Annotated in this window: 34 protein-coding genes and 2 pseudogenes (2 of these 36 only partly in view); 26 read left to right on the top strand and 10 right to left on the bottom strand. The window is 33.6% G+C overall.

All coding sequences use genetic code 11. The annotated features are described in order from the left end of the window. The 7 genes in view from ACHRV5_RS03145 to ACHRV5_RS03115 are tightly spaced (at most 23 nt apart) and all read left to right on the top strand, a layout consistent with a single transcriptional unit that may run on beyond the window. Positions 1–883, top strand: partial view of a beta-ketoacyl synthase N-terminal-like domain-containing protein gene (locus ACHRV5_RS03145; protein ID WP_395425723.1) — the 3' portion only. Its footprint begins 377 nt before the window's first position; 883 of the gene's 1,260 nt are visible here — the last part of the coding sequence; its start codon lies off the left edge, out of view; it ends in the stop codon at positions 881–883. Positions 884–906: 23 nt separating this feature from the next. Then, positions 907–2,154: a hydroxymethylglutaryl-CoA synthase family protein gene (locus ACHRV5_RS03140; protein WP_305070184.1), complete on the top strand. Its 1,248-nt coding sequence runs from the start codon at positions 907–909 to the stop codon at positions 2,152–2,154. Then, on the top strand, positions 2,145–2,933 hold the full coding sequence (locus ACHRV5_RS03135; RefSeq protein ID WP_395425722.1) for an enoyl-CoA hydratase/isomerase: 789 nt from the start codon (positions 2,145–2,147) through the stop codon (positions 2,931–2,933). Before ACHRV5_RS03140 ends, ACHRV5_RS03135 begins: the two co-directional genes overlap by 10 nt. After that, positions 2,921–3,667, top strand: a complete 747-nt coding sequence (locus ACHRV5_RS03130; protein WP_395425721.1) for a polyketide synthase — start codon at positions 2,921–2,923, stop codon at positions 3,665–3,667. Before ACHRV5_RS03135 ends, ACHRV5_RS03130 begins: the two co-directional genes overlap by 13 nt. 23 nt (positions 3,668–3,690) lie before the next feature. After that, positions 3,691–4,662 (top strand): acyltransferase domain-containing protein, encoded by a 972-nt coding sequence (locus tag ACHRV5_RS03125; RefSeq protein ID WP_395425720.1) that lies wholly within the window; start codon positions 3,691–3,693, stop codon positions 4,660–4,662. After that, entirely contained in the window at positions 4,652–5,392 is a 741-nt protein-coding gene (locus ACHRV5_RS03120; RefSeq protein ID WP_395425719.1) for a 4'-phosphopantetheinyl transferase family protein, read from the top strand. The genes ACHRV5_RS03125 and ACHRV5_RS03120 overlap by 11 nt, the downstream gene beginning before the upstream one ends. Then, positions 5,392–6,081 (top strand): MBL fold metallo-hydrolase, encoded by a 690-nt coding sequence (locus ACHRV5_RS03115; RefSeq protein WP_395425718.1) that lies wholly within the window; start codon positions 5,392–5,394, stop codon positions 6,079–6,081. The genes ACHRV5_RS03120 and ACHRV5_RS03115 overlap by 1 nt, the downstream gene beginning before the upstream one ends. A 383-nt stretch (positions 6,082–6,464) precedes the next feature. Here the strand turns inward: ACHRV5_RS03115 and ACHRV5_RS03110 are convergent, their stop codons facing one another. Then, positions 6,465–6,542: a hypothetical protein gene (locus ACHRV5_RS03110; RefSeq protein ID WP_395425839.1), complete on the bottom strand. Its 78-nt coding sequence runs from the start codon at positions 6,540–6,542 to the stop codon at positions 6,465–6,467. A 36-nt stretch (positions 6,543–6,578) separates the two neighbouring features. Further along, positions 6,579–6,737 (bottom strand): hypothetical protein, encoded by a 159-nt coding sequence (locus ACHRV5_RS03105; protein WP_395425717.1) that lies wholly within the window; start codon positions 6,735–6,737, stop codon positions 6,579–6,581. A gap of 357 nt (positions 6,738–7,094) precedes the next feature. Here ACHRV5_RS03105 and ACHRV5_RS03100 point away from each other — a divergent pair, with 357 nt between their 5' ends. From ACHRV5_RS03100 to ACHRV5_RS03060, 9 genes are read left to right on the top strand one after another with little or no spacing between them, the layout of a single operon-like run. After that, the gene (locus tag ACHRV5_RS03100; protein WP_395425716.1) at positions 7,095–8,093 is read left to right on the top strand and encodes a helix-turn-helix transcriptional regulator; all 999 of its coding nucleotides are present in this window, start codon (positions 7,095–7,097) and stop codon (positions 8,091–8,093) included. A 49-nt stretch (positions 8,094–8,142) separates the two neighbouring features. Next, positions 8,143–11,148: a hypothetical protein gene (locus ACHRV5_RS03095; protein ID WP_395425715.1), complete on the top strand. Its 3,006-nt coding sequence runs from the start codon at positions 8,143–8,145 to the stop codon at positions 11,146–11,148. 9 nt (positions 11,149–11,157) lie between these two features. Next, on the top strand, positions 11,158–17,040 hold the full coding sequence (locus ACHRV5_RS03090; protein WP_395425714.1) for a DEAD/DEAH box helicase: 5,883 nt from the start codon (positions 11,158–11,160) through the stop codon (positions 17,038–17,040). 18 nt (positions 17,041–17,058) lie between these two features. After that, positions 17,059–21,009 carry an AAA domain-containing protein gene (locus ACHRV5_RS03085; RefSeq protein ID WP_395425713.1) on the top strand — a complete coding sequence of 1,317 codons (3,951 nt, stop codon included), beginning with the start codon at positions 17,059–17,061 and terminating at the stop codon, positions 21,007–21,009. 49 nt (positions 21,010–21,058) lie between these two features. Then, positions 21,059–21,247: a S1 RNA-binding domain-containing protein gene (locus ACHRV5_RS03080; protein ID WP_395425712.1), complete on the top strand. Its 189-nt coding sequence runs from the start codon at positions 21,059–21,061 to the stop codon at positions 21,245–21,247. 1 nt (position 21,248) lies between these two features. Further along, positions 21,249–22,607, top strand: coding sequence for a hypothetical protein (locus ACHRV5_RS03075; RefSeq protein WP_395425711.1), 1,359 nt, complete (start codon positions 21,249–21,251; stop codon positions 22,605–22,607). Positions 22,608–22,609: 2 nt separating this feature from the next. Then, entirely contained in the window at positions 22,610–24,052 is a 1,443-nt protein-coding gene (locus tag ACHRV5_RS03070) for a phospholipase D-like domain-containing protein (RefSeq protein ID WP_395425710.1), read from the top strand. After that, positions 24,052–24,630, top strand: a complete 579-nt coding sequence (locus tag ACHRV5_RS03065) for a hypothetical protein (protein ID WP_395425709.1) — start codon at positions 24,052–24,054, stop codon at positions 24,628–24,630. The genes ACHRV5_RS03070 and ACHRV5_RS03065 overlap by 1 nt, the downstream gene beginning before the upstream one ends. Further along, entirely contained in the window at positions 24,627–25,739 is a 1,113-nt protein-coding gene (locus ACHRV5_RS03060) for a Card1-like endonuclease domain-containing protein (RefSeq protein WP_395425708.1), read from the top strand. The genes ACHRV5_RS03065 and ACHRV5_RS03060 overlap by 4 nt, the downstream gene beginning before the upstream one ends. Positions 25,740–25,948: 209 nt before the next feature. Here ACHRV5_RS03060 and ACHRV5_RS03055 read toward each other — a convergent pair whose 3' ends face one another. The 3 genes and pseudogenes from ACHRV5_RS03055 to ACHRV5_RS03045 all read right to left on the bottom strand — a co-directional run bounded on the left by ACHRV5_RS03055 (position 25,949) and on the right by ACHRV5_RS03045 (position 29,457). Continuing rightward, positions 25,949–26,431: a helix-turn-helix domain-containing protein gene (locus ACHRV5_RS03055; RefSeq protein WP_395425707.1), complete on the bottom strand. Its 483-nt coding sequence runs from the start codon at positions 26,429–26,431 to the stop codon at positions 25,949–25,951. A gap of 525 nt (positions 26,432–26,956) precedes the next feature. Beyond that, positions 26,957–27,193 (bottom strand): annotated as a pseudogene (locus ACHRV5_RS03050) (tRNA uridine-5-carboxymethylaminomethyl(34) synthesis GTPase MnmE); the annotation flags it as partial. 368 nt (positions 27,194–27,561) lie between these two features. Further along, entirely contained in the window at positions 27,562–29,457 is a 1,896-nt protein-coding gene (locus tag ACHRV5_RS03045; protein WP_047778054.1) for an FAD-dependent oxidoreductase, read from the bottom strand. Positions 29,458–29,760: 303 nt separating this feature from the next. On the opposite strand from ACHRV5_RS03045, the pseudogene ACHRV5_RS03040 reads away from it, so the two are divergent. Beyond that, positions 29,761–30,207 (top strand): annotated as a pseudogene (locus ACHRV5_RS03040) (IS6 family transposase). Between the two features lie 398 nt (positions 30,208–30,605). Here ACHRV5_RS03040 and mnmE read toward each other — a convergent pair. After that, positions 30,606–32,006, bottom strand: a complete 1,401-nt coding sequence (mnmE, locus tag ACHRV5_RS03035) for a tRNA uridine-5-carboxymethylaminomethyl(34) synthesis GTPase MnmE (RefSeq protein WP_395425706.1) — start codon at positions 32,004–32,006, stop codon at positions 30,606–30,608. Positions 32,007–32,232: 226 nt separating this feature from the next. Between mnmE and ACHRV5_RS03030 the strand changes: the two genes are divergently transcribed. Together ACHRV5_RS03030 and ACHRV5_RS03025 are read left to right on the top strand one after the other, a co-directional pair. Continuing rightward, positions 32,233–33,066, top strand: coding sequence for a universal stress protein (locus ACHRV5_RS03030; RefSeq protein WP_395425705.1), 834 nt, complete (start codon positions 32,233–32,235; stop codon positions 33,064–33,066). Positions 33,067–33,135: 69 nt separating this feature from the next. Then, on the top strand, positions 33,136–34,908 hold the full coding sequence (locus ACHRV5_RS03025) for a DNA mismatch repair protein (RefSeq protein ID WP_395425704.1): 1,773 nt from the start codon (positions 33,136–33,138) through the stop codon (positions 34,906–34,908). Between the two features lie 222 nt (positions 34,909–35,130). On the opposite strand, the gene ACHRV5_RS03020 is transcribed toward ACHRV5_RS03025, so the two are convergent. Then, the gene (locus ACHRV5_RS03020; RefSeq protein ID WP_047778047.1) at positions 35,131–35,760 is read right to left on the bottom strand and encodes a DsbA family protein; all 630 of its coding nucleotides are present in this window, start codon (positions 35,758–35,760) and stop codon (positions 35,131–35,133) included. A gap of 613 nt (positions 35,761–36,373) precedes the next feature. Between ACHRV5_RS03020 and ACHRV5_RS03015 the strand changes: the two genes are divergently transcribed. From ACHRV5_RS03015 to ACHRV5_RS03005, 3 genes are all read left to right on the top strand, one after another. Continuing rightward, complete coding sequence (locus ACHRV5_RS03015) at positions 36,374–39,556, top strand: SusC/RagA family TonB-linked outer membrane protein (RefSeq protein WP_395425703.1); 3,183 nt, start codon at positions 36,374–36,376, stop codon at positions 39,554–39,556. 14 nt (positions 39,557–39,570) lie between these two features. Beyond that, positions 39,571–41,028, top strand: a complete 1,458-nt coding sequence (locus ACHRV5_RS03010) for a SusD/RagB family nutrient-binding outer membrane lipoprotein (RefSeq protein ID WP_395425702.1) — start codon at positions 39,571–39,573, stop codon at positions 41,026–41,028. 438 nt (positions 41,029–41,466) lie between these two features. Beyond that, positions 41,467–45,315 carry a M43 family zinc metalloprotease gene (locus tag ACHRV5_RS03005; protein WP_395425701.1) on the top strand — a complete coding sequence of 1,283 codons (3,849 nt, stop codon included), beginning with the start codon at positions 41,467–41,469 and terminating at the stop codon, positions 45,313–45,315. 1,042 nt (positions 45,316–46,357) lie between these two features. On the opposite strand, the gene ACHRV5_RS03000 is transcribed toward ACHRV5_RS03005, so the two are convergent. The 3 genes from ACHRV5_RS03000 to ACHRV5_RS02990 all read right to left on the bottom strand — a co-directional run bounded on the left by ACHRV5_RS03000 (position 46,358) and on the right by ACHRV5_RS02990 (position 50,254). Continuing rightward, complete coding sequence (locus ACHRV5_RS03000) at positions 46,358–47,569, bottom strand: M24 family metallopeptidase (RefSeq protein ID WP_395425700.1); 1,212 nt, start codon at positions 47,567–47,569, stop codon at positions 46,358–46,360. Between the two features lie 58 nt (positions 47,570–47,627). Next, the gene (locus ACHRV5_RS02995; protein WP_395425699.1) at positions 47,628–48,695 is read right to left on the bottom strand and encodes a proline racemase family protein; all 1,068 of its coding nucleotides are present in this window, start codon (positions 48,693–48,695) and stop codon (positions 47,628–47,630) included. Between the two features lie 596 nt (positions 48,696–49,291). Then, positions 49,292–50,254: an ornithine cyclodeaminase family protein gene (locus tag ACHRV5_RS02990; protein WP_395425698.1), complete on the bottom strand. Its 963-nt coding sequence runs from the start codon at positions 50,252–50,254 to the stop codon at positions 49,292–49,294. A gap of 152 nt (positions 50,255–50,406) precedes the next feature. On the opposite strand from ACHRV5_RS02990, the gene ACHRV5_RS02985 reads away from it, so the two are divergent. From ACHRV5_RS02985 to ACHRV5_RS02970, 4 genes are all read left to right on the top strand, one after another. Then, on the top strand, positions 50,407–51,699 hold the full coding sequence (locus ACHRV5_RS02985) for a S28 family serine protease (protein WP_395425697.1): 1,293 nt from the start codon (positions 50,407–50,409) through the stop codon (positions 51,697–51,699). Positions 51,700–52,017: 318 nt separating this feature from the next. Further along, the gene (locus ACHRV5_RS02980) at positions 52,018–52,620 is read left to right on the top strand and encodes an RNA polymerase sigma factor (RefSeq protein ID WP_047778037.1); all 603 of its coding nucleotides are present in this window, start codon (positions 52,018–52,020) and stop codon (positions 52,618–52,620) included. A 434-nt stretch (positions 52,621–53,054) separates the two neighbouring features. Beyond that, positions 53,055–54,269 (top strand): FecR family protein, encoded by a 1,215-nt coding sequence (locus tag ACHRV5_RS02975; protein WP_395425696.1) that lies wholly within the window; start codon positions 53,055–53,057, stop codon positions 54,267–54,269. 221 nt (positions 54,270–54,490) lie between these two features. Further along, positions 54,491–57,671, top strand: partial view of a SusC/RagA family TonB-linked outer membrane protein gene (locus ACHRV5_RS02970; RefSeq protein WP_395425695.1) — the 5' portion only. It continues 128 nt past the right edge of the window; the window shows 3,181 of its 3,309 coding nt (coding positions 1–3,181); its start codon is at positions 54,491–54,493; its stop codon lies off the right edge, out of view.

Raw genomic sequence — 57,671 nt, 5'->3', positions numbered from 1 at the left:
GCATTGTCAGGATATCAGAGAAACGTACAAAAATAAAATGCAATTCATGAAACCTTCCTATGGATTCAATTTTTTGGATAGTGATATGATTGGTGTAGCATCAGAATTATTTGAGATTACAGGAGAAGGATTTACAGTTGGAGCAGCCAGTGCCAGTGGAAACATGGGAATCATTCAAGCTTGCAGACTTATAGAAACTCAAGCATATGATGTCGTTATGGTAATTGCTCCTATGATGGATTTATCCGTTTATGAATACCAAGGATTTTCGGCTTTGGGAGCTATGCAGCCAGTAGCATCAGAGACAGCGGAAATTCCCCTGTACAAACCTTTTGATATCAATCATTCAGGATTTGTATACGGACAAAATGCTGGAGCAATTATTTTAGAATCAATGCAGCATGCGGAGCAAAGAAAAGCAAAAGTGTTTGGAACGATATCAGGCTATGGAGTGACACTAGATGCCAATAGAAACCCAAATCCTTCAGTAGATGGAGAACAAAAGGCTATAGCTAAAGCGATACAAAAAGCAGGTATTCTGGCAGAACAAATTGATTACATTAATGCGCATGGTACAGGGGCAAAACTGGGAGATCATACAGAGATTGAAGCTTTGATTAATCTGGAACTCAGAAACAAACCGATAAACAGCACAAAATCACTAATTGGTCATGGTATCACAGCAGCAGGAACTGTTGAAGCTATTGCGAGTCTGATACAAATGAATGGAAATTTTGTGCACGAAAATCTTAATTTAGAAACACCGATAGATTACCCTATGGACTGGATACAAAGTTATAGAGAGGCCCATTCAATACAATACGCATTAAGTAATAGTTTTGGTTTTGGAGGTATCAATACAGCTATTATTCTAGAAGCATAACCAAAATAGAATCAGAAAAAAATATGAGAGCAGGAATAGAAGCTATAAATATATATTGTGGATCAGCAGTCATAGACGTTGCTGAATTAGCAAAACATCGACAATTAAACACCGAGCGATTTGAGAATTTGTTAATGAAAGAGAAAACAGTGCCAATGCCCTATGAAGATCCGATCTCTAATGGGGTTAATGCAGCAAAACCCTTATTGGATGCATTGACAGATGAAGAAATAGAAAGCATAGATATGTTGATCACTTGTTCAGAATCAGGTATTGATTTTGGAAAGTCGATGAGTACGTACATACATGATTATTTAAAATTGAGTCGAAATTGCAGGTTGTTCGAACTCAAAAATGCCTGTTATTCCGGAACGGCTGGTCTTCAGATGGCTATTAATTTTATCCTTTCGGGTACCGCTGTGGGTAGAAAAGTTTTAGTCATCGCTACAGATATTATGAGGATGAGTACAGTAGAAGGAGGAGCCATGGAAATGTCTTTTGTAGAGCCTTCATCCGGATCCGGGGCTGTAGCCATGCTGATTAGTGATCAACCAAAAATATTTGAAATAGACAAAGGAGCCAGCGGTTATTACGGTTATGAGGTTATGGATACTTGCAGACCCGTTGCAGACAAAGAAGCGGGAGACTCAGATTTATCTTTATTATCTTATCTGGATTGCTGCGAAAACAGCTTTAAAGAATACCAAAAGAGAGTTGATGATACAGATTATCAGGATAGTTTTCAATACTTAGTCTTTCATACACCATTTGGAGGAATGGTAAAAGGTGCACACCGAACCAATATGCGAAAATTCAAAAAGGCAAAACCGGATCAGATCGAAGAAGATTTCCAAGGGCGTGTAGCTCCTTCTTTAGAATATTGTCAGAGAGTTGGAAACATTATGGGAGCAACAACTTATTTGGCATTAGTAAGCATGATTGAAAAAGGAAATTTTGAAACCCCAAAAAGAGTTGGCATATTTTCATATGGATCAGGATGCTGTTCCGAGTTTTTTAGTGGAGTGATACATCCTCAAAGTCAAATGTTAATTTCACCTTTGGCTATAGAAGAACATTTAGACGAACGAGTGGTATTATCTATGGAAGAATACGAAAGTACTTTTGCTGTTAACTCACAAATCAAATTCGGAACCAGAGATTACAAAATAGACACCACATTATATCCGGAACCCTTCAGTAAAGTAAAAGGAAAAAAGAAACTGATCTTTTCAGAAATTAAAAATTATCACAGAATTTACGAATGGGTATGATAGAGGTCAATAATAAATACAGCACCATTCTGGTAAGGCAACAACGAGAGGTTCTCCATATTCAGCTCAATAGACCCGAACAGTATAACAGTATTAATACCTTGATGGCAAATGAACTTTTGGAGGTTTTGAAAGAGGTTAAACAAAACACAAAAGTAAAAATCATAGTATTATCCGGTAATGAAAATCAATTCTGTACAGGAATGGATTTTGAAGCGGTGGCAAATCAGCAGAAGGAAGCTTTAATGAATCAACAACCGGATCAATATTACAATGTTTTGAAAGCGATTAGCGAAATTGATAAGGTGGTAATAGCAAAAGTTGAAGGGAAAGTAAATGCAGGAGGAATAGGATTAGTTGCAGCTAGTGATATAGTACTGGCAAATAGTCAGGCAACTTTTGGTCTATCTGAAGCCTTATTTGGATTGTTACCCGCTTGTGTAATGCCTTTTTTGATGCAAAGAACTGGTCCGCAGAAAGCCAAATGGCTCACATTAATTACACTTGGAATATCGGCAGAACGAGCTTATGAAATAGGTCTGGTAGATGAAGTGACAGATGAAATTGATAATCTGCTAAGGAAAAATATACTAAGGCTTAGTCGATTAGAAACGAATACAATTCAGGAAATTAAATCTTATACGGCAAAACTCTGGATTATAAAGGAGGATACCAAAACAATAGCAGTTAATAAATTACAGACACTAATGGAGTCTGAAACGGTACAGAAGAATATAAAGAACTTTATTGAGAAAGGAGAATATCCATGGGAGAGGTAGTAAGCATTACAGAAATCACAGAAGAAATTGTACAAATTACGATGCAAGATAAAGTGTCAAGAAATACATTTTCTAAAGAACTAATGCAAGGGTTAAAACAGACTTTTGCAATTGTAAACCAAAATAAAGCGTATAAAGTAGTAATTCTAATAGGTTACGATAGCTATTTTTCTTGCGGAGGAACCCCGGATGAGTTACAACAAATATATGATGGAAAGTTGAAATTTACGGAATTAGATTTTTTTACAGCACCAATTGATTGCGAAATTCCTGTAATTGCTGCCATGCAAGGACACGCAATTGGAGGAGGACTTGTTTTTGGATGTTATGCAGATTTTCAAATTTTAGGAAAGGAAAATATATATACTGCAAATTTCATGAAATACGGATTCACTCCGGGTATGGGAGCAACTTACATGGTGCCACTGCGTTTTGGTTCCTCTTTAGGCAGCGAAATGCTTTTTACAGCCGAAAGTTATAGGGGAGGAGAATTGCAGGAACGAGGAGTCCCTTTACACGTAGTTCCAAAAAAAGAAGTTCGTACAGAGGCAATAGCATTAGCAAAGAAATTAGCTGAGAAGCCAAGACTTTCATTAGTGACGCTAAAAAAACATATGACATCAAAAATCAAGAGGAGTTTAAAGGATATATTTGAGCAAGAATTAGAAATGCATAAAATAACTTTTCATCAACCACAGGTTAAAGAAAATATAAAAGCTTTGTTCGAGAGGTAAACATTAGTAATCTTACACAAGATATGAAAAAGTATAAAGTTGTCTTTTTATTTTCTGGCCAGGGTAGTCAGTATCGTAATATGGGAAAAAGTCTATTCATGGACCATGCTGTTTTTAGATCAAGCATGGAGGAAAGTGATCTGATTTTTCAGAAATATTTGAATAGATCTCTTGTGCATGAACTATATGGTAAAGATGACTCAGATTTTGATGAGCTGCTAATCACCCATCCTGCTATCGTGGCAATTGAGATTGCTATGATAGAGGTAATGAAGTCTTACAATATTTTTCCGGATTATGTTTTCGGCCAAAGTCTTGGTGAGTTTGCTGCTGGTGTTGCCAGTGGTATTTGGTCTGCATCAACAGCTATAAAAGCTGCTATGGAACAGGCCAAATCTTTAACAAGGAGTAATCTGGAAGGAGGTATGCTTACTGTTATAAACGCAGAGACACATCATCAACTTAAAATATATGAACAATACAACTTGTACCTGGCCATCGATAATTTTAAGGGAAGTTATACGGTCTCCGGGACAACATCAAATTTGGATCAATATCAAAAAATCTTAAAGGAAGAAGAGATAATACATAAACGTATTCCGGTAACTGTTCCTTTTCATTCTCCTCTCCTTAAGGAAGGTTTACATGATTTTTCGTATTATATGCAACAAGGTATTGATTTGGTTCGACCTAAGACACATTATTTGTCTGGCGTGACATCAGATCTTTTAAAAGAAATTGATGCCGAGTATTATAGTCAAGTGGTAAGTTCTTATTCCAGTCATTGTAAAACAATTGACTTTTTGGAACAACTCGGACCGTGTTTCTATATTGATCTGGGACCTTCGGGAACTAGTGCTACTTTTACTAAATATTCCATACTAAAAACATCTGAGTCCAGCATACAGCCTATTTTATCCCCTTTTGGAAATGAGCTTAAGCAATTAGAAAAAGTAAAAAGTTTAATTTCTAATCACTCTTCCTATGTTATATGAAGGTATTATAAGATTGGTAAGAGAAAACTCGGAACATATAGCGGGATATACCATTGTAAAAAAAGAATTAACCGATTTAAATGGATATTTAGAAGTTTTACATCCGGATGAGATCACCTATTTAAATGCTCTAAAATTCAATAGACGAAAATCTAGTTATTTGTTAGGTCGTATTAGTGCGAAGAGTGCTTTAGGCAAAATTATTCCGACAAATACCGTTATGAGTTCTTTTAAAGTAGGTTTCGGTGTTTTTCAATTCCCGGTCATAGAGCAACTGTCTTGTTCTGGTTTTCAGGTATCTATTACGCACTGTGATGCTATTGGTATTTCCGTAGCTTACCCGGAAGCTCATCCTATAGGGGTGGATATTGAAAAAATTAATCCGGAAAAAGTTGATTCTATGATGAATATGTTTACTCAGCAAGAAATAACTTTAGCAAATTCGTATCTGAATGATAAGGCTTCAGCCTATACATTGCTTTGGACTGTAAAAGAAGGCCTATCTAAAATCTTAAAGACAGGAATGATGATTGATTTCAACTATTTGGAATTAGATTCCCTTGATTACAAAAATGGATTATATAGTGCAAGTTTTAAGAATTTTAGGCAATACAAATCATTTTCTATAGTTCTGGACTCTTATATTGTCTCCATTACTTGTCCCAAACGTACCGATATAGATTTAACTAATTTTGCTAAACATTTAACGCATCTAAATTTACAGTCCTGATGATTTATGTGCAACTTTTTGAGGTTACTAATGGTGTTTTTAAGAATCAATGCTATCTGGTCCATAATCAATACGAAGGTGTTTTGATTGATCCGGCTTGGGATTACGAGCTGATCACTAGTTATATAGAAGAAAATGGAATTTTATTAAAGGGTGTATTGCTTACTCATGGCCACTTGGATCATATAGATCTGGCAGGAAAATTTTCTAAAGAAAAAAATGTTCCTGTGTGGAGCTCCGATATAGATGCAATTACTTTTCGATTAACATATTCTAAATTGCAATTGGTTTCTCACTTGAAAAACTTTAAAATAGGTACAATCGAAATAACTCCAATTCTTACTCCTGGGCATACTTCAGGCAGTGTCTGTTATTTAATTGATAATCATGTGTTTTCTGGAGATACTGTTTTCATTGAAGGTGTTGGAGTTTGTTCTAAAGATGGTGCGGCATCTTTATATGATTCCGTTCAATTCTTGAAAAATTATCTGCCTGAGCACTCCCTGTTTTGGCCTGGTCATTCATACGGTGAAGCACCGGGAAAATCAATTTCTTATCTAATGATATACAATATTTACTTTCAGTTCATTTCGAAAAAATCTTTCATTGCTTTTCGGACTCGAAAAAATCAACATAAAATATTGGAGTGGACTTTTAATAAGAAAATAAATGATCGCTTCTCTAGATGATATTGTATAAAATGCTTTCTTGTAGCGTTTTAGTTAGGGTTGTTTTGTGATTTTTTATGAAACCTACTTCCCGATACAAAAATTAGTAGCCAGTATTTACTGGGGTTTCCAGATTATATGGTACAAAAATGGTACAAATCTGGCCGAAATATCACAAAATAAAACAAAGTATCCTTATTGAGATAACATAAATCATGGGAGTTGTTTCATACAAAAATAATATAAATTTTGAATGTTGATTATATCAATAGCATAAAAAAAACTAAGTCATGGATGATTAAAATATTCAGAGATGAAAGTTAAAAAGAAAAGTTCGAAAATCTAAAGTAATACTAGATTTCTGAACTTTTTTTAAATATCATTTTGGACTTCTAAATGAGTTTTTACTCGACCCGATTTAACCATTTCATTAACTCATGTTTGTAAAAATAAGTACGCTTGCCTTGTTTGTTAAATGGAATTTCCCTTTTATATACTTTACTATAGATCGTTGATACCTATAGATTTAAAAGTTTTGATTTTTCTTGAATGCTCAGTAGTTCATCTTGATTTTCTTCTATTGGGGAAATTCTTTCAATAAGTTTTTCCAAATGCTCTAATTTCTCATAAAGCTTTTTCATCATTATTGGTATCTGGTCAAAAGTAAATGGCTTCACGGTAATTTGTTATTTAGATCCATGTAAAAGTATGTATTACCATTAGAATAGTTTAATAAATAAACAGGTATAAATACGTACTAGGTGATGTTTTTTAATGAATATATTTGAAATTGTTTGTTAATACGGTTTTCCATAAATAATAAATAAATTAAAAGATAATATTTGTCGATGGAGGCTATAAAAAGTAGTATAAGAACTTGAACTGAAGATTAAAAAGACTTTCTACTTTTATTTGACGGTGAAATTGATGTGTAAATATCTGATAAAGTGATTGATAGATTTAGGTCGTACTTAAGTTGCTTTAAATTGCTTTTCGTATCATTGTTAGGTAATGATAAATATCTTGAAAATTAAATGTCTACAAATAAGCACGCTATAATTAGGTACCAAACTTTAGATAAATGTTTCCGTAACTCAGGAAGAAACTATGCTATTGAAGATCTTGTAGAGGAATGTAATAAAGCAATTTATGAATATACAGGTAAAGAAGAAGGAATAAAAAAAAGACAACTTTATGATGATATCAGATTCATGGAGAGTGAACAAGGTTGGAATATAGAATTAAAGAAAGAAAAAGATGGTAGGAGAGTTTTTTATAAATATGAAGACTCAAAGTTTTCTATTTCAAACCAACCGTTAAATGAAATAGAAGCAAACCAACTTAGAGAAGCTTTACTGACATTAGAAAGGTTCAAAGGATTACCGCAATACAATTGGATTAATGCGTTGAATACGAGATTAGAAGCGTCCTTTAGTTTAAAGCAAAAAAGTGATGTCATAATTAGTTTTGAAGAAAACGAATTCCTTAAAGGGTTAGAATTTATACCTGAACTTTACAGTTCTATTCTTTATAAAAAAGTATTAAACGTTTGTTATAAGAACTTTAAAATCGAAAATTCAACTAGTATCATAATTTATCCCTATTACCTCAAGCAGTTCAATATGCGTTGGTTTTTATTTGGAAAGTCAGATGACTATGAAACAATCACAAATTTAGCGCTAGATAGAATTGAAAGTATAGAACCAGTAAATAAAAACTACATTAATTCTGATATTGATTTTAAAGAGTATTTTGAGGATGTTATTGGTGTTACCGTCCCTAACGATAAAGTTGAAATAATTGTTCTTGAGATTAGTGAATCTTTGATGCCTTATGTGAAAACTAAACCTATTCACGGTTCACAAATAATAAAAGAAGTAGACGGTAGAAATTGTTTGCAAATAAAAGTAATTCCTAATTATGAATTAGAAATGCTGATTTTGTCTCATGGAGAAAAAATAAAAGTGCTAGAGCCATTATTTTTAGTGGAAAAACTTCTAGATAGGGTTAACAAAATGAAAAATAATTATTAGTGCAGATACAATGCATTAATGCATTTTATTTTTGATAAAAATTTGTGATATGAGTGAGTTTTACAAAATCTTAAAAAACCGTAGACTTGATTTTCATTCAGGTCAGCCAGTTTGGAAATATACAATTTCTGATTTAGAGTTTAATCAATTAAAGGAGAGTTTTAAAATTGTTCAACGACTTTCTCAGCTTAATCCTAAAGATTGTGCAATCTATTATGCAGAGTGGTGGAAAAGAATTTTCAATGGAGGATATCCTTCAAAAGATGAAATTTATAATTCATTGTGTTCTGATAAATTATGTTTTGATGCCAATGATTTTTATGAATCAGCCAAAACGGGAGGTAGTCTTTTAAACTATAAATGGATTAAAATTCAAAATACCCATTATCTAAAAACTTTATTATTACAAGGAGGCCTTCCATTAAAACATATAAAGAATTATAGTGGTAAGTATAGATATTTTCTTTTGAAAATTATCCATTTAAATCCTAGTTCAATTGAAGATTTTTCCACTAATACTGAATTAACTGGTCTATTACCAAAATCTAGTCAAAATGAAATTATTTATAGTAGTTGTCTAGAAATTGTTCGTGCCGTTTTAGATAATGATGAAAATGAACTGTTAAGTTTTAGAGCAAATGCAGATTTAAAGCAAATTACCGAAGAGTTAATTATTGAAAGAGATAAGGTCAGAAAAAAGAATAATGCTATTAAATTCAAATGGAATTTTAATTCTAAAAGCAACACTTTTTTTCTCAATACTGCCATTACTTCAAAAATTGGATTTGAAGAACTGAATTATATTTTAGATGATCAAATTGTTGATTATCAAAATGAATATAAATTATTCGTTGGTATAGATTTAATTGCTAAACTCACAAAAAGAAATAATGAGACATACAAAATAATCCAATTTAAAGATTTTGTCATTTTTAAAGAAAATTTTGATACTGAAATTTATGTAATTGATAGTTATGACAAAATTTATTGTGCTAATCATTTACTCTATTCCAGATTAAACTTGAATTTTCCAACACTATGGGTGTCAGGTAATAATGAAAATTTTGTTTTAGAAAAATCTAGACACACAAATAATAATTATGGTTATGTATTATCAAATGATGTTTTTTCAATAGATGGTAATTTTGAAGAAAAAACTGTAATAGAGATAAATAGTAAAGCTTTCTCTATTATAAAATTTCAAGAGGAAATTAAGTTAAATAAACCTGATAGTAGTACGATTAAGTTTAAAACAAACACTGAGAATATATTTGACTGGAGTATAGTAAGTGAAAAACCAAAATGGCTAGTTGGAAGCAATTTAAATATTGTAAAGAATGATTTGAGAATAATTGTTTATGACAATAATGGACAAAGGATTAATAATCCAAAATTAGAATGGAAACAAGTAAATAAAAGCATTTGGAATTCAAAACACACTACATTAGAATTAGGAGCCTTAGATGTCAAAATCTCGCATGCTGGTATTAATGAGTATGAAAGAGTTTTTAATATTGGTGATTTGTGTTTGTCAACAAGTTCAGATTACAACAACCCACAAATTGTAGTAAATAGCAATTATTTTGTTTTAGAGATATACAAGTCAGACCATTATGATTGTAGTGTCAATCAAAATAAAGTAACTTTTAAAATAACAAATCCTTCAAAATTCCCATCTTCGATCAAAACTAGAATTAGAGTAAATAATCAAAGTTTTGGAATACTTGCGGAAGTAATTTCACCTTTTCAAGGAGTTATATTGGTTGATCAGAATGAAAATGTAATAAATGACGATAAAATATTTTTAGATAAAATAAAAGGTTGGCGATTAATTGTAAATTGTTATGGAAAAGAATACGAAGTAAGGGTTTTTAATAATAAGAACCCGGAAATTGTTATATCAAAAAAGATAGAAAGAAAAGTAAAACCACTACTTGAGTTTCATGATACTTTTAAATCACTTTTTCAGCTTTATAATATTATCGATGCTGACAATTTTTTAAAAATGGAAATTTTTGAACTATTACCACATAATAGAAATAAAAAAATTAAAAGCTATAGTATAAAACAATTTTCAGAGACAATAAAATGGAAAGTAAATGATGAAAACATAATAAAATTTGATAAAATCGAAAGTATTGATATTTCAAATAGCGTGTATGCTTTACCATTAGATTGTGACTTGGAGTATATCGGTAAAATTGAAATAAAAAAAGATTTAGATTTTTACTCAATTAATACAATTAATGCCAATAAATTTATTCTATTTTCGGACAAAAATTCGAAACTCAAAATTAAACCTGAGTTTATTTCTGTGAATCCGGAAAATGAATTAACTACAATTGAGGATAGAAATAATAGAATTATTAATTATTCTAAGCAACTTTTAGAAGAAGATTTTACTGGTGTCATATGGAACAAGTTTTGGGTTTATTATTATTTATGCAAAGAAAACGATTTGCCTTTTGCAACATTTGATATTATAAAAGCCATTACATCATCATCTGAATTGGCAGCAAAAGCTTTTGCTTTTTTATCGTTAAGATTTGATATAGGAGAATATAAGTTTTCAGGAAATGATTTTGTTGAATTAGAAAATGATTTAGGATTATCTTTTCATTGGGTTGAGCAGTCAGATTGGGAAAACATTTGTCAAATTAATCCAAAAATATTTGAAGCACTTGCTGTTATGCTAAATTTTAAATGGAATAAACTAAGCTTGTGTTTACTTCAAAAGACTAAGAATTCCAATTTTGTTTTTAATGCAGAGCTTAACAATGTTAGAGAGCGTTTAGGTGAAAGGGTATTAAGTCAGCTACCTTTTTATGACATTGAAAATGACAGAAATAAATATGTTAAGCCAATACCACAGAAGCAATGGAATGAACAAGTTAATATTCTTGTAATTGCACCACTTACAGTAGCATCATCCATTTCAGGTAGAAACAAAGGTCTATGGCATATAAATGGGGACAATTTTAGACGAAGAATTAAGTATGTAGAAGATCTTGATAAAAAATGGTATGAAGAATCATTAATTTATTATCTAAACTAAAAAAACAGTATGAATCACGAAATAAAATTCAAAAAAATATATAGTGAGATTCAAGATAGATTAAAAGATTCTATTTTATCTCTTTGGGTAACAGGTGATGCTCAATTTCAAAATTATTTGTCAGATCTATTCGAAGAAGAAAAATTATTAGCTGAGCCAGTGTTCCAAAACACTTTTCCATGGACACCAGCTAAAAAAACATTTGGCGATTTAACTAATTTGTTTGATAACAATTTCATCAACAAGCTTGATAAAATAAAAGGTGAATATGAATTTCCTAAAAATAGAAATCCTTATGTACATCAGATAAAAAGTTGGGAAGTACTTTTAAATGATAAGAAGTCTATTGCTGTTACTACTGGTACTGGCTCTGGTAAAACAGAATGTTTTATGTTGCCCGTTCTACATGACTTATACAAGAATTGTCAAAATGATATTGGTGTAAGGGCCATTTTTTTATATCCACTAAATGCTTTAATTGGCAGCCAGAAAAAAAGAATGGATGCTTGGGTAAAAGCTTTAGATGGTTTAACTTATGCTGTTTATAATGGAAATACTGAGGAGGATTCAACCGCAAAAAACAGAAGTAAATATAAGCCAGAACTAATATCAAGAAAACAGATACGTGAAACTCCACCACAAATTCTTTTCACAAATCCTTCAATGTTGGAATACATTTTAGTTCGTGATAAAGATGTACCATTATTAGATAATTCTAAAGGCAAATTACGTTGGATTTTGTTAGACGAGGCACACACATTAGTAGGTTCGGCAGCATTAGAAATGGCTTTGTTAATTAGAAGGGTAGTCGACGCTTTTGCAGTTGATATAAAAGATTTAAGATTTGCGATTACTTCTGCAACAGTAGGGAGTGGTGTAGAAAGCGAAACAAACTTAAAGGATTTTATGGCTAATCTTTGCGGTATAGAAAAGCATCAGATAGAAGTAATTACAGGTGAAAGAGAATTCAAAGAGTTACCGGATAGTTTTCAAATCAACAATAAAAAGGAAATCGAAATTCTAAGAAAAAAAGTTTATGATTCGAAGGCCATTACTTTAACTGAAATAACAGAAAGTCTAACAGCAAAGAAAGTTTCTTTCTATGAAAAATTGGAAATGGTTGATGCTATTGTCGAAAGTAAAAACAATGATATTTCAATTTTACCATTAAGAGCTCATTTATTTTCTCGTGGTATAGGAGGTGTTTATGTTTGTTCAAATCCAAATTGTGACAAACATAAAAATTTCGATTCAAAAAGTTCATTGGGTACCATGACCACTTATGCCGAGAAAAACTGTGAGTGTACTTTTCCAATGTTCGAACTGGTCGCTTGTCGTTCTTGTGGTAATGAACTATTGAAAGCAGAAAGGCAACTTGAAAGAAACGGTAATGAAATTTTGACATTGGCCACATCAATTAATCAGGATAATTTTATTGTTGATGATTTTGAAAATGACGAAAATGATGATGTTAACCCAATTACTCGATCATTTTTCTTTACAAAAAGGAATATTAATAAACGACATGTTCCCAATACATTAGAATTCGGAATTGATAATAGCGGTAAAATAAATCGTAATCAGAGTGTTTTTATTGAAGCTGATCGTGATGGTGAATGTGTTTGTCCTTATTGTTCTAGTAATCTAGATAATCCATTACATTTTAGAATTTCTTCTTCATTTATGAACAGAATTTTATCAGATATTTTTTTAGATAACACTCCAGGTGCCGATGAAATTCGTTCAGAAATGCTTTGGGAAGGACATAAATACATTTCATTTACAGATAGCCGTCAAGGAACTGCGAAAATATCAGCTTTAATTAATATTGATAACGAGAACAATTGGATACGTTCTCAGGTATTTCATTTGCTTTGGAAAGAACAATTATCAGTTAGTCAAAATAATCCAAACGAGGCTTTATTGAAAGTTTTAAAACAATCTTTGGAAAGTGCACCGGTGCCAGTCCAAAAAAGCATTCAAGAGCAGATAAACCGTTTGGAACAACCGACAATTGTAAACGTAAAGTTGTCATGGAAACAAATATATGATTATCTTAATCCTAAATCTGAGTTAAAAACTCTTTTTAAGAATAACAATCCAAGAGAAGATAATTTCATAAATCTTGAAAAATATTCAAGAGCTTTACTTTTTGATAATTTCGCAAGAAGATTACCTAGAGAACGATCTCTAGAAAATTTAGGAATGGTGAGCATGGTTTATCCAGATTTAGATAATATTCAATTATCAAAAATTGCAGAACAATATAACATTACAATTGAAGAGTGGAAAAGTTTGTTAAAAATTGGTCTTGACTATGTTATTAGAAATCAATTTTATTTCGTTTTGGATAATTCAATTTATCCATATTCGACATCATTTCTAAAAAGTTTCCAAATTCACAATTCTGATTCAAATATAACAAATGCTAAAAAATGGCCTACGTTCAGAGCAAATGAAGCCAGACCGAATAGGATAGCATTATTATTATGCGCTGGGTTAGGCTATTTTAGTCGCAGTGAAATCACAAATGAAATTGAACAAGATATTAATGAACTACTTCTTGAAATTTGGAAAGCTATAAGAGCAAATGTTTTAGATGTTGATGATACAGGGTATAAATTGAACTTAGAGCAAAAAACAAGACTTCAAATTCCAGAAAAACTTTGGTTATGTCCGGTAAAAAAACGTCTGATTGACGCACAATTTAAAGGATTTTCTCCTTGGATTACAGGTTCTTTTACAGAAGATAATATTAGACATTTTGAGATAAAGCAATCGCAACCATATACATTTCCAAAATTCCTATTCCCATTTAACAGGAATGAGCAAAATGAATTAGCTCTCGCAGCAACAAAAGATTGGATTAGTAATAACTCAGCTGAATGGAAGCAAAATGGCTTATGGAATAATATTCACGAAAAAATAATTTTAAATAGACCTTTATATTTATCTGGAGAACATTCTGCACAACAAAGCGAAAAAAGATTAAAACAATTAGAAGATAAATTTGAAAAAGCAGAGATAAACATCCTCAACTGCTCAACAACAATGGAGATGGGAGTTGATATTGGTGGTATCTCAACAGTTGTTATGAACAATGTGCCACCTGGCCCGGCAAATTATTTACAAAGAGCTGGTCGAGCTGGTCGGAGAAAAGAGAGCAAGTCAATAGCTTTTACGGTTTGTGCTCCAAATCCAGTTGGATTGAATGCTTTTAATACTCCTACTTGGGCATTAACACATAAAATTGCTCCTCCATTTATGTCTTTCAATAGTACGCAGGTTATAGAGCGCCATATAAATGCTTTCTTTCTAGGAAAGTTTGTTCAAACTGATGCAGTTAGAGGTATAAGAGTTACTGATAAAATAGAAAGTTTCTTTTTTGATGAATTAGAACCAATAGCTGTGAAATTCGTCACATGGTTAATGGGTAATGAAGTAAGATTATTTTCAAACCAAGTAGCTGAAATTGTTAGAAATACTAGTTATGAAGATAAAAACTTTACATATATTTTGAATAAAGTATTTTCAAATTTTAATCAATTATTAAATAAATCTAAAAGCAAAAAAGAAGGTTTCGAAAGTAAATTAAAAGAAATTGAAGAAGAATTTAGAAATACCTCTACCGCTTTTAAAGCTGTTAATATTCAATACATTCAGTTTTTAAAGAAAAATGCATTGACCTTTTTAGCTCAAGAAGGTTTTTTACCAACGGCTGGCTTACCAACAGGTATTGTTGAATTTGACATAACTAACATCGACAGTCTAAATAATAAGAATAGTGAAAAAAAGGAAAATCCGTCTTATTTTATTACAAGAGCATTAACTGAATTTGTACCCGGCAATAATGTTGTTATTGATGGGATGAATTATTCTTCTTCAGGCATTATTTTAGAGGATAACCGTGGAAATCAATCATATAAAGAAATAATTCAATTATGCAATTCTTGTGGCTACCAAAGAATCGTTGAAGTTTCAGAAGGTCAAACTATAGAAACAGAATGTCCACATTGTCACAATCACAATTTTAGAGGGTTAGTTTATGATAATGATGGTAATAGAGGCATTTTTACAGAAATGATTCAACCAGCTGGTTTTGCGGTAGATATGTATCAAACTCCAAATCGAAAAATATCAGAATCATCAAGAATTCACTATATAGATCCTTTATTAATTAATGTCAAACCTTGGGAACAGAATAGCAATACCATTTACGATATAAGGGAAAGTGAAGAAAATGGAGAGATTTTATACTACAATGTGGGTAATGGGAATGGCTTTCACGTTTGTTTGCATTGTGGCAAAACCGGTTTATCACTAGAGCAACTAAATGACCATAGAAGGTTAAGAGGAGGAAAAGATGATAATGGAGGTTCAGCATGCTTAGGAAATTTTTCTGCAACTGCCATAAGACCAAATGTAATTTTAGGAGGGAGATTTAAAACTGATTTTTGCGAAATTAGAATTAGAGAAAATGGAACATATTCAAGAAATGAAATATTATTGTATTCATTAGGCTCAATTTTCGTCAAAGAGCTTGCAAGCTATCTTGCTATTGAGCATGGTGAACTTGATTTTGGAATTAAAAGATACGATACTTACTCAACAATTTTTATTTTTGATACCACCAAAGGTGGAGCAGGATATGCAAATCAATTCTTTTTATATGCAGATGAAATATTCAAACATTCTAAAGTTAAGTTAGAATGCAATTGCCAAAATGCTTGTACAAAATGTTTAATTGATAGAAAGACACAATGGCATTTGAATCTTTTAGATAGAAATATAGCATTAGATTGGTTAAGTAGAATAAATGATCTTACAATTTCTAATGATATAATAAATAGCTATCCTTCCGCAAAGAGAATATTAAGTGGTATAAAACAAGAGCTCGTTAAGTTAAATTATACATCTAAAATCAAAGAGGTTTGGTTGATTGTTAATTCTAATGTGCAAAATTGGGATTTAGATAGTATTTTATTTTTAGAAAATTTAAAAAGTAAAGCAGTTGTTAATATAGTCCTTAAAAATTCTCCAATTATTACTAATAATCAAGATGTAATGACATTAATTCAGTTATCTGCTTGGTCAAAATTATGGATTCATAACAATATTGTGAACGAAGTGTTAACTACAATTTCATTTGTTCAATTGCAGGATGGAACTAATCAACAATATTTTGTAAACGACAATGTTAGCCTTGATTTAGATAAGAACTGGGGGGAATCAAGTAATGGAGAACTTTATAAAGTTAACAGTGCGACAATTCCAATTTTAGAAACATTTGAAACCGATAACTTATTAAATACAACTACTGTTTTCGAAGCAGTCGTTAATACGAATTCAATTGTAAGTTCAGTAAATCTTGCAGACGAAGTACTCAATAAACTAGAAAATAAAATAGATTTATGTTCAAAAATGAAGGATAAAAAATTCAATGTTTCTTATTCAGACCGTTATTTAAAAACTCCTTTTGGTTGTTTGTTGATGCTGCAATTCATTAATAAACTTCAAACAAAGTTAAATTTTGAAATAGACAATTTTACTTTTTTTGGTCAAGAATTCTATAACGAAAGAATTCCTCAAAAGCTTTTTCACGAATTCAGAGATAGTGAATCACGAGATAGTTACTTAAAATTATTTCGTTATGAATTAGATGCTAGTAATGTAAATGTAGTATCTGGTTCAATTCCACATTACAGATATTTTGAATTTAGTAATGATGAAATTAAAATAATAATTCGACCTGATGCAGGTGTCGAGCATGGTTGGAGATTGAAGAATAGTAATATTAATTTTGATGACAATATTTCTTTTGATAGATCTTTAGAAATATTAAAAATCAACAATCACCCAATTTTATATACAATTAGTATTGAGAATAGTTAATACAAATAGAACTTATATATGTTAGACAGAAACATCCGTTTAAATAAGGTTTTAAGAGAATTAAATATTTCTCTTGAAAGAGCTGTGGATTTTTTAAAAGAGAAGGGTGTTTTAATTGAAAGTAATCCAAATTCAAAAATAAATCAAAATGAATATGAAATTTTAACAGATCAATTTTCTTCTTTAAAAAGAGTTAGTGACTATACAATAAATAGAGAAAATCATCTTAGTGTTGATAATAGAAAAAAAATACTTTCTACTAAACTTATGATTCATAACCCAAAAACAAAGGAAATTAAAAATAATATAAATCTTTTTACACGTGGTAGTATTGTAAAGGCTACAATTTCTAAAATTATTGCTCCATCTCAAATCATAATTGAATATGTTGATGGATATATAGGAAGACTTTCCTTAATTGATATTTCCTGGTCACTTCCTCAAAGTGAACAAGAATTTAAAATGTATAAAGTCGGAGATCAAATCGAATGTGTTGTTTTTGAAGTAAATGAAGTTAATAAGCAAGTTGTTTTAACTCAAAAGCATCTCGTTAATCCTATTAATCAAACAATCAAATGGGAAAGACTAGAACGAGGAGAAGAGTTTGATGTTGAAATCATTCAGGATTTGAATAGTACTTATATTGTTCAAACCAAGGATAAATTATTTGGGATTGTTAGAAAATCACTTCTTAATAATCAAACACAAGATTTACGTTTAAAAATCAACAACAAATTTGAAGATTCAAGTTTGCTAGATTTCGTTCCATCCGATCAGGAACAATTCGATGATTTTGAAATTGAAGAACCATTAAAATATCATTTGAATTTTATTGAAGAAGACTTACAGTCATTTGCTAAATTCAAAAAAACACTTCTTGGACAAAGTGCTACTGATAAAGAAATTCAAATAATAAAAAAAGGATTTGATTTAGATGCTAATATTTTTAGCAAAGAGATTGACACAGGTATAACTTTATATATTCAATTTTTACTTAATAGCTCAGCATTTGAAACTGATTTTAAACAAAAAGCTATTCCTTATTACTTAAATGAAGTTGAATATAATATTGAAAATGAAAAAGCAGTTCTTGAAATAATATCAAACCAAAAGTATTGGATAAAAATTAATAAACGCATAGAAGAGCATAGAAATAACAGTAAAGAATTAATTACAATATTTGATTTTTCAATATACAACGAAGAGATAAATCTTTATGGGTTTATTGAAATCTATAAGGATAATAAAAATGTAAAATTTGGAATAACCAATTTCAGTATTGGTCAAAATTTAGGTTTTGCATCAAAAATAAAAAAAGATAGTGCCAAAAATGGTTCTTTTTTATTCACAAACAAACTTAAAATTGTAAGTCCATTAACTTCTTTGCCTTTCGATAATTCCCAAAAACAATTTCTTGATTACTGTTTAACAAAATTAGAATGTTTTAAAATTATTGAGAAATTAAAACTTGATACAGGTGAAATATTAAAGCAAGAAGGACGAACATTGGCTATAATTGATAAGTTTTTAGAATATCAAATTAGTTTATTGGCTAGCGGTAAAGAGAACAATGTTTTTATTGAAAAATTCGATAAAATTAATAGTAGTTTCGGAGGTATTTCTATTAAGTTACCAAGGGAAATTGGCGATAAATTTGAACTTGATGAAGGAACTGTTTTAAATGCAAAATTATATCAAAAGGAGAAATTAACAAAATTATCTGATGGATTTATTTCAATTCAAGACGATAACTATATTTTAAACTTTTATAAAGATATAAATGTAGAATTATTACAAAACGGATTTTATGTTGACAAGAGAATTTCTACTAGGCAGTTTGATATTCAACGTGAAATAATTAAAGATTTTTTAGAGAAAAAGATTAAAATTGATCATATAGAATCTTTATTAGTAAATCCGTCAAAAGTTAAAACTCCAATTTTAAAAAGTATAAATTTTAAGAATAGTGATTTAGTAAGGACAGAAATTGAACAGCCTAATAACATTCAAGTTAAAGCAGTTAAAAAAGCAATTGGAAACCAGAATATTTTTTTAGTACAAGGCCCTCCTGGCACTGGAAAAACAACAGTAATTGCAGAGATAATAGAGCAATTAACAGCTAATAATGAAAAGATATTGGTTTCAGGTCAAAATCATGTTGCGGTAGATAATGTACTTGAAAAAATTGCTAAAAATCCAAATCTGAATCTATTACGCGTTGGGAACCCTGAAAGAATAGATCAAGGATTAAAAAAATATTGCTATGATAATCTGGTAGAAGAATACAAGATTGACTATAAATTTTTTATTAAGAATCAAAAAATACTTGCAGAACTATTTTTGGATTTTGTTAAAAAAGATATTAATTCCAAAAATAGATTGCTGATTTTCAATAAAAAAGTAAATGATTTGATTATAAGTTATAATTATCTAAAAGACACTTTTAAAGAAAAACATTTTATTCTGAGGGATAGTTTAACTGGTTTGTCTGTTAAGGAGCTCTTCGATACTATTCAAGCTTTATCTTTATGGGATGAATCTTTTAATAATGAATGTGAAATTTTACTACAGCCAATTATTTATAATTCAGTAGACGTTGTTTTTGCTACTTGCATTGGAATTAAAGGAGATAAAATATTTAAAGACAGTAATTTTAAATTCGACACAGTAATTATCGATGAGGCGGGTAAAGCTAATATTGCGGAAACATTAGTTGCTATTGAACTTGGTAAAAAAGTAATTTTGGTTGGAGATCAAATGCAATTGCCGCCATACATGGATAGTTCTTTGATTGATAAAGAGGATTCAAATAGTTTTCCTAATTCTGTTTATAATAACGGATACACAGATGTTGAGATAGCACATGCATTGAAGACTTCTTTTTTTGAATTTATAATCAGCAGAATTGAATCCAAACAATTTCCATCTGAAAATAAAGAAATGCTAAATTATCAGCATAGAATGCATCCTAATATTGGAAATTTTGTTTCAGAGGCTTTTTATGGTGCGAAAGTTTTGATGGGTAGTAGAACCCATCTTAATAAAATAAATATGCCATTCCCTTTTGATAATGAAATTGTGTTTTTCGACACTTCAAATTCAAAAAATCCTTTTGAACAGAAAGAAGAAAACTCAGTGAAAAATGATACTGAAGCCGAAATTATCACCGAGTTTGTTTTACCTCAATTATTAGATAATAATATTAAAGCAGAAAATATTGCAATTATTGCACCTTATAAATTTCAGGTTGCCAATATTAAACAATTCATAAAAAAATCAATTGCCTGTAAAAATATAAACATTGATGTAGCAACATTAGATTCCTTCCAAGGAAAAGAATATGATATAATTATATTCAGTTTCACGAGGTCAACAGCTCATTGTATAGTAAAATCTATTAATGGTAAGAAAAAATATCTAAAAGTAGGATTTTTAGATGATGCCCGCAGATTAAATGTAGCGTTCAGTAGAGCTAAAAAGAAATTAATATTGGTTGGTAATGAAGCAACACTTACTGATCCTCGTTCTCATTTTGATGGGATGTTTGATTATACAAATCTCTTTAAAAAATTAGTACAGTTAAGCAAAAATAGTGAAATGGGAAATTTTATTAATATAGCTGATTACCATAGTGGTTCATCTCCATTTGAAAAGATAATTAAAAAGTATAAAATCGGTGATGAAATAACTGGGGCTTTCAAATCTTTAGGAACTAATAAGGACGTTTTTTTTGGAGCTTTTTTTTATGTCGATGGATTTGAATGCTTATTACCAGTTTCTTTTATGACAATACAATTTAAAAATTCGGTTAAATTATTTGATGTCGGTTATGAATTAAAGTTAATCATTTATGGTTTTGATGCAGAAAATGAAAGGGTTACTCTAAATTTTCCCAATTCTGAAATAAAAAATAAAAAATATATAATATATAATCAAAAAAAACACCTACAGAAAAGAATCTATTACTGAAAAAAAGAAAAGAATTTGGTACAAAATCAAGGATGATTTAGTAATTGGAATGAAAGCAAAAGGTAAAGTTATTACCAAAGTAGATTTTGGTTTTTTCGTTCAATTCGAAAATGAATTTGAGGGATTGCTCCATAATAAACAAATACCAAAAAATAAAAGTTTGATTATAAATGATTTTATTGAAGTAGAAATCTTTGAAATTGATTTTGAAAAACAACAAATTTCTTTAAAGTTATAGTATGGGATTATTTAGTATAGATTTTGAAAAGTTATATGAGGACTTGGCTACTAAAGAGGAGCAAATATTGGGTATGTTTTGTATCCAATATCCAATTTATTGTATTCATTCTATTATATTAGATAGTACAAAAGATCCTTTAGATAGTTTAGACAAAGTAATTGTAGATTTTTTAGTAGCAAAGCCAAATTATTCACAAAAACAATTAGCAGCATTACTTGGAGCATCAAAGGCATTAATTGAATTCAGAATAAACAAATTAATTTTTGATGGTCATTTAATTGAAGATACTGATAAGTATTATTTAAGCGAAATAGGTGTTGATGTTTTTATAAATAAAACGTTAATTAGACAGCATAAAAAGTCATATGATTTTTACGTTGATGGTATTTCTTTAAAACCACTTCCAAAAATATTTTATACATTTTATAGTTCTAAATATGTAAATGAAAATGATTCATATTATTATACTAATTTTAATGGAAAAGTAGAACTCAAAAAGCCATTTGGTCCTGATATTGTTCATACACCACTTTTAAAATCTATGATTATTGAAGAGATAAAAAGTATTGACACACAAAATAGAGATGAAATGAATATCCCTTTTGGCTTAATTGAAATTGAAGATCTATCATTTTCAAAATTGACACTACATTTTATTGTTAATGTAACTAAAAAAGATAACATACTTAAAAAGGAATTGCTAGATGGATTCCCAATTTATTCATTAGCAGATAATAATTCGTATTATGATGCCGCAAGAAGAAATGTTATATCTTTTGAAAACAACATTAAAGATAACATTAAAGATCTTCAATTTAAAATCGTTATACCCAAGCAAAAAGAAGGAAATCAAGGAAATTCCAAACCAATACTAACATCCAATTGGCAAGAAATTGATAGACATAAAGGCTCTGATAATAAATGCTTTTCGTTCAGTAGCGAAGATTTACATAAAGTAATTGAAAAAATTTTTGACATAAAAAATACTTGTTCAGAAAATATTATCAATAATGAATCAGAGATTAGCATAGACATCAATAAAGATATGTTGTTAAATGCTCCTGATAGAAGAAGACTAATTTCTAATATTATTAGAATGAGAGATTACAAACCAGGAAATCCGGATAATAATGTACTCATTTTATATATTTACTTTAAAACAACAGACGAATTTGTAAAAAAAGTTGTTGCATTATGGAAAATTTTAAATAGTATTAAAGTTTCTGAAATGGATATAGCTTCTTTCACTAGTATTTACCCTGAATATAAAGAAAACCTAAGAAATTACATTATAGCTGCTGGTGAATATGAGGTATTAGAGAAATTAGATATTAAACAACATATGTTAGCTATTTAGATATGATAATAAATATAAAACATACTGATAATTTAGAAACAGGAGCGTTTATAAATAACGAAAATGCTGAAACGTATAAAAATTATACTAAGAATGAATCCGTCTTTATAACCCAAAATAATAATGTAAGACTTAAAGAAGAATTAATTAAAATTATTAAGAACAGTACTGTTGTTCTTAAGATATGCAGTTTTATTATAACGGATAATGAAATATTTGATATAATACTAGAAAAAGCAACAAGTACAAATGTTGCAATATTTATTTTAACGCAATTAGACAAATCAAAACTTAATCTAACTTCATTAAGTGAGTTTTTAACAGAAGAAGAATTGAATGACAAGACTTCAACAATTCATTTAAATAATATAAAAAAATTACGGGACAACGGTGTCCATGTGAGAGCTTCTGAATCTGCTCATGCGAAGTTCATTATAACAGATAGAGATTGTGGGTTTATCATGAGTGCTAATTTAACAACACCTTCTTTAAATGAAAACACAGAATCTGGAATTTACTTAGATAAAAACAGTAGTAAAGAATTAGATAAGCTATTCGATATAATTTATATAAAAGGGACCAATTACTCTGGATTTATTGATTCTTCAAAAAAGGGTAAAATGATGGTGAACTATACTCAAGTAAATTATGCATTCGATAATTTGCCACAAGCAACCGACTCTAATTTAAGATTTACATATTTAGATAAAACATGCAATCTTCTTGATGAAATCATTAATATCATTGATAATGCAAATGAATATCTATATTTATCGACTTATAGTATCGTTGGGTTACAACACATTCAAAATATAGTAATTGCGTTAGAAAATGCTGTGACAAGAGGAGTTAAAGTGTTTTTATTTTGTAGAGGAATGAATTATAGAAACGATCATTTATCAGCTTCAGAAGTTTTCGCTAAAAAAGGATGTGAAATATTCGGGAATTATGACAATCATTCTAAGGGCATAATTTCAGAAACAGATGGATTAATTTTTACTGCTAATATTGATGGAAATCATGGTTTAATTAATGGATTTGAGGTGGGGTGTAAATTGAATGAAAAGCAAAGAGAAGATTTTTTTGATTTTCATAAATATTTAATAAAACACAGTAATTACAAATATAAAATTGCTCCACAAAGAATTGATTTAATCAAAACCTATATCAATTATGAAAAATATAAAAATATTTTACCGACACAGATCCCATCTGAGCTAATTGTAAGAGCAAATGTGAGTATAAATGTTGAGAAAGATGATTTTGTTAAACTGCCAATTTTTTATGCAATATCAGGTAAGAATACCCATTTAACCGTTGGAAATCATACCTATGATTGTGTTTTTGAGGGCAATACCTTTACAATAGTTAAAAAACAATATTTTCAATTTAATAGAGAAAAATATTTACTTAAATTTTTTAATCTAACATTAGAAATAGTATAATGAAAAAGCAAATACCGTATTTAAATGAATGGCTTGAACTAGCAAATTCAGGTAATTTTAATAAAGCACAAGAGCTTTATTATGAAAATCTTTTTGAAGCTGTTATTGATAATTTTAAAAGTAACTATCAAAATAGTATCCCGGCAGGTGGTGTATTATTTTCAATTTTAGGATTTTCACCAGAACCGATTATTTTAACTGCAAAGGCAGTAGATCCAGAAAAGCATATTATTTTCACGACCAATAATAAAAGTGATGGAAATGATTATTTAGAAAAATTTTTGGAATCAAATTATGAGATGATTTATATTGAAGATGAAAATTTTGATACTATATACAAAGCATTGAAAGAAAGTTTGATTTTAAATCCAAATTCAAATATGACTCTTGATATTACAGGAGGGAAAAAATCTATGGTCGCTGCCGCTAGTATATTTGGTAAAGATTATGGATGTAAAATTGTATATGTAGATTTTAAAGAATATTTGAAAGAGTTAAGAAAGCCAATGCCTGGTTCTGAAATTTTAAATATCGTATATGATCCTTTAGCTAATCAACCTGAAATTTTTATTCTATGAATCATCAAATCGCTTTAGTTGGAGGTCAACTATTACCAATATATGTTGGCATTAAAGAATTTAGTCCTGATAAAATTCACTTTATTGTATCAAAGGAATCAATAGAAAGTCTTAGTAATTTGAAACCGATGATTAGCGGTATTTTACAAAATGACTATAGATGTAATGCCTTTGATTTTTATGAGATAAAATCAGTTTGTGAAAAAATAATACAAAAGATAAATCCGCAAGATACAATTATATTTAATCTAACTGGAGGTACTAAAATAATGGTATTGGCTTGTCAGGCAATTATCCATGAGAAAGGATTAAGTGGATTCTATATAAATCAAGATGATTCGTTTTTAGTTTTACCATCTTACAAAAGAAATCCTATTAGTACTGAATTAACTGCAAAAGAATTTTTTGACATCAGTGGACATAATACATACAATTATAAAACAATAAAAAATTTTACAGAAGAAGATATTAAAACAGCTGTCAAGATTAAAAATTTTGCAGATAGTGGTTTTAAATATAAATTGATTATTGGAACTTTTAGAAAAAAATATTTTAATAAAGGTGATTTACTTCCATCAGCAGGAAGCGAAGTAATTAATAAGAGCCTTAAAGTTTTTTGGGACCAAACATCAGTAAATATTGAGTACCGCAATAAAAATATTTTAAAATTGAATTCAAAGATTGTGCAAGACTTATTCTTTAGAGCTTTTTGGTGGGAATTAATGGTCGCAAAACAAATTACAAGTGCAAAGAACTATAAAGAATTATTTTTAGGTTTTGAGCTTAATTTCAAATCTGATAAAAAAGCGACTAAGAATGAGATAGATATTTTAATAAATACCGGAAAAAAATTAATTTTTATTGAATGTAAATCGGGACTGGTTAAGCAAGAGGATGTAAACAAAATGAAAATTGTAAAGCAAACTTATGGAGGAATAATATCGAAGTCTATCCTTGTTTGTCGTGAATTGCCTAATCAATCTATAATAGAAAAGTGTAAAGAATTAGATATCGAATTGTTTTATTCATTCGCGTTAAACAAGGAGGTAAATCCATTAAATAAATTATTAAATGTTATTATTGATTTGGAAAGAAAAGCTTCGATGTAAATTCATTATTTAAATTTCTAAATTCAAATAATGTTATTGTATGATTAGATTTCTAAAATGAAAATTCATTTTACGAAACTCAATTAAAGAAGGAAGAGTTTACATGAAGGATAAATGTAGTATTTAAGTTTACTTCAAAAAAAATTCAATTTCCTTTTTGCCAACATAAGTAAACTTTCCCTGAGAAAATTTACTTATGTTGTTGCGTTTTATAAGGTTGAATAAAGCACCACTTGAAATATTAAATTTCTCTTGTATTTCTGTGATAGTATAGCAGTCCGTAATTTTAGTTTGTTTTGTTCTATTGGTCGTAATACTACTTCAAATCCAATTTGTGGCTTTTCAAATAAAGCATTAATATCACACCGCCTAATTAAGGTTTTTCTTTCTGAAAAGTTATAGGCATTTATTCTTTTGGTATTGATCAGACGATAGACAGTTTTAACTGAAAAACCTAAAAGTAATGCAAGTTGTTTTACAGTTAGAAATTCTTTGTCTTTAAGCTCAATAAGAGGCTGGTTTTTTATTTTGATTGTTTGAAGATTCGAGCTTTCAATTTTCTGATTTTTCAACCTTCGCTTATAATCTTTGCTTGCACATCTTAAAGAGCAATATTTTGTTGTGGTTTTCTTTGCAAGGAACTCAGAACTACAAAATCCACATATTCTATATACTGAAATATTCGAGCTCATTTTCCAATTTTATTAGTTGGAATTATAGGATAGAAAAGTAGTTAAGAATGCTTAAACAACACGTTTTGATCAGGGGAAGAAATTGTTACAAGCAGACTTTTAGATTATATGGACTAAATGTTTAATTTCTCCAGTAAATATAAGGCTTTCGATGGTAATAATTGTGTTTTCGGGTTTGTTTAAAAAAGTTTTAAAACTTGCTAATTTCGGTAAAATAAATTAGCAAACCAGTGTTTATGGGAGTTTACAGAGTTCAGATGAAAAATTGGTACGTTTTTGAACAAAATAAAACAAAGAAAAAGTCATAAAAACTGTTAATTTCCCAAGAAATTTAATCGTTTTTGATGACTTTAAGTAGATTTAAGAGGGTTTAAGTGCCGTTATTTGCCCCAAAAAGACAAAAAAATCAATTTTTCTACGCTGAGGTACAATTTCGGTACAAAAAGAGGGTTTTTAGATAAAAAAGTAGAATTTTTAGCTTAAATTTTAACATAAAATTAGTTAAAAATGTTAAAATTATGTTGATTATTTCCCAATACAAAAATTAGCAAAAATATTCCCCAACAATTCATCATTAGAAACCTGACCCGTAATAAGCCCAAATTGGTACAAAGCTTCGCGAATGTCAAGTGCCATAAGGTCGCTTGAAAGATTCGTTTCGAGACCAAATTTTACTTTTTGTATTTCATCTAATGCTTTTAATAAGGAATCGTAATGTCTTGTATTGGTAACGATTGTTTCGTTGTTTCTAAGTGCCCCGTTCCGGAGCAAATTGACCACCAAGTTTTGTGGTTAATTAACGATTAAAAACTATTCATTTTTTCATGTTGTTAGAACCATACATTCGTTAAAAATATACGGATTATGGCAAACAAAATAACAGACATGAGTAAAATTAGAAAAGTAATTAAATTCTATTGAAATGGAAGAAAGAGTAAGGAGTCTGTCGCATCTGATAATAACTTTTATCTTTAGAATTTTAAATCCATTAAAAAATGTATACTTAAAGGTCATTGTTGTTCAAAATCCATAATTCTGCAAGCAGTATATTTTAAATTAAGATTTGCAGTATAAAAAAAAGCGACGCAGAATACCTTCCACGTCGTTCCATTCATTTCTATATAATTGATTTAGATACCCTCCACCATCAAACGAGTGTCTGGTAAATTTTTCAATGGCTGTATTTTAACCTCTGGTTTTGCCATTCTCGAAATTGCATTTAATGCGGCTGCAATAGCGCCTTCTTGCCAACCAGGAAGGGAGGAAATTTGATCACCAACAATAAAAAAGTTAGCATTGCTCGCATTTTTTGTTTTCGGATCTATAATTCCAGATCCTTGTGCAATAGCGTTAAATTGTTTCGTTGAATAGTTCGCATCTCCAACAGATTGCCAATATGCCCAGCCCCCCTTAATATTTGGCATATTTTGCCAAGCTATAGCAACGCCTTCTCCCAAGCCTTCGGCAAATTTCTTACCGAATTTACTGGCATCATTTCGTGCTTTGGTAAGTCGCTCATCAACGGGTAATTTTCCCCAATCGTGTGCTATTTTATCAAAATTATAAGCGCCTGTGAGCACGCCTTTTTCGTCTTGATATGCCGTAGATGGATACCAAATTTGTTGAATTTCATTGTCTGTCCAAGAGATTCCTCCAAAAATAGGTACAACTCCTACTTCAGATTTTTCAACTCCCATTGTCTTGAGATTTATTGGGCTTCCTTGCCATAAATATCGATTTGCTTGCCAGCCCACTTTGGAGGTACAGGCTAAAAAACGCGGAACGTATCCGTCTTTTCGCGGTTTATAACCTGGAGCTTGTGTTGGTTCAAATTGTGCCACAAAAACGGCTTCTAATGCATCTTTAAATTCAGGTTCAAGTCCCGATTTTAGGAGATCAGAATCTAGAATGTTTTTCAAAAAAGGCATCGCAAGGTTGCAAACACAATAATCAGCTTCGTAATAGATTGGTTCTTCAGTTCCAACTTGTCCAACCGAAATGATGTACTTTTCTTTAGTTGAGTCCCATTTTATTTTTTTTACAGGACTATTCAAAAGAATATTTCCTCCCAAAGCTGCCACTTGTTGAGCAAAAGCGTGTTGCACCTGATCCATTCCTCCAACGGGTTGAAATAAAGTAGGTTGCCAAAGAAAATCTATAGGTTGATAGAATTTTGTGCCTTCCCAAAATTTTGATTCGAGCAATTTATCAAAACTCAAAACATCGGCTACAATTCCAGCCGCAACACCAGGTAAAACTTCATATCCAGCGCGTGTTTTTCCATCCTCGAACCCAGGTGATCCAGCCGTTGCGCTATAGGTTCCATCTACATCAAGCTCTCCGAAACTGATCATCAAACTTTGTAATTCTTCAACGCGTGTTTTAAGATTACTTTCACTAATTCCTACTTTTGAATTACGAAGTAATTCTTCCGCATTTTTGTATACCATGTGCGCCAACCAACCTCTTGTATTATGATCCAAACGACGGTAAACCATAGGTTTACCTCCAAAACTTTCGTTCTTTTGAACCAAATTAGATTCAGAGTTCATCACATATATTTCAACGTCTACCGAAAAACGTTTTAAGTAAGAAAGGAGTCGTTTGTGACTGCTTGGAATACGACCAGGGCCTGCATTAAGGTAAGGTTCTGAGTCTCCCACCGGGCGCTTAAATCGAACAACTTGCGGTTCTCCTGGTTTCGAATCGAACAAATCACTGTTTGCATCTTCGATGAGTGTATCCCCTGTGCGTAAGCTCATGCAGCGTCCTCCCGTTTTATGAGATGCTTCCAGAATGGTTACTTTTGCACCTGATTCTTGAGCGAGTAGTTCATACGCGGTGGTAAGTCCGCCAACACCAGACCCGATGATTATAACCTCCTTTCCTTCTAGTTGATTTGGACTAAGTTTAATCGCTTGATTGGTAATCGTGTCTTGCATTTTTGTTGCTTTAACCAATGCGGCGAATGCAATTGATCTCGGATTGTTTTTTAAAAATTCCTGACGACTTTTGTACTGTCCCATTTTATATAAATTTTATGTTAAAAAATAAAAAATTTGATTTCTATGGTATTCGTATTTTCTTTGGGATAATCTCGAAAATGCTTTCTAGCTCTAGATTTTATTTTCCGAAATGAAATTAATGATTGAAAATAAAAAAAATGAAAAAGATGTCATTAGTGAAGGTTTTTCTGTCGTGAATGGATGTTTTTTTGTTGTGAATAAAATTGATTTATTCCAATAAAATAAATTACTTAAGGTTATTGTATGAATGCGGCTTTATAAAGAAGATTAAAATATAAAAAAGTAAAGGGAGCTAGCTGGAGAATGAACGAAACTTATATAAAAATTAGAGGTATTTGGTGCTATTTATATAGGGCAGTCGATAAATTGGATAACACAGTAGATTTTCTTCTTAATAAAAGAAGGCAAAGAATGAGTGCCCAGTGATTTCTAACTAGGGAAATAAATAATAACTGCAGACCAATGGTAATAAATATAGAGAAAAGCGGCTCGAACACTAGTGCTATAAGAGTTTACAATAAACGCTTTTTTTCGAATATCAAGATTCGGCAATGTAAATATCTCAACAATATAGTTGAACAAGATCATCGCTTTATTAAGTGGAGAATACAAAATAGTTTGGGTTTCAAAAGTTTTGAATCTGCCAAAAGAACCTTAGGTGGAATTGAAGTTATACATATGTTGAGAAAGAATCAGATGCTTAGGCCAGGCACAAGTATGTTTAAATCATTTTGTAAATTGGCAGCATAATTTTTAAATCGGTGATTTCTTTCTGTTTTATATGGCAGATGCGACAGAACCATATTTTCTAATTAAACGCTTTTTTTAGATGGAGCGTAGGTAGAACTAACAGGGAGATGTAAAAGGAGTATTTTATAAAAAGTCCGGAAAAGAGTTGATTAAAAAGCTGTAAGTATAAAAAAATCCCACATACCCAGGATTTAATAAATTTAAAGTTTGGTTATTTAAAATACAATCTTTGTGTTTTTACGTTATTTTGCATTTCCGCAACTCGTTCCTGATTCGAGTTTTAACGTGAAAATCAGTTCCTGAAGAAAAGATCGGGAACTGATTTTTACACTATTTATCTAACATATTTCTCTTTTTGCTACTTGTAAATCATAAGTAGTCTGCAAAGGCATATAAACCTACTTCCCAATACAAAAATTAGCAAAAATATTCCCCAACAATTCATCATTAGAAACCTGACCCGTAATAAGCCCAAATTGGTACAAAGCTTCACGAATGTCAAGAGCCATAAGGTCGCTGGAAAGATTCGTTTCGAGACCAAATTTTACTTTTTGTATTTCATCTAATGCTTTTAGTAAGGAATCGTAATGTCTTGTATTGGTAACGATTGTTTCATTATTTCGAAGGGCTCCGGTATTTACAAAAGAAAGCAATTCATCCTTTAAATCATCCACACCAATTTTTTCTTTTGCGGAGATTAGTAAAAGTTTGGCGTTTAAGTTTTCGAGTTTATCGGTGATGTTTGAAATTTCATCAGCAGATAAAATATCTTTTTTATTAACGACAATCAGCAATGGTTTTAAAGGATATTTGTTTTTGATTTGCTCGATTTCAGAAACAAACTCCGAACTTGAAACCTGAAACTTTAAACCATCAAACAAATAAATCACAACCTGTGCTTGCTCAATTTTTTCAAAAGTTTTTTTGATTCCGATGCTTTCCACAACATCTTTTGTTTCGCGGATTCCCGCTGTGTCTATGAATCTAAATCCGATTCCGCCAATTACCAATTCGTCTTCGATGGTATCACGTGTAGTTCCGGCAATGTCAGAAACAATGGCACGTTCTTCGTTTAGTAAGGCATTTAGTAAAGTCGATTTTCCAACGTTGGGTTCTCCAACGATCGCTACCGGAATTCCATTTTTGATGACATTTCCAACGGCGAATGAATCAATTAAACGTTTTAAAACAAACTCAATTCGGTTCAATAATTCATGAAACTGACTTCTGTCCGCAAATTCAACATCTTCTTCTGCGAAATCCAATTCCAATTCAATTAGGGAGGCGAAGTTTAAAAGCTCTTCACGCAATTTGGCTATTTCATTGCTAAAACCACCACGCATTTGCTGCATGGCAATTTGGTGGGAAGCTTCATTATCGGATGATATCAAATCGGCAACAGCTTCTGCTTGTGATAAATCCAGTTTTCCGTTTAAGAAGGCTCTAAGGGTAAATTCACCCGCATCGGCCATACGGCAGCCTTTTCTTAACAACAACTGAATAATTTGCTGCTGAATATAAGTAGACCCGTGACAGGAGATTTCTATAGTGTTTTCGCCGGTATACGAGTTCGGTCCTTTAAAAACAGAAACCAAAACTTCGTCAAGCGTTTTCGACCCGTCAACGATATGACCCAAATGTAAGGTATGTGTTTTTTGTTTGGTTAAATCCTTGTTTTTGATGGATTTAAAGACGCTGTCTCCGATCGTTATAGCATCGGAACCTGAAATTCGAATTATGGCAATTGCTCCGGCTCCTGAAGGAGTAGCCAATGCAACTATAGAATCTTGATTTATCATGCTGCAAAGGTATAAAAAAAGCCTCAAAAATCACGAACCCGGAGTTCGTTGTCTGGTGTGTATTTACAGCTTACTTTTATTGGTTATGCTTTGATGTGTTAAAATTAATAGTACCCAACAGGTTATTTATTAGTTTTTGCAGAATGTTAAATTACTGATAATTGTCAGGTTAATTTCTTTTTAGAATGATTAAATTTGAGAAAACAACTTCTAAATCTCAAACAAAATGAAAAAGATATTATTCCCCACAGATTTTTCTGAGGCTGCAACAAATGCTTTTGTTCATGCCTTAGAGTTTGCTAAGATTGTAAATGCCGAGCTTATTTTGTTGCATACCTTTGAGATTCCGGTTTACGACAGTCAATTTTTTCCTGAAAATTATGCCGCAATTTATAGTTCGGTAGAATTAGCCAAATTTGAAATGTTTAAAAATGAAATTCCAAAGCTAAGGGCTATAGCTGAAGAACGAAAATTAGGGAACATCGTGATAAAACACCGTTTAATGGATGGTGATTTACTGTATAACCTCAAAAATGCCGTCGAAGAAGATAAAGTTGATTTTGTAATTATGGGAACATCAGGAGCTTCCGACTGGACGAAATTTTTCCTCGGTTCCAATACCAGTTCCGTAATTTCAGGAGTTGAAGTGCCGGTTTTATGTGTGCCGGTTGATGCTAAGTTCAAAAAGATTAAAGTAATCGGCTTTACAACCCGTTATCGTGAGAAAGACAAAAAAGAGTTGAAAAAAGTACTCGAAATCGCGAAGAAAACAGATGCTAAAGTCAAAAGTTTATACGTGAGAACTTCAAGTTCAGATGTCGCTGAAGCAACAGTTAAAGAATGGGAGAAAGAGTTTGCAAATGAAAATGTAGAGTTTTTAGTTTTGCCAAGTGATGAAGTAAAAGAAACAATTCTTGATTTTGTACTTTACAAAGAAGTCGATATTCTTTCTATGATCACGCACAAACGTTCTTTTTTTGAAAGTCTTTTTGACTCCAGTTTCACTAAAAAAATATCCAAACAAGTGCCTGTGCCCGTTTTGGTTATGCACGAAGATTAAATTACTATAAATTGAGAACGTTTATTTTGTTATGGAAAACCTATATTTGTGTTCCATCAAATAAACAAAATGAATTCATATCAAAATAAAGTCGTTCAGTATACGGAACTTTTAAAAAAAATCAATAAAAGATACAACAGCATTAGTATTTCACGTCTTTTAAGCGTTTTTCTTTGTCTATTTTTATTGTTTTACTATATCAAGACAAACGAGATTAGCTACGTTGCTTTTGCTTTTCTGTCTTTTGTTGGTTTTATTTTTTTGATGAGAATCCACTCAAAGTTATCTTTCGAAAAGCAGCTTGCAACCGCGATACTGAAGATTAACGAAAACGAAATTGCCTTTTTGAAAAGAGAAAAATTGCCTTTTGAAAACGGAATTGAATTTAATGACTTTCACCACCCTTATGCATACGATCTGGATATCTTTGGAGAACATTCTTTGTTTCAAAGTTTAAACAGAACAGCCACTTTTGTTGGAAAAAAAACGCTTGCGAATCAGTTATTGGAGGTACTTCCCAATACAACCATCTTAGAGAATCAGGAAGCAATAAATGAATTAAAAAGCAAGTTGGATTGGAGACAAGACTTCCTGGCTTTAGCGACAATAAGTGCAGATTCTAAAAATGCTTATGATTCTATAATGCATTGGAGTTCTTCTAAAATCAACAAGCTGCCTAAAGTTATTATAGCACTTTCTATAATACTGCCAACTTTGTTTTTTGGTTTTTTAATCGCCTATATCATTACTTCGAAAATGATATTGCTGAGTTATCTGACGTATATTTTTATCGCAAACACCATAGTTTTAGGACAATGTTTTAAAAGAATTCAATCTGAAATTGCAAAAGCGGACAACGTTGATAAAATCATCAAACAGTATAGTTTATTACTGATTAAGATCGAAACGGAGACTTTTCAATCCAAAAAATTAATCGATCTGCAACAACAGCTTGTATTTAGAAATGCAACAGCCAGTACACATGTAAAAGAGTTGTCTGAGCTATTCTCAAGAATGGACAGTATTAATAATTTTGTCACGGCAATTGTATTTAACGGGACATTTTTGTTTAATGTGCATGTTTTAAAATCGCTTTTAAAATGGAAAGAGAATTACGCGAAAGAACTTGGAAAGTGGGTTTCAATAATTGGAGAATTTGAAGCTTTGAACAGCCTGGCTAATTTAGCCTACAACAACCCTGATTTTGTTTTCCCTGAAATAAATTCCGAGTATAAAATTGGATTTAAAGATTTGGCACACCCATTGTTGAATCCGGCGAGCAGAGTAGGGAATGACACTCATTTTTATCCCGAGTCGTTTGTGATTTTAACGGGGTCAAACATGTCCGGAAAAAGTACTTTTTTAAGAAGTCTGGGCGTCAATATGGTTTTAGGCGGAATCGGTTCTGTGGTTTGTGCCTCAGAGGCCAATATACATCCGTTACCTGTTTTAGTTTCCATGCGATTATCGGATTCTTTGTCCGATAGTGAATCTTATTTCTTTGCCGAAATAAAACGCTTGAAGCAAATTATGGATGCTCTGGAAGAAAAACCGGCTTTTGTTTTACTGGATGAAATCCTAAGAGGAACCAATTCCGATGACAAACGCAACGGTACAATTGAAGTGGTAAAAAAGATAATTGCTAAAAAAGCGATTGGCGCGATTGCAACACACGATATAGAAGTGTGCCTCACAACAAACGATTATCCTGAAATTTTAACCAACCAATGTTTCGAAGTCGAAATTAAAAACGAAGAACTACATTTTGATTACAAACTCCGCAATGGAATTTGTAAAAACAAAAGCGCCACTTTTCTAATGCAGAAAATGGGAGTTATTTGAGATTTTAGATTTTAGAGTGTTGATTTTAGATTTTTTGCTGGGCGTGTTATTTCTGCGAAATGATATTGAGTACCAATCTAGCGCTAGATAAGTTTACATCTTTTTATTTTTATTATTCTGGTCAAAAAATTAGATATTAAACAAATAATCAAAAATCAAAAATCAGGAATCAAAAATCTAAAGTCAAGAATCTAAAATCTGCAATCTAAAATCTAAAATCTCTTATTTCTGTAGTTCTTTTATCGTTTGTACAAAGGCTTCAACCGGTTGTGCTCCCGACACGGCATATTTTCGATCAAAAGCAAAGAAGGGAACACCTTGTACGCCAACTTGTTTTGCTTCGATAATATCAGTATGCACATCGTTTAGAAACAATTTGTCGTTTTTCAGTACCTCTAAAACTTCGTCTGACGGCAGACCTGCACTTTCAGCTAATTCCAATAAGGTAGGATCGTCGTTTAGATCTCTTCCTTCTGTGAAATATGCTTTAAAAAAGATTTCCTCCATTTCGCCAGCCAGATTTTTAGTTTTAGCCAAATGAATAATGCGATGAGCAGGTAATGAATTTGAAACGATAGCCTTCTCAAAATGATAGTCTAAACCAACGCTTTTGGCACGTTCAGTGACGTCTTTGTGCATGGCTATAGATTGCTCAACCGAAATCCCTTTATGCTCCGCCAGGAATGTAAAAACGTCTTGTCCTGATTGTAGCGGAATGGTTGGATCAAGTTGAAAACTCTTCCATTCAATTTCAAATTCTTCATCTGGAAATTCAGCCAAAGCAGTTTCCAATTGTCTTTTTCCTATATAACAAAACGGACACATGATGTCCGACCAGATTTCTATTTTCATAGTAACAAAAATAGAGAAATATTTTTTAGGAGTGAAATTTGGGGATGTGAAAATTAGAAAATGTGATAATTGGATAATGTGAAAATGAGATAATTTGAAATGGAGGATGTAAAATGTAAAAATGTAAAACTGAGAAATGTAATAGATGTAAATGGAATAGGTGAGATGTGAAATGTTGTACCGAATCATTTTGTCAGACCTATTCCATTTATCGGATGCAACATGGTTTTATGTTTTAGTTTTTTCTCTTATTCTAGAGATTTGATTATTATAGAAAGAAATGTTTGATAGGAGATTGTCTTTCGTACTTTTAAATTTCGGATTCAGTATTTCGGATTCAGTTTTTCAAATCCAGTTTTTCAGATTTAGTATTTCATTATCACATTCCCACATTATCACATTCCCACATTCTCACATTCTCTCATTCCAATAAACACTAACAATCACCCTATTTCACAATGGTAAGATAATACTTCTAAAATTGTAAAATTTACACTTATCGGGTAATATACGCCGCTTTTGCGATAATATATTATCATAAAAATTAGCTAAAAAGCAAAACATTTGCCAATACTAATTATAAAACCATAATATGAAATTTAAAATTAATTTTATGAAAGTTACAATGCTCTTCTTTGTGCTTGTAGCTCAACTTACGTTCGCGCAGGAGCGGGTTGTGTCGGGAATTGTCTCAGATAATACAGGAATGCCATTACCGGGTGTCGGCGTATTAGTGAAAGGAACAAAAACAGGAACTCAAACTGATTTTGACGGTAGATACTCAATAAAAGCAGAGGGGAATGCTGTTATTATATTCAGTTATATTGGGATGCAGTCGCAAGAAGTTATAGCAACTGATAAAAATTTAAACGTAAAAATGTCTTCGGGATCGATGCAATTACAGGAAATTGTAGTGACGGCATTAGGGATCAAAAGAGAGAAAAAATCTTTAGGTTATGCTACTCAGGAAGTAAGCGGTGAAGAACTTACGAAAGTAAATACGGGTAACGTTTCTAATAATATTTCGGGAAAAATTGCCGGAGTAGAAATCAGAAGAAACAATAATATTGGAGGATCTACCAATGTTGTGATTCGTGGTACGACTTCTTTGACACAGAGTAATCAGGCATTGTGGGTTGTGGATGGAATTATATTGAATAATGACAATACCAATACAAACGATCAAATATCGGGCGGTAACAAAGGTGGGTATGATTATGGAAATGCCGCTTCGGATATTAATCCCGATGATATTGAAAACATGAACGTTTTAAAAGGTGCTGCTGCAACAGCATTGTACGGATCAAGAGCATCAAATGGGGTTATTATTGTAACGCTTAAAAAAGGAAGTAAATCTAAAGGAGGTTTAGGAATAAACTTTAGTTCAGGTGTAAATATTGGAGTTGTGGACAAAAAGACATTACCAAAATATCAAAACCAATACGGAAGTGGTTATGGTGATTTTTACGGCACAACCGATTTAGGAAGTGGAACTCATCCTTATACCGCAACTGATGATGCGTCATGGGGGCCAAGATTTGATCCGTCATTATTGGTGTACAACTGGAATTCGTTTTACCCTGAGTTACCAACTTACGGAAAAGCGACACCTTGGACAGCAGTAAAAAACAACCCAAATAGCTTTTATCAAAATAGCGTGACCTTTATTAATAGTATTGCTGTTTCGGGAGCGAATGAAGGTGGAGATTTTAGATTTGGTTACAGCAACTACAATCAGAATCAAGGGATTTTACCAAATAGTGAAAACAGAAAAGACAATTTCAACTTTTCCGGAAGTTATAAAATTAGCGACAGAACTAAAGTTTCAGCCACAGCAAATTACTTGAAATCATATGCTAAAGGAATGAATGAAACTGGTTATGGAGATGGTGGAAACAACTATTTGAGTAGTGTGAGACAATGGTATTCGACCAGTGTTGATTTTAAAGATCTTGAAGCTGCCTACAATTTAACTGGAAGAAATACAACGTGGAATGTTGGTTCACCGGAGAATTTAAATGTACAATTTCATGATAACCCTTATTTTCAAAGATATCAAAACTACAATTCATTAGTGAGAGACCGTTTCTTTGGAAATGTAGTGATCAAAACTGATATCACCAATTGGTTCGATATTATGGGAAGAGGTGCAGTAGATTATTACCACCAATTGCAGGAAGAACGTGTGGCTGTTGGTTCGAAAAGAACGCCAAACGGATTAGGAGAATATTCCAGATATGACAAAACGTTCAGAGAAATCAATTTAGATTTAATAATGAACTTTAAAGCCAGAATCGTTGACGGAATTAATTTCACGGGTATGTTGGGTGCTAACTCAAGACGTTCGATCAATACTTCCATTTTTGCAGTAACAAACGGAGGATTGGTAGTTCCCGGGATTTATGCCTTGGACAATTCAGTTGATGCGATTAATAGTCCGGATGAAATGATGGAAACGAAAGGAACAAACAGTGTTTATTCAACCGCTAACTTTAATTTCTATGATACTTACTTTTTAGAAGGAACGTATAGAGTGGATCAATCTTCGACTTTGCCAAAAGACAATAGTGTTTATACTTATCCATCGGTAACAGCAACGTACATTTTTAGTAATCACCTCAAAACAGACTGGTTGTCTTTTGGGAAATTGCGTTTGAATTATGCTGAAACCGGTAATGATGCTCCTTTTGGAGTAACAACTGCCGTGTATCCTAAAAACAACAATTTTGGAGGGGCATCCCGTTTTTCTACAGACAATAACAAAAGTAATTCGGATTTAAAAAGTGAATTAACAAAAGGAGTTGAAGCTGGTATTGAGCTTAAATTTTTCAAAAACAGAGTAGGACTTGACTTCTCCTACTATAAAACGAATACGACTAACCAGATTCTTTCTATTGAAACACCAACTCAAACAGGTTATACCAGAGCGTGGATAAATGCAGGCGATGTTCAAAACAAAGGATTTGAAGTGTCTTTGAATGCGACTCCAATAAAAACAGACAACTTCACATGGCAAACTACAGTAAACTGGTCTACCAATAAAAATGAAGTAATTTCTTTGGGAGGACCAGACAGGATTTCGTTAGGAGGATTCCAGGGAGTAAGTTATGTAGCTGAAGTAGGCAAGCCAGTTGGACAGTTGGTAGGTTCCGGATATACGTATTTGGACGGACAGAAAATCATTCGTTCAAACGGAAGATATTTACAATCAGCAGGAGTAGTTATTGGTAATGTGAATCCGGATTGGATTGGAGGTTTTAATAACGTTTTGACTTATAAAAATATCGCTTTCAACTTCTTAATTGATGTTAAAAAAGGAGGAGACGTATATTCTCTGGATCAACAATACGGACATACAACAGGTATTTACGAAAGCACAGTAAGCAATAACCATTTAGGAGTTCCACAGCGTGAACCGGTTGCTAATGGTGGTGGAATTTTATTAGAAGGAGTAAAAGCAGATGGAACTCCAAACAATGTAGTAGCAAGTATAACAGGTACTGACGGATACTATTTTTACAACTCAATGCCACAGCAGGAATACGTATACGATGCTTCTTATGTGAAACTTCGTGAGGTTGGAATAAGCTATAAATTTCCAAAAAAATTACTAAAAAGCACCTTCATTAACAATATGGTTTTTGCTTTGAATGGAAGTAATCTTTGGATTATCAGTAAAAACTTGCCTTATGCAGATCCGGAAGCAGGGATGTCTTCAGGTAACTTGCAAGGATTCCAGACGGGTGTATTGCCAACTACAAAAGAGTACAGTTTTACATTGAAAGTTCAATTCTAAAAAAAGATAACGATATGAGAATTATAAAAACAATATTTTTTGCAGGAGCTGTTTTACTTTCAATAGTTTCATGTGACAACTTAGACGATTTAAACGTTGATCAAAAAGCCTATACCAAAGTGGTACCTGCTGCTTTGATGACGAATGCTCAGGTAAATTATGCCTATTTCTTAACTAATGCTTCTGTGAATTCTAATAATTTCAGAGCCTATGCACAACACTGGTCTACGTCAACTTATACAGATGAAGCCAACTACAATCAGGCAAAAAGAAATTTAGGAAGTTCACACGCGATATTGCTGTACAGAGATGTATTGCAGGATTTGGCGAATGCTCAAATTCAAATTAGAGAAGCGCAGGCTTTAGGACCAATTGAAGAAGCAGTTAAAAAAAATAACATTGCCATACTGGACGTACAAATCGTAATGGCTTACCAAACACTTGTTGATTTGTTTGGAAATGTTGCCTATTCAGAAGCGCTTAATGTAAAAGCATTTCCTTATCCTAAATATGACGATGCTAAAACCGTATACCTGGATTTGGCAGCTCGTTTAGATGTTGCTATAGCAAATATGGATGCTGCTAATGGAAGTTTCGGCGCTGCTGATTTGGTATTTAAAGGTAACGTTGGTCAATGGAAGACTTTAGCCAATAGCGTAAAACTTAAAATGGGATTGCATCTTGCTGATGTAGAACCGGTAAAAGCAAAAGCTATGGTAGAAAGTGCTTACAGTTCAGGAGTAATGAGTAATGAAACTCAAACAGCCTTGTTTCAGTATTATTCTACGAATACAGATATGAATCCGCTTTATGATAGTTTGGTGAATGAAAGTCAAATCATTATCTCCGCTTTTTTTGCAGATGAATTAAATGCGAAATCAGATCCAAGACGTGATTTCTTTTTTAACCCGGATTCAAAAATAGCCGGAGAATACAAAGGTGCACCTTATGCACAGCAAGTTAATTACTCCAATTTTACAAATACGGGTAAAAGATTAAAGTTAAAAACCAATCCGGGTGTATTGTTTGATTACACAGAAACTTGTTTTTTATTAGCCGATGCTGCTAACAGAGGTTTTAATGTTGGAGGAACTACCGAAGAATATTACACTAAAGGCATAGAAGCAAGTATGAAATTTTGGGGAGTTGCCAGTACCGATATGCAAACGTATCTGGCCAGACCTGACGTTGCATTTGCAACAGCAACCGGTACAGACAAACAAAAAATCGCCTACCAACTTTGGATTGCTTACTACAACCGTGGTTTTGAAGCCTGGACAGAATACAGACGTTTAGATTTCCCAATACTAACTGCTCCCGTATCGGCTGTAGCTGAAGCGGATGGCAAGGTTCCGGTAAGAAATATTTATTCCACTTCAGACAAAACGCTTAACAAAGCAAATTACGAAGCGGCATCAGCTGCTATAGGTGGAGATTTAATGACCACCAAAATTTTCTGGGACAAATTTTAATTTTTGAGTTAGTTTTATTTGTTTTTTGAAGCCGTCTCCCATTGTGGAGACGGTTTTTTTTATGGAGGGGCTTCGGCTTCGCTCAGCCTGACATTTTGGGTTAAAGTCTCAGTTTTCAGTCTCAGTTAGTAAAACTGAAGAGTCAGTAAGACGTTTCGACTTCGGTCAGCCTGACAATTGGGGGTTTCCGTCTTAGTTATTTTTGTGTCACCCTGAGCGGAGTCGAAGGCTGGTTTATTAAGGGTATTTGTGATGATTATGTTGTTTTTTGGTAAAAATAACAGATGTATTGATAGAAATTTTAGATTATTTTTTCATAGTACGTTTTTTTAAAGTTAATAAGTTGTTAATTATGTATTAATTCTTACTAAAATAGTATCAAAATAAAATTACGTCTAGGACTAAATTTGGTCATTACTAATTAAAACCCAAATAAGAATGAAATTTAAATTACTATTGTTCTTTCTGATTTTCAGTTTGTTGAAAGTTGGAGCTCAAGGTTTACCTTGTCGGACGACCGAAGAAAATGCTAAAATGTACCGGAATAATCCAAGTGCACTTCAAGAGAAAAAAGATTTTGATGCTTTTACCAAAAAGTTTGCTTTACAGCAAAAATCTAAAACTTCAAAAGCAGCGGTTACTACTTATACCATACCAGTGGTATTCCATATTTATGGAGACGTTCAAAGTGGAAAAACCGTTACTTATGAAAAAATTGTAAATCATTTGGCACAACTAAATGATGATTTTAATGGAAGAAATGCCGATTATCAAACGGTAGAATCGTTCTTCCAAGCCCGAAGAGGAACTTTGAATATCGAATTCAAGTTAGCAAAAAAAGACCCTAACGGTGGTTGTACAACAGGAGTTGTTTTTCACGCAGCAAAAAACGGTTATGGAAACGGTGGTGGTTATGACGACCAAATCGCTGCTGATGCCTGGGACAACACTAAATATATGAACATTTACATTCAAAATGATTTGTATAATGATGGTGCTCTAAATAACTCAGGAGTTGCCTGGTACCCGGATTCGGGTATGACGGCCAATAATACAGCCCGTGTTGTTTTTAATGGGGCTTATTTGTATGATAACTCCACCAACAAAGAATTCTCAGCAACCTTAACGCACGAATTTGGTCATTTCCTGAATCTGATTCACACTTTTGACGGTGGTTGTTCAGGAACAGACGAAGTAGATGATACACCGGCAGAAGACGGAAATCATACTTTAGCCTGTACTCCGGGTACAAATTGCGGTGGAGGCAAAGTAAACTTCGAAAATTACATGGGATACAACGGAGCTCAAGGCTGTTATAAAATGTATACGCAGGGACAGATCAGCAGAATGCTTGCTGCTTTAGAACATGCTTCACGTAAATCTTTATGGCAACCTCAAAATCTGATTGATACAGGTGTAAATGTAACAGGAAGTGCATTAGTGGCTTCTGCGACTTCCTTTAAAGAAGCAATTGTAAATGATGGTTCTTTTACAACTTCGTCTGCAGTAACTTTGAGCGGTGCAAAAACATTCGCGATTAGTTCAGGGACAATGACGGCGGGAACACATTTCACACATACTTTCCCAGCCGGAATAACTCCGGTGCTTACTGTAAATTCAAACAATCAGGTAACGGTTACCTTAACAGGAAAAGCAACAAATCACGCATTGGCAAATAACACTTCAGGTGGTATTACTTTTTTACCGGCTGCTTTTGTTGGTGGAACTACTAATTTGTCTTGTACTTCTTTGTTCTTTAATTTTAGATTTTCAGATCCGTACGGAGTCTTTTTTGTAGACATGCCGGATGTTACGGTTTCGGCCTCATTAGGCTGGAAGTATTTCGAAATAGCCAAAGGAGATGATCCTGCATTTGGAGGCTGGAGATTTGCTGCTAATGCTTTAAAAATTGAAACATACGATAAGAAATTAGTCTGCGAAACGGGTTCCAGAAACATCTCTTTACTAGGAGCAAATACTGCTGTTGGTCCAACAAGTAATATGACGGCTCCGGGAGCCTATCCGAATCAACTTGATTTGAGAACTGCCGCTTATACTGCTTGGGATGGAAAATCTGGTTATGTAGGTTTTGACTATTTAATGGATGGTCTAACGTGTTACGGATGGTTTAAAGTTACCGTTACAGCTAACGGAGACGGTTATACCATTTCTGAATATGCTTACAACACACAACCGAATACGCCAATTTATACGGGTATGACAGCTAAAACAGCTGTAGTTTTATCAGAAGGTACTTTATATGAATCGGAAGTAAATGATGGTGCTATAAGTACAAGTACTGTGATTTCGTTATCAACCAATAACGGAACATTTACAAAAAGCAGCGGAACATTTACGGCTGGAACACATTATACTATTACAGGAGTACCAGCTGGATTAACAGCAGTACTGACACTTCAGAGTAATTCTAAAACGGCACTTACTTTTACAGGAAAAGCTACTGCGCACCTTCCTGCTAATGATGCGGCTGTGGTAGTTACTTTTAAAGATGCTGCAATTACCGGCGGAATTGTGACCCTAGACAATGCTGCAAAAACAATAAACCTGAAATTTGATGCACCTTATGGCGTATTTTATGTAAACAATCCGGATTATGTAGCATCAGCTGCAGCGACATGGGATTATTTTAATTTAGGCATAGGGGACAATACGGAGTATGGTGCATGGCAATTTGCAGCAGCAGCTTTAAAAATTGAAACTTATGGAAAAAGATTAGTTGGAGAAACAGGTACAAGAAATATTTCTTTCATAGCAGAAGGAACTACTATTGGAGCTTCCAGTAATTTTGTTACTCCGGGAAGTGCTTATCCGGATCAATTAGATTTGAGAACTGCAACTTATACGAATTGGGATAATAAAACAGGATATGTTGGTTTTGAATATAAAAGCAGAGGACGTACTTGCTATGGATGGCTTCATATAAAAGTAGAAGCCGGTGGAGTAGGATATACTGTTCTGGATCATGCCTACAACACAAAACCTGGTGAATCTATACAAGCAGGAACACAGACGGGAGTTACCGTTTTGGCTCCGTCAAATTTAACAGCAACAGTCAATGCAACAAATTTAGAAGCACAACTTAGCTGGACAAACAATGCTACAAATGCTACCAATGTTGTAGTAGAAAGAGCAGGTTCAGATGATGTTTATGCTGAAATTGCAACTTTGGCCAGTACAGTAATTACTTATACCAATACAGGTTTAACAGCTGGTAGTACCTATAAATACAGAGTTAGAGCAAAAGCTGCAGCGGTTTATTCTCCTTATTCAAATGTGGTATCGGCTACGATTCCAAATACTGCATTCTGTGCTGCACAGGCAGCAAACGGGTATGAATACATCAATACAGTAGCAGTTGGAACTTTTACGAATACTACAGGAAAAGATGCGGCAGGTTATGCAGATCATACTTCAAAAGTGATTACGCTAACGACAAATGCAAGCATGAATGTTAGTTTGACTCCTGGATTCTCCAGTACTTCTTATACAGAATATTGGGGTGTTTGGATCGATTACAACAAAAACAATCAGTTTGAAGCTTCTGAAAAAGTGATAAACAATCTTTCTGCAAAAACCACAGTAACAGGAAGTTTTACTCCGGTTGCCTTTACAGGTACTACTCGTATGCGTGTTGTAATGAAATACAATTCAAATCCAACCACTGCTTGTGGAAATATCGGAGATGGTGAGGTAGAAGATTATACGGTTACATCAGGAACAATTGTGGTTCCTAACCCTGGGACTTTACCAGTACCAACAAATCTTACCAATTCAGGTGTTTACTCATCAGGTTTCTATGCTTCTTGGGATACAAAACCGGAGGCGGCATCTTACGAAGTACAATTAAATAGCGCAACAGGCTGGACTTCAGTAGGAAGTTCTGCTACTTATTATTTGTGGATTCCAAAACAAGGCACTCAAACGGTTTATGAATTTAGAGTTCGTTCTATAAACGGCACAGCATTTAGTGATTGGAGTCCTTCTCACACGATTGACCTGCAAACCGCCAGCTCAGGACCACAGCAAATGGATACAACCAGATCATTTACATTGTATCCAAACCCGGCCTCTGATGTAGTGAATTTTAATTTTACAAATATTGATGTTACTAAAGTTAAAATAACGATTTACAACAGCACCGGTAACTTGATTGATATAGTACGAAATACTACTTCTTATTCTGTTAATACGCTAAGAAAAGGGGTTTACATTGTAGTAGCAACAGACGGAAACTTTATCGAAAAGAAAAAGTTATTAGTTGAGTAGTTATATTGGTTAGTTAATAATAAAAGGGTTGTTTCATATTTTGAGACAACCCTTTTTTCTAGTAGAATGGAAAGTTTTTTTGTTTCAGGTTTCAAGTTTTGTTTCAAGTTTCAGGTTTCAAGTTAAATGTGAAAGGTAAACTGATGCTGAAAACGGAGACCTTAACCCAAAATGTCAGGCTGAGCGAAGTCGAAGCCCTTCTCAACAAACCAGCCTTCGACTCCGCTCAGGGTGACACAAAAATAACTAAGACGGAAACCTCCAATTGTCAGGCTGACCGAAGTAGAAGTGTCTTACGAAATCTTCAGTTTTACTAACTGAGACTGAGACCGAGACTGAAAACGGAGACCTTAACCCAAAATGTCAGGCTGAGCGAAGTCGAAGCCCTTCTCAACAAACCAGCCTTCGACTCCGCTCAGGGTGACACAAAATAACTAAGACGGAAACCCCCAATTGTCAGGCTGAGCGAAGTCGAAACGTCTTACGAACTCTTCAGTTTTACTAACCGAGACTTAAAACGGAGACTTAAAACGGAGACCTTAACCCAAAATGTCAGGCTGAGCGAAGTCGAAGCCCTTCTCAACAAACCAGCCTTCGACTCCGCTCAGGGTGACACAAAATAACTAAGACTGAAACCCCAATTGTCAGGTTGACCGAAGTCGAAACGTCTTACGAACTCTTCAGTTTTACTAACTGAGACTGAGACCGAGACTGAAAACGGAGACCTTAACCCAAAATGTCAGGCTGAGCGAAGTCGAAGCCCTTCTCAACAAACCAGCCTTCGACTCCGCTCAGGGTGACACAAAAATAACTAAGACGGAAACCCCAATTGTCAGGCTGAGCGAAGTCGAAGCCCTTCTCAACAAACCAGCCTTCGACTCCGCTCAGGGTGACTCAAAAATAACTAAGACGGGAACCCCAAATTGTCAGGCTGACCAAAGTCGAAACGTCTTACGAACTCTTCAGTTTTACTAACTGAGACTGAGACTGAGACTGAGACTGAGACCGGGACCGAGACTGAAACCTGAAACAATCCCTCCCCCTAAACCCCAAACGGATTATCAATAGATTCCATCGGAGTCGTAAACCACTTAGGACCGCTTGCTGTCATGTAAAAATGATCTTCGTGGCGAATACCAAATTGACCGGGAATACAGATCATAGGTTCGTTACTAACGACCATGCCTTCTTGCAAAAGGGTTTGATTTCCTCGAACTAAATACGGATATTCATGGATGTCTAATCCCGTACCATGGCCTACGCGGTGTGGCAAACCCGGGATTTGGTAATCACCGCTTAGTCCCGCTTGGGCTAATACTTTTCGGGCGGCATCGTCTACAGCGCCACAAGTAGCACCAATTTGTGCGGCATCAAAGGCTGCTTTTTGAGTTGCTTTTTCTAAGTTCCATATTTTTATGTGGGCTTCGGTTGGAGTCCCGTATACGTAGGTACGTGTGATGTCGGAAAGATATCCTTCTAAGCGACAGCCCGTATCAATTAAAACAATATCATTATCTTTTAAATTCTGTGGAGCAGTAACGCCATGCGGGTATTGTGAATCCTCTCCAAAAAGAACGATACAGAAATACGAACCTGAGTTTATTCCGGCTTTGATATGAGCTTTATTGACAAAATCTACAACAGTAGCCGCTTCAATTCCCGGATACAAAATACGTGCAGTTGCTTTTTGAACGACCATTGTAATATCTTTTGCCTGTTGAATTATAGCAATTTCAGCCGCTGATTTGTGCATGCGGCAACCAGCAGTTATTGGTTGTGCATTTATAAAAGTATAGTCCGGATTTGCTTTGATAATACTGTCAACTTGAAAATAAGAAGCTGATTCATCTAAAGCGATTGTTCCGTTAGAGACGTTTTTCTTTTGTAAAATAGCACCAAACAGCAGGCAAGGATTTTCATGCTCTTCCCAGAAATTTAAATGGCCTTCCACTTGCATAAAGGTTTTAAAAGTACCTTCTTCAAATTTTGGAACGATGTATTCGATGCTTTCATCTTCAAAAAGTAAAGCACCAACCATTCGTTCAGAAGGATTCCATTTAGTTCCGGTATAATAGTATAAGTTGGTTCCGGCATGTAAATAAAGTACTTTGCAGTTTTGTTCTTTCATCAGAAGAACAGCTTTTTTAAGGCGTAATTGATATTCAGCGATCGTAATCGGCTGAACATTTGTGGTCATGTTTTGTATTTTGTCTAGTTCGATACTTGCGGTTGAACCGCCAACTCCAATTGTCATTTGTTTGTCTTTTTTTAAGTTAGTTATAAAGTGGTGTACTTCTATATTGTTTTTAATATTAGCGTAAAATAAACCCGTTTTTCATTGGATCATTTGGATCAATGATAAAAGTATTTGTTCCCGTAATGTAGGCCGTTCCTTCTACTTGAGGAATTACGGCTTTGAATTTACCGAAGTCCAATTCGTCAACAAGGGAACCCTTAAAAATACTATTTGTTATGCTTTCAATACTAATTTCCTGCCCTTTTTTGATCTGATTTCTTGCCTTTTCGATAGCAATTCTTCCCGAAACACCCGAACCCGTTGGCGAACGATCTACTTCACCTTCTGCAAAAACGCAGACATTTCGACTATGGTTTTGCGCTTCCAAAGAGGTATCTATAAAAATGGTACCGTATAAAAAACTTAAGTCATCTTCAAACGGATGTAGTATTTCGTTGTCTTGTGCCATTACCGCATGTTTGATAGCTCTTCCGACTTGAATAATCATGCGATTGTCTTCGGGTGTCAGAGTAAGATTTATATTTTTGTTTTTACGAAGATCCACATAAGCGTAAAAGGCTCCTCCATAAGCCAAATCATAAGTAACATCGCCAATAGTAGGAACAGAAACAACGCGGTCTAAACCTACCACAAAACTCGGCACACAATGAAAGTGAACTCCGGTCAGCTCTCCGTCTTTTATTGTGGCATACGAGTGAATTCTGCCGCAAGGAGCATCGATTTTTAATTCATTTTCGCCTTCTTTTAAGGCAATCCAATTCATTTTTACAGCCAGGGTTGTGATCGCAATTATGGCATGCCCGCACATCGTACTGTACCCTTCGTTGTGCATAAAAAGGATTCCGAAATCAGCTTCGTCATCGTTGGGAGGGAGGAGGATGCAACCGTACATATCAGCATGACCTCTGGGTTCAAACATTAAAGCCGTACGTAAATAATCATAATGTTCTTTGATATACCTGCGATATTCTAAAACAGAATTTCCTTTTAATTCAGGGAAACCATCGATAATAACACGAAGCGGTTCTCCACCCGTATGCATGTCTATGGTTTTAATGGCGAGGCAATTTTCGGGTATAGTATAAGTGTTGTTTTTTAAAATAGTTTGATAGGTTTTTTTCATTGTGGCTGTTTATTTGTCTTTAATAGCGTTTTATATTATTTGCTTGTAGTGTGTGTTGTGTTTGGGTCAAGTTTTTTTGTCATGAATTTCACGGATTGGGATGATTTTTTTTGCCACAGATTAAAAAGATTCGCACAGATTATGTAATTATTTGGATAGTCAGGTTTTATCTAACTCTTTTCGGTTTACTGCAAAAAAGTAGTTATCGTTTCCAATTTTTCTTTTTCTCACGCAGATTTAGCAGATTTTTTATCGTTGCATTAAAAAAAAAATCCGCCAAATCTGCGTGCTATTTTATTTTAATGCGTTGAATTCCTGATAAAAATGCGCCGCTGCAACTAGATCTTCTAACGCATGCCCAACAGATTTGCTTCGGCTGTTCGCTATCGCTCGGGTAGCAGATTCTTTATAATTTCATTTAAAAAAAATCCGCCAAATCCGCCAAATCTGCGTGCTATTTTGCATTACTGTATTTCTCATAAAAATGAGCAGCCGCAACCAGATCTTCAAGTGCATGCCCAACAGATTTAGCAGATTTTTTATCGTTGCATTAAAAAAAAATCCGCCAAATCCGCTGAACCCGCCAAATCCGCGTGCTATTTTGCATTACTGTATTTCTCATAAAAATGAGCAGCCGCCACCAGATCTTCCAGTGCATGCCCAACAGATTTAAAGAAAGTAATTTCGTGATCGGTAGTTCTGCCTTTTTTGATACCGGAACACAATTCAAATAAATCAGCTTTAATGTCGCTCACTTTAATAACATTAGTCTGTAGCGGAATTACAATATCTCCGCTTTCTTTTAATCCACCCTGATAAGTGTCAATAAAAACGGAGGCCCTTGAAATGGCGGCGTCATCTGCCTCACGTATATCTTTTTTGTAAGCTCCTACCAAATCTAAATGTTGTCCTTCCTGTAACCATTCTCCAAAAACCAAAGGGGTCTTTGATAAAGTAGCGCAGGAAATGATATGGGCTTTTGGAATGGTATTTTCAATAGAACCAACCGTTTCACAGGTAAAAGGATATTCTTTTAAGGAGTCACAAACGAGTTTTGCTTTAGCAGGATTTCTTCCCCAAACATACACTTTTGTTATAGGTCGGACACTCGCATGTGCCCGAATCAGATTGGTAGCCAAAGCGCCTGTTCCAATCATAAATAAAGTGCTGGCATCAGTTCGTGAAAGATAACTACTGGCTAATGCAGAAACTGCTGCTGTCCGGGCTGCTGTTAAAGCTTTTGCTTCTAATATGGCTTTCACATGGCCTAAATGAGCATCCAGATAAACATAAATTCCCTGGATGGATGGTAAATTATGATTACCATTATTTGGACTTACCGTTACAATTTTTACACCCAGATCATTTCCCGGATGAAAAGCGGGCATTAATAATAAGGTAGAATCTACTTTTTCTTCCGGATTTGGAAAGTCATGGTGGTGCCGCATCGGAACTTCGATTTCGGTATTAGAAAAACCTTTTTGCAAGACTTCTACCAAGGTTTTATAGTCGCAATTTTCAGCTATAAAGGAGTCGGATATAAAGGGAATTGTGGTCATTTGGATCAGTTTTAGATTAAAATTAAAACTTTATTTCAGGATAACTATATTTTATCCGGAATCAGATAAAATATTACAATTAAGGGATAATATAGTATTGGTTCTGATTTAACAATGACAGTAATTTTAAAAATTGAATTAAATAGTATAAAATGAATAAAAAACTGTACATCGCTTTATTGCTCTTTATCGGCTTAAGTGCTTCGATTGGTTCGGCTCAAACGGTAGCAAAACCTGTGGCGGATCTTCAACAAAAATTAACGGAGTTGTTTCCTAAAGCTGTCATTACGCCAATAGAAAATCTGGAAGGATATACAACATCCTATCAATTGATCTTAGACGAACCATTAGATCACAAACATCCCGAAAAAGGGACTTTTCAACATTACATTTATCTGTCCCATGTTGGTTTTGACAGGCCAATGGTTATAGAAACGCACGGGTACAATACCGGAAATATAAAAAGTGAAGTAAGTAGTTTATTGCAAGCCAATCAGGTTGCGGTAGAGTATCGTTTTTACGGAAAATCAAGACCTGAGCCAATTCCATGGGAATATTTGACTAATGATCAGGCTATTGCAGATTATCACGGAATAGTAACTCAACTAAAAAAGCTATATACCGGAAAATGGATTTCAACCGGCATTAGTAAAGGAGGTGAAACGGCTCTAATCTACAAATCAAAATACCCGAAAGATGTTGATGTTGCGATGCCGTATGTGGCTCCTTTAATTAATACTTGTGAAGATCCCAGAACCGTAACACATGTAAAAGTGGTAGGGACACCGGAATGCAGAGCAAAAGTTACGGCTTTACAGCGAGCAGTTTTGCAAAACAGAGCCGAAGTAATGGCTGTTTTTTCAGAATACGCAACGGCAAAAAAAATGCAATACACCAAGGTACCGATGGAAGAGGCTTTGGAATATGCCGTTTTAGAATTTCCATTCTCTTTTTGGCAATGGGGTGGGAAATGTGATGAAATACCCGCCGCAAATGCTACCCCAAAAGAACTATTTGATTATTTGAATAAAATAGTAGGCGTGGGAACTTACAATGATAAAATGTATTTCAATTACCTGCCTTCGTACTATCAGCATTTAAGCGAGTTGGGGTACTATGGATTTGACTTTTCGCCCGTTGCAGATTTACTTAAAATTGTAAAGAGTAGTTCCAACGATCGATTTGCTCCGAAAGACGTTGTTATAAAATACAATCCCGATTATATTAAAAAAGTGCGTAAGTATGTTGAAAATAAAGGAGACCATATTTTATACGTCTATGGTGGTTACGATACCTGGTTTTCTTGTTCCCCAACGCCAAAACCAAATGTAGACGCCTTAAAGATGGTACTGCCCGAGGGAAGTCATGCCACCAGAGTCAAAGATTTTTCTGCAGCAGATCAAGCACTTATTAAGAGCACGTTGGACAAATGGTTGAACAAATAAAATTCTTTGATGCAGCAGAACGATTCAATTTTTTGTAATACATCCTTATAATATAGTGTAGCAGTTACTGAGCCTTATCAAATTTTTATAAAGCAGTTTTGCGTCTGGCAACTGACTTAATTTTCAATTTTAGCAGGGAATGTTTCGTGTCATTAATCTTCCATAATTGCTATGGTTCAGGGCTTGCTACGCTTTTTTTAGAAATATTTTTTTGGAGATTAGTTAACAGAAAACTAAGTAGCATAGTACAATTTAGAGGTAATATAATATAGGTTTAGTAGGCTGATTGCTTGTATTTTTAAAATAAAAAAATAAATTTTGATCCAAAATAACGACATAGATCTGGTTGAAGATTTTAGAAATGGCAAGGAAAAAGCAATTCGTAAGTTGTATCTGCTTTATTACCGACCGCTGTGTTATTTTAACAAGACTTTGATTAAATATTCGCAGGAAGCGGAAGATATTTCTACAGAAACATTTTTAAAACTACTTCAAAAAAAGCATGATTTTGACAACTTATCAGATATAAAATCGTTCCTTTTTGTGACCTCAAGGAATGCGTGTTACGATTTTTTAAGAAAAGAGAAGCGCCATAAAAAAGCACATGAAGAAATTAGCTTTTTAACTGAATCTGCAGAGCAATTTGGTGAAGGCGAAATGATAACAGCCAAAGTACTCCAAACCATTTATTGCGAAATGGAAAATCTGCCCCAACAATGTCAGGAAGTTTTCAAATCTATTTTTATTGAAGGCAAAAGCACCGCACAAATTGCAGGTGAAATGAAAATAAGCCCACAAACGGTTTTAAATCAAAAATCAAGAGCATTGTACAAGATCCGTTTAGCATTGCATCAGGAGAATATACTTTCTACAGTGGCATTGGTTAATATGCTTTCGGTGCTATTTTACAAACAAAGATAGTATTGCTCTTTTGCATCCCCATTAAGTAAACGGTACCCTTATCGTGTTTTATTCCTCCAAGTCAATCCGAAGAGCCACACAAATCCCTACCTCATTTTTGTCCCTCTGAGCAAAGCCGAAGAGCTTCATAATCCATAAACGTGATCCTCACCCCACTCGTGTCTCTCTGAGCGAAGCCAAAGAGCCACACAAACCCCTACCTCATTTTTGTCCCTCTGAGCGAAGTCGAAGAGCCGCACAAACTCCTACCTTATTTTTGTCCCTCTGAGCGAAGTCGAAGAGCTACCTGCCTTAAATATAATCTTTTTTATGATAGTCTTTGTTGTTGCAAATCAACTAATTACAAAATAATTCAAAAATAACTCCATTTTCCTGTAGTTAAAAAAACAGTTGATACGTGTTGTTCTATACAACATAAAATCAAAGTTAAGATTATGTCAAATTTGCCATTTCAGATAGATGAATTAATATTAAAATTCCTCAATAAAACCATTACGCCTAACGAACATTTTGTTTTAAAAGAATGGATTAACAGCTCTCCAGCCAACAAAGAAATCTTTGAGAATCTTACCAATAAAGAATGGGTAGCTACCGAATTAGATAAAATGTATGAATTTGAAAAAGACGCAGGTTGGGAAACCATTGCAGCTTCCTTAAAACACGCTAAAAGAATAGCTGGAAAAAAGAATAGAAAGTGGTTTCAGATGGTGGCTGCTGTGGTGTTGTTTGCGTTAAGCATAGGGTTCTGGTTTTATAAAACTCCTAATAAAGTAATTCCGGATCAGAATTTATCTCAAAAAGAACGTTTCGGAGCAGAAATTATGCCTCCAGAAATCAATCAGGCGATTTTAACCCTGTCAAATGGTAAAAAGATCATCGTGCAAAATGACCCCAAGAAAGAGCTGATTATCCATGCAGCAGCACTAACGCTAAAAACGAATGACGGGAATATCATTTACAAAGACCGTATTAATTCAAAAAAAGAGGTTTTAGCCCAAAATACTTTAGCTGTGCCTAAGGGAAGTAAGCCTTTACAGTTACTATTAGCTGATGGTACAATGACCTGGATAAATGCAGGGTCCTCTTTAACATTTCCATCTGAATTTATTGGTAAAGAACGAAAAGTAAGCATGACCGGGGAAGTTTTCTTTAAAGTAGCAAAGAACAAACACATGCCTTTTAAAGTAAATGCTAACGGAACGGAAACGGAAGCATTGGGAACTCAATTTAATATCAATGCTTACGCGGACCAGCCCAATACCAAAATCACACTGGTTGAGGGAAGTATCAGAGTAGAAAAAAGAGTCTCTAAACTTTTGATCGGAAGTCTGATCGTTAAACCCAATCAGCAGGTGATAGCCGAAAAGGAACTGACTTTAATTAAGGAGGCCAATATAGAAGAAACAACTGCCTGGAGAGACGGACAATTTTACTTTGAAGGAGCAGATATTAAAGTCGTTATGAATCAAATTTCGAAATGGTATGATCTTGACGTAGCCTATAGAGGAACTATTAATTCTTCGTTTGTTATGAAAATCTCCAAAGATGTGCCACTGTCCGAATTGCTGAAAATAATGGAAATGACAGATTTGGTGCGCTTTAAATTGGAAGGAAAAAAAATTATAGTAATGTCTTATACAAAACCATAGAGAGACTTTCGAGAGTCTTACTAAGGTTCACCGGAAATTAAAATAATTTTATAAAAAAAGCCGGAAAGTGTTCGAGCACTTCCGGCGATATAAGAGGTTGTTTTAATCATACAAGTTCCACAAGTAGTAATTATTAACCAATAACCAAAGTTATGAATTTAAATCCAATTTTGAAGACTTCGCCTACCAAGCGAAAGTCAAAATTTAAAACATCACTAAAGATGAAAATTACCGGCATTTTATTGCTAGCAGTTACCATGCAGGTCTGCGCAACAGGAATGGCTCAAAAAGTAAGTCTGACATTTAAGAATGATAAGTTGTTGACGGTCTTTAGAGAGATAGAGAAACAGACTAATTACAGTTTTGTTTATGGGAAAGAGCAACTGATGAAAGCGCAAAACATTACGATTTCTATTCAGAATGAAAAATTAGAAACCGCCTTAGAGCTCATTTTCAAAAACCAACCCATGACTTATACGTTAGAAGGGAATCATGTGATCCTGAAAAAACGAAGTGATTTCGCAAATCTTTCAGAAATAATTCAGCCCATACAATTGCAGATTAGCGGAAAAGTAACCGACGAAAATGGTTTGCCGCTTGCCGGAGCAAACGTACTTTTAAAAGGAACCAAAAAAACGGTTTTGACGCAGGATGACGGAAGTTTCGAAATTCAGATTCCAAGTTATAAAAGCACTTTGATCGTTTCCTTTACGGGCTTTATTTCAAGGGAAATAATACTTTCAGAAGGAGAGAATGCGATTACCGTTCAATTAAAAGAAGAAAACAAAACATTGGATGAAGTGGTAGTTGTTGGATATGGCTCGCAAAAGAAAGGAAGTTTAACCGGTGCTGTTTCTTCTATAAACGGAGCCGCTTTGGTAAAAAGTTCTACTCCAAACGTTTCCAATACCTTAGTAGGAAGGGTTGCCGGAGTTATTGCGAACAACCGTTCCGGAAGACCCGGAGATGACAATGCAACCATTCTGATCAGAGGAATCAATTCTTTTGGAGGTGGAACAGGACCTTTAGTCGTGATTGACGGCATACCCGATCGAGATTTAAGCAGAATGAATCCCGCAGACATAGAAACGGTTACGGTTTTAAAAGATGCTTCGGCAGCTATTTACGGAGTGAGGTCTGCCAATGGTGTAATTCTGGTGACAACCAAAAGAGGGAAACTAGGGAAACCAACGATTCAATACGATGGTTCTTACGGGATACAGCAATTAACCAGAATGACCGAGCGTGTTAATTCGTGGCAGTATATGACCTATTATAACGAATTAAATGTAAACAAAGGAAATGCCGCACCCTACGCACAAGCAGATATTGATAAATACAAAGCAGGAAATGTTCCCAATTATACCAGTACAGACTGGATGAAAGCGGTCTTTAGACAAAATGCCCCACAATCGACTCAATCGCTATCCGTTAGCGGTGGGACTGAGGATGTGAAATACTATTTATCAGGCCAATATCTGAATCAGGAAAGTAATTTCAGAAACAGTGATGAATTGTTTAAACAATACAATCTGAGATCCAATATAGATGTAAAAATAAGCAACAACCTAAAAGTCAATTTTGACCTTGCCGGTCGCAGAGAAAGCAGGGTGTATCCTTCGGCATCGGTAGGTAGTATTCTTCATGAAACGGTTAGTATGTATCCGTTTATTCCGGATTATTATGCAAACGGACTTCCTTCTGCGGGTATTGCAAATGGTAGAAATCCGGTTATTATGACTTCTTCAGCTGCGGGATATGATAAAATTCAAAACCTGATCCTGAATCCAAAAATTGGATTTGAATTGAAAATGCCATACGTAACCAAAGGATTTTCTGTAAGCGGATATGCCGCTTTTGATTATGCTTTGCGTAGCGAAAAAAGATTTACAAAACCCTGGGATGCGTACTCGTATGATAAAACTACCGATACTTACAACAATCAAAAAGCAAGTACTGCTATTTCGAGTGTAACACAAGACGAATTCCTGTCTAATGAAAATACGTATTTTTTTAAAGCAGCTTACGACAGACAGTTCGACAAACATGAAGTAAATGCTTTTTTAGGGTACGAGCAAACCACCAATATAAATAAGAGAACCACGGCTTACAGACGAGATTTATTAAGCGATCAATTGGACCAGATTTTCGCAGGAAGCACCGTAGCGCAAGATGCCAATGGATTTGAATACCAGGACGGAAGAGAAAGTTATTTAGGGAGAGTGGCCTATAATTATGACGGTAAATATTTTGCAGAAGTTTCGGCTCGTTATAACGGATCATTCAATTTTCCTACCGAAAATCGCTGGGGAATGTTTCCTGCATTATCCTTAGGCTGGAAAATATCCAATGAAGATTTTTTCAAGGATAATATTAAAATAGTAGATCAGTTTAAAATTAGAGCTTCATGGGGGAAAATGGGTAACGATGCCATCGCACAATATTTGTTTATGACCCGATATCAATTGAATACGATTCAGGAGTATAATGTATATTTTGGAGACTATACTCAGGCGACTAATTTATACCTTTCATCAACACCAAATCCTAATATTACATGGGAAAATCAAGACACAAAAGATATTGGTTTTGACGCTTCTTTTCTGGACAATAAATTAAAAGTAGGGTTTGATTATTTCCACTATGTAAGGAGTGATATTTTGGCAGCTCGTAGTGCTTCGGTTCCGCAGTACACAGGGTTAGTACTCCCTCCGGAAAACATTGGAAAATCGCAAAATCATGGTGTAGACATAGCGGTTAGCTATGCTGGTGGTACGACAGATTTCAAATACAATGTAGGGCTTAATTTTACCTATGCCAAAAGCAAAGTCATTTTTCGTGATGAGTCCCCAAATATTCCCGAATGGCAAAGATCTACCGGAGAAGCAATCGATTCTTGGTTAGTGTATAAGACAAACGGGATCTATCGCAGTCAGGCAGATGTAGACGCGTCTCCACACTTAGAAGGAGCAGCCCCCGGCGATCTTTGGCTAAAAGACATCGATAATGATGGTAGTATCACAAGCAACGATAAGGTAAGAATCCCCGAATCTGCTACACCAAAAATAGTGTACGGTATTCCAATGGGATGTCAGTACAAAGGATTTGGTTTGGATATTCTTTGGACGGGTCAAACCATGGCAAGGCAAATGATACTTCCTCAGGCGCAAGGTTCAATAATCGCCCCGCCAACCTGGTTGTATGATGGCAGGTATACAGCAGAAAATCCAAATGCCCCATATCCGCGAGCATTCAACAGTACAGATAGCAGAAATAATGTTCCTGCCGATTTTTGGTTGAAAGATGCTTCATTTCTTCGTCTAAAATCTCTTGAAGTATCCTATGTATTACCAAAAAACATACTGAACAAACTAGGTGTTACAAACTTCAGATTTTATGTAG

Source organism: Flavobacterium sp. FlaQc-52 (assembly GCF_044007495.1).
In the GTDB taxonomy this organism is placed as follows: Bacteria; Bacteroidota; Bacteroidia; order Flavobacteriales; family Flavobacteriaceae; genus Flavobacterium; species Flavobacterium cupriresistens.
Note: the sequence above shows the minus strand (reverse complement) of the source record. Positions and strands in the feature narration are given on the sequence as shown.

What these genes read in the sequence shown, in the direction of transcription:
- ACHRV5_RS03095 (WP_395425715.1), top strand. Translation starts at nt 8,143, where the DNA reads ATGAGTGAGTTTTACAAAATCTTAAAAAACCGTAGACTTGATTTTCAT.
- ACHRV5_RS03000 (WP_395425700.1), bottom strand. Translation starts at nt 47,569, where the DNA reads ATGACAATTGGAGTTGGCGGTTCAACCGCAAGTATCGAACTAGACAAA.
- ACHRV5_RS03075 (WP_395425711.1), top strand. Translation starts at nt 21,249, where the DNA reads ATGGGATTATTTAGTATAGATTTTGAAAAGTTATATGAGGACTTGGCT.
- ACHRV5_RS03125 (WP_395425720.1), top strand. Translation starts at nt 3,691, where the DNA reads ATGAAAAAGTATAAAGTTGTCTTTTTATTTTCTGGCCAGGGTAGTCAG.
- ACHRV5_RS03070 (WP_395425710.1), top strand. Translation starts at nt 22,610, where the DNA reads ATGATAATAAATATAAAACATACTGATAATTTAGAAACAGGAGCGTTT.
- ACHRV5_RS03100 (WP_395425716.1), top strand. Translation starts at nt 7,095, where the DNA reads ATGTCTACAAATAAGCACGCTATAATTAGGTACCAAACTTTAGATAAA.
- ACHRV5_RS03030 (WP_395425705.1), top strand. Translation starts at nt 32,233, where the DNA reads ATGAAAAAGATATTATTCCCCACAGATTTTTCTGAGGCTGCAACAAAT.
- ACHRV5_RS03135 (WP_395425722.1), top strand. Translation starts at nt 2,145, where the DNA reads ATGGGTATGATAGAGGTCAATAATAAATACAGCACCATTCTGGTAAGG.
- ACHRV5_RS03010 (WP_395425702.1), top strand. Translation starts at nt 39,571, where the DNA reads ATGAGAATTATAAAAACAATATTTTTTGCAGGAGCTGTTTTACTTTCA.
- ACHRV5_RS03025 (WP_395425704.1), top strand. Translation starts at nt 33,136, where the DNA reads ATGAATTCATATCAAAATAAAGTCGTTCAGTATACGGAACTTTTAAAA.
- ACHRV5_RS02975 (WP_395425696.1), top strand. Translation starts at nt 53,055, where the DNA reads ATGTCAAATTTGCCATTTCAGATAGATGAATTAATATTAAAATTCCTC.
- ACHRV5_RS03065 (WP_395425709.1), top strand. Translation starts at nt 24,052, where the DNA reads ATGAAAAAGCAAATACCGTATTTAAATGAATGGCTTGAACTAGCAAAT.
- ACHRV5_RS03060 (WP_395425708.1), top strand. Translation starts at nt 24,627, where the DNA reads ATGAATCATCAAATCGCTTTAGTTGGAGGTCAACTATTACCAATATAT.
- ACHRV5_RS03020 (WP_047778047.1), bottom strand. Translation starts at nt 35,760, where the DNA reads ATGAAAATAGAAATCTGGTCGGACATCATGTGTCCGTTTTGTTATATA.
- ACHRV5_RS03005 (WP_395425701.1), top strand. Translation starts at nt 41,467, where the DNA reads ATGAAATTTAAATTACTATTGTTCTTTCTGATTTTCAGTTTGTTGAAA.
- ACHRV5_RS03130 (WP_395425721.1), top strand. Translation starts at nt 2,921, where the DNA reads ATGGGAGAGGTAGTAAGCATTACAGAAATCACAGAAGAAATTGTACAA.
- ACHRV5_RS02995 (WP_395425699.1), bottom strand. Translation starts at nt 48,695, where the DNA reads ATGAAAAAAACCTATCAAACTATTTTAAAAAACAACACTTATACTATA.
- mnmE (WP_395425706.1), bottom strand. Translation starts at nt 32,006, where the DNA reads ATGATAAATCAAGATTCTATAGTTGCATTGGCTACTCCTTCAGGAGCC.
- ACHRV5_RS03115 (WP_395425718.1), top strand. Translation starts at nt 5,392, where the DNA reads ATGATTTATGTGCAACTTTTTGAGGTTACTAATGGTGTTTTTAAGAAT.
- ACHRV5_RS02985 (WP_395425697.1), top strand. Translation starts at nt 50,407, where the DNA reads ATGAATAAAAAACTGTACATCGCTTTATTGCTCTTTATCGGCTTAAGT.
- ACHRV5_RS03085 (WP_395425713.1), top strand. Translation starts at nt 17,059, where the DNA reads ATGTTAGACAGAAACATCCGTTTAAATAAGGTTTTAAGAGAATTAAAT.
- ACHRV5_RS03055 (WP_395425707.1), bottom strand. Translation starts at nt 26,431, where the DNA reads ATGAGCTCGAATATTTCAGTATATAGAATATGTGGATTTTGTAGTTCT.
- ACHRV5_RS03090 (WP_395425714.1), top strand. Translation starts at nt 11,158, where the DNA reads ATGAATCACGAAATAAAATTCAAAAAAATATATAGTGAGATTCAAGAT.
- ACHRV5_RS03045 (WP_047778054.1), bottom strand. Translation starts at nt 29,457, where the DNA reads ATGGGACAGTACAAAAGTCGTCAGGAATTTTTAAAAAACAATCCGAGA.
- ACHRV5_RS03120 (WP_395425719.1), top strand. Translation starts at nt 4,652, where the DNA reads ATGTTATATGAAGGTATTATAAGATTGGTAAGAGAAAACTCGGAACAT.
- ACHRV5_RS03080 (WP_395425712.1), top strand. Translation starts at nt 21,059, where the DNA reads ATGAAAGCAAAAGGTAAAGTTATTACCAAAGTAGATTTTGGTTTTTTC.
- ACHRV5_RS03140 (WP_305070184.1), top strand. Translation starts at nt 907, where the DNA reads ATGAGAGCAGGAATAGAAGCTATAAATATATATTGTGGATCAGCAGTC.
- ACHRV5_RS02990 (WP_395425698.1), bottom strand. Translation starts at nt 50,254, where the DNA reads ATGACCACAATTCCCTTTATATCCGACTCCTTTATAGCTGAAAATTGC.
- ACHRV5_RS03015 (WP_395425703.1), top strand. Translation starts at nt 36,374, where the DNA reads ATGAAAGTTACAATGCTCTTCTTTGTGCTTGTAGCTCAACTTACGTTC.